Genomic DNA, 57,671 nt, shown 5'->3' on the forward strand with positions numbered 1-57,671 from the left:
AACAATCCTTCGATTTAAATTTTCTTTTCAAAAATTGCTTTAATTGCTTTTTACAAATCATGTTCATTTTACTATGCCTCTACTTTCTTCATAGACTTAGTAATTCTGTGTTTTTTATTGAATCGATGAACAAATCTGTTTACTTCTTTATCAAATAATTCTTTTTTTAACGTTCGACTAATATAAAAAACTTGTACCTCCTTATCCTCTATTATAAAAGCAATTCGAAAATTTTCTTTTCCTAAACGGATTTTCATTTCATAAATCGATGGTTTTACAGGTGTATCAACAAGTTTGATTCGATAAAAGTTGTGTGTCAAATACTCATTCACTTTATATAAGATTATTTCTTGATACCTTTTTGATTGATTCTCAGAAAATATATTCAGAATTTCTTTACTGACTTTAACTTCATATGTCATGCCTATCCCTTCTTACATATATTTTTAAAGTCTATCTATCCACACTTTCTCACTGATAAGCTTTATGAAATTAAGCACGTGTTGTCCTTCTATTGCTTTGCCTGGTTAAAGTTTCAATCATTTTCACTTTTCTATGATAGTGACATTTGCTTTTCCACAAGTTAGTTCTTGTTCTAATATTGACTTTATTTGCAATGCACATTCTTTTGAAAATGGTTCAGCCTCTTCCCATGATCCTAACAATGGATAATTATGGCGTACCGTTTTAACATACTGTTTATTTTTTACTCCTCGCGTTTGGACTTCTACATAATACATAACTATACCTTCTTTGTTAAATTATTTATGTAAAGGCTACTCTTTCAAGCAACTTAGAAAAAAGTGGCAGAAAACACAGAAGATCTGGCGAGATTAATTGAGGGGTGCAACGACAAGCCTTTTGTCCAACAAGTTGGATAGAAGATCATGTAAATGCAGAACAGATTAACATCATGTAACACAATATAATTATAATCTATAAAAAAAAGTTTTTTTATTCGTTTTATTTATATCTGCTATAAAAAATACCACCCGAAGGTGGATGGGAATGGCATTTAGTTAGGAGTTGGTTTGCGCGGTGATTTTAGTATAAAAAATTATTCAGAACATTAATTGAAAAACGGAAAATATCTCACAAGTGTCATTGAGGGAGATTTTACTTTTATCTACTCTTCATAAAACCAACTTCTATTTCTTTCAGTAATCTTTTAAACGTCATCACCCCAGTTTCCTCAGAAGAGCTTAAAACAAACATGGTGGCTTTACCATTACCTATCTTTTGTAGCATCTCCTTTTCAACTAAGTTATTTACATTTTTTCTAACAGTGTGATCTTTATAGCTTGTAGAATTTACTATATCTTTAATTTTAAAAGCAGGTTTTTCCATGGCATATTTAATTATGCTAGTTTCTACTTCGTTCAGACCACTTAAACTTTCTAACATATTTATTGTCCATATCCTGACTTCAGTAGAATCAAAATTGGTATCAACTTCTGGAGTACGCAAGCTGTTCTTTGTAGCTACCTCAAAAATTCTAGGTCCTCCTGATCCTCCTTTTTCAGCAATTCCAACTCTTCTAAATAACGTTGAGATAATCGAATTTCTTGTTACAGAAAAACTTCCATTTATAAATTCATCTTTAGAAACTTTCATTTCTCCCGGGTTGTAGAAACTTACGTAATCATCACAATTGATTATTTTAATTACTTTATCAGAGACATAATAAGCATGCATTAATGTATTTACTAATGCTTCTTTTAATGCAAGTAATAAGTCTGTTCTATAGGACCCTCTCGTCATATTTTCTTCTTGTCTATAGGAATCAGGCACACTGAGTTCTAATTTTTGAATAACTAAATTGTAGAACGAAAACAAGTTCATCTCAGGATAATTCATATCTCCACTTGATACCCTATCTCGCCAGTCAGTATCTAAAAAGCTTTGTTTTTTAAAATAATCTAATTGAAATTTTTTAAATCTATCAGTTATAGAATTATATTTGCCCAAAAATAATAATCCGCCTATTGTTAGTCTATATGGCGACTTAGAATCTTGTCTATCTTTTTTTAATACTCCAATATTCTTTAATAATTCTTCATGACTAAGCTCAAAATATTTAGAATTATTCGTATTTTTATAAAGTAGATTTCTATATTCGTTCACTGTTTCAAGATTTAAATCGTCTATGTCATAGTTTTGCAACAGCTCACTATCAATATCATTCTGCGAGTCTACGATTAGATATTTAAATTGTGCATCATCTGCAATACGATCACCATCGTCTGTTCTAATATATGTTTTACTTTTGTTGTTGTTTATATAAACTGGTCTTCTTTCATACGGTGCTTTGGGTACATTTATTTCTATAATAGATTTACCTGATACTTTGAATGTTTGAACATCTTCATTAGTAAGTAAATTAACACTAACTTTTTGTTTATCATGGATACAATTCCAAAATTCCGTAATAACTTTTTCTGGGTTGTCGACTCCAACTACTTGGTATTCTTTTTTAGATACTAGCTCTTCTATACCTAAAATTATAATTCCGCCATTAGTATTTGCAAACGCACTATAAGTTGACCATACATCATTCGATAGTTTAGTTTGAGACTTTTTAAACTCAAGTTGGAAATTTTCTTTTGGTTCTGTGAAGATTTCATCTTTCAATTCAATAAACTTAATTTTTTACACCCCCTGATCTTAATTCAAAAGCATTTCAAAAGTATTTCAAAAGTATTCTTCTTTAAAAAATGTTGCTATTTCAACCTTTCCAATATAATTATGCTCAATAGTCTAGATAAATCAAAAGTATTTCAAAAGAATTGACAATATAAAAATTCGAGATATAATTTAGGTTTAATATATTTTAATCTGAATATTATGCCCATCATTAGATAGAGAATAACTCTAATGAAAGGTTTTTTTGTATACTCTAGAACTCGAACCTACACATCTTCTATTATGAGCTAAATACTCTATCTAACTGAGCTAAAGGTACAGGTTGTTACCACTAATTTATTTTTGAGTATGTAAATGAGAAATCGCGGCAACAAACTTGTTATCATAATAAAGGTACGTGTATGGACGGTTATGAAATTGATTATTTTGTATATAATGACAAAAATATTTTGTTGAATGATTTTTAACTTCGTCAATAAGCATTAGTTCATACAAGCTGTTCACATATAGTATGATATACTTTTATTATGTTCTTCTCTATTATGCAAATAAGCATATATAAGGGTTTTATTTGGAAGAATTTATGGCAACGTCCTATACTTAAATTATCAAATAAAAAGGACGTGAAGATAAATGTCAGATTTAGAACACAAAGAAGAAAAAGCTTTAGACAAAATTGTTGCTACAGTCAATAAACTGGATAAAGAATTAAATGAACTTGATACGTTATCTGAAAATCCAGAAAAAAAACACAACCTAAAAAAATGGTTAGTTGAACGTAAGGCGATTCATGAAATCAAAAAAATTCTTCATGAAGCTGATAAATACGAAAAATATGATGAAAAAGAACTTGATAAAGAATTTAAAGAAATTAATGATCTATTACAATAATCTGTTAAAACGACTCATTTTGAGTCGTTTTTTTATACAAAAACACTACCAGAACGCTTCTGGATAATAGTTGAGTTACGAGAAGATTATACACGTACCCAAATTCCTTTTAGCTACTATCATCTATCGCCAACTATATCTAATCACGAATAAGTTTTAGCAATAGACTTGATGAACATCTTTCTTTTCTGCTACTACTCATGATCAAATGGTTTTTACGTTTTTACTTGTGTTGCCACGAGTTATACTAGAAACACAGCGCATTTCAAGAAACAAAAAAAGGCTAAAAACCTTAATCAATAAGGTTTTTAGCCAATCAAAAATCGATAAAATTATTTAACTGTTACAGAAGCGCCAACTTCTTCAAGTTTAGCTTTTAATTCTTCAGCTTCTTCTTTAGAAACGCCTTCTTTAACTGGTGCAGGAGCGCCATCAACTACAGCTTTAGCTTCTTTCAAGCCTAAGCCAGTTGCTTCACGAACTGCTTTGATAACTTTAACTTTTTGGTCTCCAGCTGCAGTTAATTCTACAGTGAATTCAGTTTGTTCTTCAGCAGCAGCACCGCCACCAGCAGCAACTGCAGCTACAGGAGCAGCAGCAGATACGCCAAATTCTTCTTCAATAGCTTTAACTAGGTCGTTAAGTTCTAGGATAGTTGCTTCTTTTAACTCAGCAACGATGTTTTCAATGTTCAATGCCATTTTTGTTTCCTCCATTTTAAATGTTCTTTTTTTATTTATTGTTTATGCTATGCGGCAATTAAGCTGCATCTCCATCTTCTTTGTCTGCGACTGCTTTGACAGCGTAAGCCACGTTGCGGACTGGCGCTTGTAGTACAGATAGCAACATAGATAGAAGTCCTTCGCGGTTTGGCAATTTTGCCAATGCTGTGATTTCTTCCAATGTAGATACTTTACCTTCGATGATACCGCCTTTGATTTCTAATGCTTTTGCATCTTTAGCAAATTCGTCCATGATTTTCGCTGGTGCTACTACATCTTCGTTACTGAATGCAACGGCTGTAGGGCCAGTGAAAACTTCGTCCATGCCGTCTAGGCCGGCTTTTTTAGCTGCACGTGAAAGGATTGAGTTTTTGATAACTTTCATTTCAACGTTAGCTTCACGAAGTTGTTTACGTAAGCGTGTTACTTCATCAACAGTTAATCCACGGTAGTCAACTACGACTACAGAAGCTGCTTCTGTAAATTTTGCACTTACTTCGTCAACGATTGCTGCTTTTTTTGCGATAATTGCTTCACTCATTTTTGAGTTTCACCTCCTGAATTTTGATGGAAGAGTTTTTTACGACTGAATCGTTTGTGCCTCATCTAATCACTGCGTTCTTAGTGATTCTACTCGCTTGCGCTCGAAAGGAAACTCCTTTCGCTCAACTCAACGAGTATTGTTCATCATCTAATCACTTCGTTCTTAGTGATTCACAACAAAAAACTCTATGCCACCGTAGACATAGAGGGACTATTGAATATATTCAATAAACGTCCTCGGTAGGAAATTAAGGCTAAGCCACCTACTGTCTTCGGTACAAGTTAATTATTAACCTCAACTAGCTTAGCACGCTAAACTAGTTGAGTCAAGAATTATTTTTCAGTTGGATCAATCAACGTCCTAATCGTTGGATTAGAAAGAAGCTTGGTCTACATGGATACCAGGTCCAAATGTTGTTGTTACAGTAATGTTTTTCATGTATTGACCTTTAGCTGCAGATGGTTTAGCTTTCACTAATACATCATGGATCGCAGCAAAGTTTTCAACTAATTTTTCGTTGTCGAAAGAAACTTTACCGATTGGTACGTGGATGTTTCCAGCTTTGTCAACGCGGTAAGTTACTTTACCAGCTTTTACTTCGTTGATTGCTTTTGTTACGTCCATTGTTACAGTACCAGTTTTAGGGTTTGGCATTAAGCCTTTAGGTCCTAATACACGTCCTAGACGACCAACAGTAGCCATCATGTCAGGTGTTGCAACAACTACGTCAAAGTCAAACCATCCGTTTTGGATTTTTTGAACCATGTCGTCGTCACCAACGAAGTCTGCACCAGCTGCTTCAGCTTCTTTTGCTTTGTCTCCTTTAGCAAATACTAAAACAGTTTGTGTTTTACCAGTTCCGTTTGGTAATACAACAGCTCCACGAATTTGTTGGTCTGCTTTTTTAGGGTCTACGTTTAGACGGTATGCAACTTCAACTGTTGCATCAAATTTTGCAATGTTTGTTTCTTTCGCTAATGCTACTGCTTCAGCGACAGAATAAACTTTATTTGAATCCACTTTTTTCAATGCTTCTTGCATTTTTTTGCTCTTTTTAGCCATTTTGGTTCCTCCTTGATTGTGGTTATAACGGTTGTACCTCCCACGTGTCCTATACCTTTCAATACAGGGCCAACTGAGAAGCTACTTTCTTAGGGTGCAGATTATTCTACAGTGATCCCCATGCTTCGTGCAGTTCCTTCAACCATGCGCATTGCTGCTTCAACGTTAGCTGCGTTTAGGTCTTCCATTTTTAATTCAGCGATTTCTTTTACTTGATCGCTAGAAACTTTAGCAACTTTATTTTTGTTTGGTTCGCCTGAACCTTTTTCGATTTTCGCTGCTTTTTTCAATAATACTGCAGCTGGTGGTGTTTTTGTAACGAATGTGAATGAACGGTCTTCGTATACAGAAATCACAACTGGAATGATCAAACCTGCTTGATCAGCTGTACGAGCATTGAATTCTTTTGTGAATCCCATGATATTGATACCCGCTTGACCTAGTGCAGGACCTACTGGGGGAGCTGGAGTTGCTTTACCTGCAGGAATTTGCAATTTAACGATTTTTTCTACTTTCTTTGCCACGAGACATACCTCCTTAAGTCCGTGATGTGGTTAATTGGAGATGCATATTTCTCCTCCCACGTATTGTCAGTTGATCTTAAAATCAATTGACATATCATGTACATAACGAATGCACACTGATACAGTATAGCAAATTATTCTTTTTTTTCAACAATTTTTTCTGATTATTTTCACCTTTATCCAAAAAAAAGCTAAATATCTGGTTAAAACGTGAAGAAATCTCTTTATAAATCGCTTATTTATGCTAAACTTACGCCTGTATGAACCTAATACATAATATATATAATAAATAAGTTCTTCTATTCTAATGAGGTGAAATAATGAAAGATCTAAAATACAGAAGTGTATTTGATATTATTGGTCCTGTCATGATTGGACCGAGCAGTTCGCATACCGCTGGAGCAGCAAGAATCGGAAAGATCGTCCGTAGTATTTTTGGTGATCAACCAGATTCTGTTGACATCTACCTATATGAGTCTTTTGCCAAAACCTATCGTGGACATGGTACTGATATTGCCTTAGTTGGAGGATTATTAGGCATGGAACCTGATGATTCTCGTTTAGCAGATTCGTTAAGGTTGGCTCATGAAGCAGGTATGGAAGTATTATTCGTACCTAAAAGTGAAAAAGCCGATCATCCTAATTCCGTCAAAATGTTGTTGAAAAAAGGCAGTCGAAAGCTTTCGGTTACAGGTATCTCAATTGGTGGGGGCAACATCCAGATTTCTGAATTGAACGGCTTCAAGATTTCATTAAGCATGGGAACACCGACCTTGATCATCGTCCACCAAGACGTTCCTGGCATGATTGCTAAAGTCACCAATATTCTTTCAGAAACCAACACCAATATCGGTACAATGACAGTTACTCGTGAGTCAAAAGGCGAAAATGCCATTATGATCATGGAAGTGGACGATCCTCAAGTAGAAGATACCGTAAAAAAACTAAAACAGTTACCAAATATTGACAGTGTCAATTATTTCGAGTAAAGGAGCAGACGAGGTATGTTTTTATCAATTGAAGAATTAGTCCAACAAGCACAAGACTACCCTAGCGTTGCCGAATTGATGATCGCAGTTGAGATGGAGATGAGCGGTCGTTCTCGTGAGCAGATCATCAAGATCATGGAAAAGAATCTACTCGTGATGGAACAATCTATCGCAGAAGGAAATGCCGGCGTAACTTCTGTCACAGGAATTACTGGCGGCGATGCCAAAAAGATGGACAACTATCTTTCTCACGCTGATTTCCTTAGTGGCGAAACAATCTTGACCGCGGTTCGTAATGCGATTGCTGTGAACGAAGTCAATGCCAAAATGGGATTGATCTGCGCAACGCCTACTGCGGGCAGCGCAGGAGTTGTCCCTGGTGTCTTGATGGCCGTACGTGATCGTTTGCAATTAACCCATGAACAACAACTCGACTTCTTATTTACAGCTGGCGCTTTTGGCTTGGTCATTGCAAACAACGCATCGATCAGCGGGGCTGAAGGTGGTTGTCAAGCAGAAATCGGATCGGCGAGTGCGATGGCTTCCGCTGCCTTGGTTTGTGCGAAAAACGGCACACCTCACCAAGCCGCCCAAGCTGTGGCAATCACGCTTAAAAATATGATGGGTTTGATCTGCGATCCTGTAGCTGGTCTCGTCGAAGTTCCTTGCGTTAAAAGAAATGCTTTAGGTTCGTCACAAGCATTCATCTCAGCTGATATGGCTTTAGCTGGCATCGAAAGCGTGATCCCACCTGATGAAGTAGTCGCTGCCATGTACCAAGTGGGTAGACAAATGCCTTCGATTTTCAAAGAAACCGCAGAAGGCGGACTTGCAGTGACACCTACCGCGAAACGATTAACGAAAGAAATCTTAGAAAAACAAACATAGTTACTTCTTATATCAAAAGCTGAATCAGACAATGCACAAAAATTCGTTATCGCCAAAGATATGCCGAATAACCATGGCAGCAAATTTGCTGCCATGGTTATTCGGTTTGTTTCTTACATCCTTCGCTTTGCTTCAAACACAAATTGCCCCATTTGTTCATAGAGATCCGCTTTGATTTGTTTTAAGTCATGATGGACTAACTGATGATCACGTACGAGCTGTCTGCCATCCACCCACACATGAGCCACATTGGAAGCATTCGCTGAATAGACTAAGGCAGAATAAGGATCAAAAATCGGAAACATATTCACAGACTGCGTCTCAACGATAATAAAATCTGCCTTGTTCCCTACAACAAGCTGACCAGTTTCTTTAAAATCTAACAATTCCGCCCCACCTCTAGTGGCTAAACGGACAATTTCCTTCGCTGGGAAAAGCGCACGATCTTTTTCAAAGGTTTTATGAAAATTGGCAAATAGCTTCATTTGTGCAAAGAGGTCTAAAGTGTTGCCACTACTTGGACCGTCTGTACCTAAACCGACAGTTAAACCCGCAGAAAGCATCGCTTTAACTGGCGCTACACCTTTCGCTGATTTTGTGTTCGCACCGATACAGTGCGCAATTCCGACTTGCTCTCCTGCTGTAGCGACTAAAGCAATATCTGCTTCTGTCATATGGATACAATGGGCCATGATCAACGGTCTGTTCATAAAACCTAAGTCTTTCAACAACTCGAATGGGGTTTGTTGATACTGCTTCGCTAATCCCTGCATTTCATAGTCCATTTCTGCCACATGCAAGGTGATCGGCACATCGAATCGTTCACTCAATTCGACTGTCCGCTTCAACCCTTCATAGGTATTGGTATTCGGCGCATGAGGAGCCAACGCAGGCGTAATCAATGGATGATCTTTCCACTTTGGCAAGAATGTCTCACAATAAGTCAAACCACCAGAAGGCTCTACATTATCACACACAGGCATATCAATGATCGTTTCACCAAGAATCGCACGAATCTTAAACTGATCACATACTTGCGCGACTTGATCTTCAAAATAATACATGTCACAAAAACCTGTCACACCACTAAGCAACATCTCACTGATTGCATAGGCTGTACTAGCTGCCACTAGCTCTGGGGTCATGAACGCTTCTAATGGAAATAAGAACCGACGTAATCGATCTGGTACATCGTCTCCTAAAGATCGAAAAGGAATCATCCCAGCATGGGTATGTGTATTCACAAAACCTGGCAATAAGATACCACCTGCACCATCGATGACTTCCTCCGCAGAAGCCATGCCTTCCTGCCATTCTCCTATCTCAATGATGCGATTTTCTTCAATCCGTACATACCCGTTTTTGTATTCAGTCAGTTGATCATCCATCGTTAGAACGTGGACATTTTTTATCAATGTACTCATAACAAAACACCATCACTTGGAAAAACCAGCGGATAAAATTCCTGTGTTTTCGTATTCATCATTCCTTTATCTGTCATTTTGATTGCAGGTGAAACTGGTAGTGACAAAGTAGAAAACGACATGATCTCATTCATGTTTTTATAGCCTAAATTTTGCATTTCTCTACGCACAGTTTTTAAATCTTGGCCTAACTCTTCAATTGGCGCTTGTGAAACGATCCCGCCAATCGGTAGCGGGCAAGTTGCTGCTAATTTGCCCTCGTTAACTACCACATAGCCACCTTGTAATTCCAACAATTTTTGCTGAGCCAGCAGAATGTCTTGGCAGTTATTCCCCATCACCATCACGTTATGATGATCATGCGCCCAAGTCGTCGCAATACTTCCTGGTTTTGAAATGGGTTCTTCCATCAAAGCATACGCCACATTGCCATTCTTTCCATAACGTTCCATCACGAGCAATAAGGCGCAATCTGAATTTTCCCAATCGAGGTATCCATCTTTCACCGGAATTTCCTTCGTGATCCGTTCTGTAAACGTACCAACCTCATGTTTACGAATAACATTACAACGAACACTTGCCAAATCCGTTTTGACTGGCAACCTTAGATCATCTAAAGAAAGCTTTTTACAATGGACCGTTTGACTGTATGAAGCAGGAAATTGTTCGATTTTTTCTGGATAAGTGATCGCCTCACCTTGCCTGTAGACTTCTTTGCCCGATTTAAAGACCGCAGAAATAGCGAATGTAGATAAATCATCTAACAAAATAAAATCAGCCATTCGTCCAGGTCCAATCAATCCACGATCATTCAAACCCATTCTACGTGCAGGCGTATAAGTCGTCATATAGATTGCTTGTTCGACTGGTAACCCCGCCTCTACTGCCTTTTTCAAATTTTCATTTAAGTGACCAGTGAGTAAATCGTCTGCCATCACATCATCAGTGATCAGACAAGCATAGTCATAATATTCATTTTCTGTGATCACCGCCATATTTTCCGGTGTGATCGACTTGTTTTGAAATTGGATAAACATGCCGTTCTCAATTTTTTCTGCTAAGGATTCTGGAAACTGATGCGTATGATCAGAAGAAATCCCGCTATACATAAATGCTGCCAATTCTTCTTCGTAAATTTTAGGACAATGTCCTTCCAACGGCATCGTCGGACGTTTTTCTTTACATAGGTCAATAATTTGGCGAATCAGCGAATTTGGTTCATGGGCAATGCCGTGAAAATTCATGGCTTCGCCTAAACAAATCACTTTTGGATTGTCTAACAATTTTTCTGTTTCAGCTAACCCAATGATGCCACCGGTAGTTTCTAGTTCAGGTGTAGTGGAAGGAACGGACGATGGGATAGCATGGAAAATATCTAATTCCGTTTCTGCAGCCATAAATTCAGTCAACCCTTCAAGCCCAAAAACATTTGCCATCTCATGCGCATCCGCAATCACTGTAGTCACACCAAATGGTAAAACGGCCTTTGAAAAAATACTTGGCGTAGTCATTGAACTCTCAATGTGCATGTGGCTGTCAATCAAGCCAGGAATCATGTATTTCCCTCGGCCATCAATTTCTTGAAGGCTCTCCAAGTGACTCAGATCCTTTGTTGTGATGTAATAAAATTTTTCACCGCTGACTGTGACATGTTTCTTCTCAAAACATTGTTTGGCTGTGTTATACACTTGGGCATCTCTAATCAATAAGTCAATCTTCACATTTTTCCCTCACTTTTATTGTCCTTAGACACGAATAGGGGGCTGTGCGTTTCCGACACAACCACCCCAATGTTTATTTTTTCAATGATTTCCGTTGATAGGAAAATGTTTATTGGTTGATCAAACGATTCCAACGATCGATCCAGTCAGTCATTTGACTATTCACGAAATCAAAGTCAATATTTTTTGCGCGATCAGCAACTGCCCCATACGTCATATTACCAGCTTCTTCTTCACTCAACTCCACTTTATCATTCGTCGGTGCTTCATTTAATGAAAGTGCCTTTGTTTTTTGTGATTCTTCGCTAATTCTATAGTTGATGAATGAGTAAGCCAATTCTTTATTCGCTGCTTCTTTTGGAATATTGATCGTATTGTAGTTCGCATATGTGCCACTCTCAGGGACCACGTATTCGATCGTGTCAGAATCCCCTTTGACGATATCATAAGCAAAATCCATCACGATCGCTGCTTCGATTTCTCCTGCTTGGAACATGTTTGCTAAGTCAGAAGATCTAGCATAGGTCTTAACGATATTTGGTTTCAATTCTTCTAAGGCTTCAAATGCTGCCTCGCCATTGTCATCTTCAATCGCTACACCCGCATGATCACTTGCAATATACATCATCAAAGGACCGGCAGTCGTAGTAATTTCTGGGATCGAGATTTTTCCTTCTAATGCTGAATCCCAAAGATCTGACCAGCTAGTAATATCTTTTCCAACTTTTTCTCTGTCGTAAACGATACCTACACTGTTTACAGCAATCGGAACACCTGCACCACTATCAAAGACTTCCTTCGCTCCTTCAGTTAAGTCCGCTAAATTAGGGATTTTTGATTCATCTAGTTTTTCAAATAATTCTTGAGAAGCGCCATCCGCTGAATTCGCTTGCGCTAACTCAATCACGTCGATTCCTCTAGGATTACTGATTAATTTGTTGAAGCGATCGCCACTGTTCCCTAGATCCATTGTGATCTTCGCATCGAATTCTTTTTCAAAAGGATCCATCACATCGCTTTTCACGATATCTTCGCTTAAACCAAATGTTGATACAACTAGATCTTTTGACTCTTTCGCTTCGGAAGAATTAGTTTCAGATCCTCCACCGCAAGCTGTCAATACAAACATACTTGCTAAAACTACTGAACTTACTAGAAAGCCTTTTTTCACTGATTTTTCCCCTTTTCTCTACTTATTTATCTTCCAAAAGAACGATTTTATCTTTTGGGAAATGCAGGTTGATTTGATCCCCTGCTTGGTAAATTTGTTTATCCGTACCGTTTACTAAGAACTTACCTAAAGCCGTTGTCACTTCATACTGGTAACTTTTCCCTAAAAATGTTCTGACTTTCACTTCACCTTTTACAAGATTATGTGTCGCATCAGAGGCAATCTCAATATCTTCGGGACGGATCGTCGCTACTAATCGCTCTGCTATCGGTTGCTCATAAGGTGTCTCAATGACATTCCCTGCAGCTTGATAGCGGATGCCTTCGATTTGTTCAACTGGAAAGAAATTTTCAAAACCGATAAAATGTGCAACAAAACGAGTTTTTGGATGTCGATAGATTGTTTCCGGTGTATCATATTGCTCGATAACGCCATTATTCATGACCGCGACTTTATCCGAGATCGAAAAGCATTCTTCTTGATCGTGGGTCACAAAAACTGTTGTAATACCAAGTTGTTGTTGGATACGTTTGATCTCGATCCGCATTTGGACACGTAGTTTCGCATCTAAATTACTTAATGGTTCGTCTAGCAATAGTAACTTAGGTTCAATAACCAATGCTCGAGCCAAAGCCACTCGTTGACGTTGCCCACCTGACAGTTGTTTCGGGTAACGATCACCCAACTGTTCCAAGCCACAGATTGCTAACATATCAGCTACTTTCTTGGCGATATCCGCTTTATTTTCTTTACGCAATTTCAAACCGAAAGCGACATTCTCAGCAATCGTTAGATGAGGAAACAACGCATAGCTCTGGAATACCATACCAAAATTACGTTTATGCACAGGAACTTTCACTAATTCTTGATCTTCCAGAACAAAAGAGCCCTCATTCGGCGAAATCAATCCAGCAATCACACGTAGCGTCGTTGTTTTACCGCAACCACTAGGGCCTAATAAAGAAACTAGCTCTCCTTTTTCCATTGAAATAGACAAATCTTCTAATATATTTTGTTTTCCGTCATAACTCACACGGATATTGTTCAAATTTACAAAACTCACGGTTCTCCCCCTCATAGTTTCCAGTCATTCTCAAGTACGTTCGATTTCTTCACTCAACAGTTAAGCGATTGAAGCCAATCCTAACGTTTTCTCAATAATAAACATCAAGAAAACGGTTAATACCATGATCATTACTGAAATCGCCGACACAGTCGGATCATACGTATATTCAATGTAGCTCAACAATGAAGTGGGCAACATCGTTACTCCTGGTCCAGATAAAAACATAGAAACTGGTACATTATTGAATGAGTTGACAAAAGCCAGCATAAACGCCGCAAATATTCCAGAAGAAACATTTGGTAAGACGACTTGCATAAAAGCGCGGGTTTTGGTACAACCCAACGTCCAGGCAACTTCTTCAATCGAAAAATCTAATTGCTCCATGCTTGAACCTACGACGCGAATGATATACGGTAGGCTGATCAAAAAATGACCAATCAATAAAGCTTGGATCACCGGCAAGTTAAACTTGATCACAATGTATTGGAACAAGGAATAGCCGACAACGATACCCGGAATCATCGTTGGTGACAAAAAGAAATTTTTAAAAAGCTGTTTACTCTTCATGTGGTAACGAGAAAGTGCGTAAGAAGTCGGCACGCCTACTAATAAAGCTAACAGAGTAGCCCCTACGCCAATACTTAAACTCAATTTAAAGCTATTCATAAATGTTTCAGAACTTAGTGCTTTCTTGTACCATTCTAATGAGAATCCATCAATCGGAAATTGTATCGTCGATGATTGTCCAAAAGACGTTACAACAATAATCACTAATGGTAAAAACAAAAACGCAAAAACTAATACTGCGATGATCGTCATCCCTTTTTGCTTACGCATGATTCATTTCCCTCCGATCTAAACGTGCAGCAATCATATTCAATCCTTTATTCACGATCAGAGTCGTGACGATCATGATCAATGCAATGACACTTGCTGAAGTCCAATCACCTAAAGTCGATGCTTTTTGGTATAAGAAAGTCGCCATCATCATATTTTGGTTCCCACCTAAAAGTTGTGGTGTCGTATAAGCCGTCAACGTGCCTGTAAATACTAAAATACTGCCAACGATCACTCCAGGTATACAAAGCGGCATGACAATTTTATAGAACGTTTTAAACGGACTCGCACCTAACGTTTCGGCAGCTTCCAGTGTTTCTTTCTCAATATTTTCCATCACGCCAACAAGTGTCATGACCATGGTAGGTAAGAATAAATAGACAGACCCGATAATAATTGCAAACTCCGTATATAGTAAGGCGATGGGTTGTTCGATCAGTCCTATGCGAATCAAGAAATTATTGATCACTCCTGTCCTTCCTAAAATGTTGATCCAGGCAAAACTACGGATGACTGAATTGGTCAATAATGGAAACATCGTCATTGCCATCAATAAACTTTTCCACTTTTTACCCACACCTGCAATAAAATAAGCAGTTGGAATACCTAAAACGGCAGAAATCAATGTCACAATGACAGAAACGCGAATTGTTCGAAGAAAAATCTTCAAATTGAAATCATCTTTCAAAAAACTGGTGTAAGCACTTAGACTAGCACCTGTTTCAGTAAAAATAGTTGGCCATATAATATTGACCAATGGCAAAATCATAAAAAATAGTAATAAGATCGTTCCCGGCGCAATGATCAAATACGGAACATTCTTCCTCATTGTTCTCCCCCTCATTCGTGTTCTGTCTCATTATAAGAAAAAATACGAACATTTTCAAGAAAACTTTGTAATATATTCAGAAAAAAACATGAGTTATATGAAAAACATTGTAAAAAACCTGCGTTTATCCGTTTTATACAAAAAAATTGTATTTATTTTAGTTATCTATGTTTATTTTCCAAATGATTATTCGTAATTAATGCGAGTTAATTATCAAAAGTGTTGAGTAATACATCTCAGTTGAAAGAGAAAATCAGTTTTCTGGAAAACAAAAAAGAGCAATTACCGAACATTCATCCAAAAACGTTCGTTAATTACTCTTTTTATTAGACTCAACTCTTCCATAAAAACTGACTAACTTCTCGATCCACTTCTGTCCCGACCTCGCGAGGCATCTACATGTCGTTAATCATTTGAGGTATTCATTATTCCAGAACGTTAAATCCATTTATAAAACAACAATTAGATTTACCAATAGCGTTTCTCTAAAACTAATATATCAATAACAAATACATGTTAAAAAGATTAAAAAAAACAAAAAAACACAATGGAAAGGTTTGCATTTTTATATTGATATGATATATTTTTTTTGGATATATCCTAAAATTAACTGGAGGTCAAGCACATAATTCTATCAAAGAAAAACTAACTATTACTAGTCACAATGACAAGTATTTTAGGAATTTTGCTTTTAAATTTTACAAAACGAGTTGAAGCTGAATCTTTTGGAGGAACAACTGCATATACGTATACAGCAGTATCTGCAAATGTAACCAAAACTTCATCAAGTGCTACTACATACGTTAATTGGAATAGTTCCAACCAAAAAAGTCACAAACAATGGTTTGCTCTTTATCAGAATGGGTCAAGAAAAGGACAAGGATTATTTAATTATCTTACAAATTCTGCATTTCCTGGGAATGGTTCAGCAGGTTCAACTGTCCATTTAGCTTCACAAAGAGAAAACATCATTGACCCTACAACTTACATTTCAGGAACATGGACCCCTTAAAGATGATGGTCAAGAATCCGTGCCAAAATAACTTCGCTATTTTTTCTCTTAAGATCAAATAAATAGCGAGAAAGGAGATGCCTTCTTTAAATAAGGCGTAATCTCAAACATTCAAAGAGAAATTTTTGGAGATTACGTCCTATTTATAGAGGCTGAACACTTTTACACCGTCTTCTTGTCACATACCGATTGAAAAAAGGAGATGTATGTTTGAATAATTTTTGGAGATTAAATAAATACCACATTTCACTTAGTTTAGTCATATTTTTCATAATGGTATTCTCTATTTTAAATGAATATATTTCAAATGCCTTTCTTTATGTAACAAACTTAGGATTTAGACAAGAAATGAATCAAGGTCAAACCTTTAATAATGTTTTTGATTTCTTTTGGAGAAGTTTAACAGAGTCTGTTTGGTCTTTTGATTATAGCTTGATTTTTGGAACGAATTTATTTCAAATGTTCATCCCTTTAGTAGCTTCTATTGGAACAGCAATATTTGCTCAAAAATGGCAAACTATTTATAAATTTGAAATTTATCATGTTTTAAATTTTAGAAATTTTGTTTATAAGAAAATATTATCAACGGCTACAAAAATAGCATTGGCAACATTTTTTGGTTTCTTTATCTATTACTTATTTTGCTTTATTGCATTACATGATTCTATCAACGATACTGTGACACGTCCAATGTTTGAAGATATTTTCGGATCCAATTTTTATGTCAATCATAGGTTTTTGCAGTCTTTTCTAGAAGGAGTTGTTCGTTTTTTCTGGATTCCATTTATATATACTATCTTCGGTACTTCTATCTCATTGATCGTTTCAGAAGCAAAAATATATTTATTAGCAGCACCTTTATATTACTATAGCATGTCGGCTATCGGTACAGGGATGACAGCTTTTTCTGAAGATATTTCGTTGTATTTTAATCCTACAGTGATTATGGCGTCTGGTGATTATTATACATTTAACACATATCTTCTGTTGCTTGCAAACTCTATCCCATTATTTATTGGTATAGTATTGATTTACGGAAGGAGTCAGAATGTTGAATTATAAGTTTTTGATTTATCCGACTATTTCTTCTTTAATAATAATTTTATTTGTCAGTTTTATGCCTAAAACCATCATCACTACAGGATGGATTTTTTCTAATTTCCTATCAATGTCAGTAATACTTACGATATCCTTTTTTTACTTATTTGAAAAACATAGTTTTATTCAAATGGAAGTGGTGAAATGCGAGAGTATTTTTCGTTTTTTTCGGTATAAGTTGGCTGTATTATTTAATCGTAATGTCATTTACACGGCGATACTCTCTATCACATTTACAACATTAAGTTACATTAAAGTTGGCAATGCGGACTTCAAAATAATTTCAATCTATTCTCTTGCGTTGATCTTATTATTATCCTTATCAGGGTATCTCATGTTAGTAACATCCTTTTCCTTCAAAAATATATGGGCACCGTACATTACTATTATTATGATATATAGTTTTTATTTTTATGCGTTTGTAAATATAAATTTATCCCCCTACTTTAACCCTTTTATTTCGTACATAACAAGTTTCAGCGAATTTCAAGGATATGGAACTGAACCTACCTATTTTAGTCATTTTGGAATAATTGGTTTTCTATTCTCAAATTTACTTTTTTGGGGACTTGGATATCTTATTTTTCATATCAAAGTTCGGAAGATCGATCTATGACAAAAAAAATAGTATGTTACACAATTGTTTATTCATTAGAAGTGATCTATATTATCTATATTTTTTCTAGCAATATCGCTTTACAGGAAGTATTCAGCATGATTACTTTTAATTCATCTGTCTATAAGAAGTTCTTGATCGAATTAATAAATCCTAAACTCATTGTTTTTTATCTTTTAGTGAATATATTTACCTTACTATTCACTATAGATAATTTGACATCTTCAGCTTCGATGTATTCCATGATTCTATATAGAAATAAAAAATCAGGATTTTTTTTACTAAGGATAAAACATATTTTTTCTGTACTTTTATTAAATAGCGCAATTCAATTTATAAGCTTTTTTAGTACTTTATTTTTTTGGGGATATATATATGGCCTATCTTCAGGCATCAATATTGTAACTTTTACTATCCTATTTTTTAAATATTTCACTATACTATTTATATTCCTAATTTACTATGATTACTTTAAGCTAAAATCAAATAATATATTTATTCTTCCAGTGTCAACCTTTTTATTATTATCAGTTTTGATAGTAGATTTACTTTTAAATTTTGGATTGATTCGTATCTCAGATAGTATAATAGAAAATTTATTGTACTTGCTTTGTGATTTAACGATACTAGGTATTTCTATGACGATTTTGAATCTTAGATTTAAGAAAAGAGATGAATTTTATTGATTGAATTAATTAATCTGGGAAAACAGTATAAGCAAAAAATTTTATTTCAAGATGTGAATGTTATCTTCAATGAAGGAAAAAAATCTTTTATTAAAGGAATAAATGGTTCAGGAAAAAGTGTACTTATGAAGCTCATTGTAGGATACTCTACCCCAACAAACGGGATGGTCAAAGTTGCTGGAAAAATAATAGGCGTAGATCAAGATTTTATACCTGATGCTGGAGTTTTCATTAACGCACCTGATTTTATTAAAAGTTGGACTGGTGCAGAAAATTTGTTGTATTTAGCAAATATCCGCAAAATAGCTAATGAAAAAAAAATTCGTTTTTTAGCAAGTCAATTGAATCTAGAAAAAGATCTGAATAAAAAGTATAAACATTATTCACTTGGTATGAAACAAAAATTAAGAATCATTCAAGCGCTTATGGATGAACCTACCTATTTAATTCTAGACGAACCTTTTGATGCTCTTGATAAAAACAGTCGAGAAAATGTTTTGAATTTGTTAGACAATTACCTTAGTGAAAATGCTCAAAGAATTCTAATTTTTTCTAGTCATAACGATAGGATGGAAGACTTTGCAGATCATATCTACGAACTTGAAAATCAAACGCTACTTCAAATAAAATGAAGAAATAAATTTATATAGCATGCACCCGACTGGATTTAAAAAAATCTGATATTATTAGTGGATCATCTGAATGCAGCTTTTTCTTCTTCAATCAATATCCCAAAGAAATCGACTAACTTCTCGATCCACTTCTTCATTTTCATGAAGCATACTATGTGAAGCACCTTCCCCTTCTTCGACCTTTTCCATTACAGGGTTACCATGCTGTTTCAATAAGGCATAAACTGCTAATGCACTATTCAGTGGAACAGTTCCATCACTTAGCTCTACTTCACTCAACTGCCCTGCAACTAATAAAAATTGTGTGTCGGTAGGGAGATTCCCTATCATTGTTTGATAATCTTGATACCTTGAAGACACTACTGCCGGACCATTTTCGAGTAAATCAGCTAAATTCTGACCGCTATCATCCACAAAATCATTGAAAGGTGCGCCTAGCGCTACAAACTTTTCAACTTGCGGTAAAGTTGTTTCTTGGCCATACGTGACTAGATAACGGAGGCCGCTGACTCCACCCATTGAATGTCCGACAATGTTCACTTTGTTGATTTGGTCAGTTGTCTGCAAATAAACCAGACATGCACGAATCCATTCTGCTTGATTCCACTCATTATTTTCATTGTCTTCGAAAAGCACTTGGATCATTGGATTGGTTGCTTCTTTTGATAACTCCCCTTGCGCTTGAACGTTCCCATTAGTATCTACAGTCAACGTCAATTCTTGTTGCCCTTTGCTTTCTCCTTCTAAACGATCGATCATTCCTTTGAATGAATTCACTGTTCCTTTATATCCGTGAACAAATAAGGTAGGCACACTCCCCTTTTTTACGGATTCTACTTGGCTTGTCCTCGTTGTTTCTGTGGAGGCAGTTTCTTTTTGGCTCTTGTTTTCTTGCGTTTGACAACCAGAGAGGATTAGCAGTACCAGCAACACCATGCGACTTAGCACCCGATTAAAAGTTACTTTATTTTGTTTTATCACCTTTCTCACTCCTTTCATTCAAGACAAAAAAGAGCTGAGATGACTAAGCATCCCAACTCCTCCATTATTCTGATCACTGTTTAGTCGATCTTGTCTACTTGATCAAAATCAAGCTCTGTACTTGTTTCACGACCGAACATGTCAATGTTTACTTTTAGTTTTTCTTTTTCTTCATCGACTTCTGTCACTTGACCTTCTAATCCAGCAAAAGCTCCTTCGATGATCTTAACAACTTCGCCAACTTCTACTTTCAGTTCGTTTTGACGTAAACTCATACCGATTGAACGTAAGATATGATTTACTTCTTCTGGTAATAAAGGTGCAGGCTTACTTCCTGCTCCGTGAGAACCAACAAAACCAGTAACGCCCGGTGTATTACGGACAACATACCATGAAGCATCTGACATGATCATTTCTACTAAGACATATCCAGGGAATGTTTTATGAACGATTTCTTTTTCTTTCCCATTTTTCACTTCAGTTTCTGTTTCTTCAGGAACAACGACACGGAAAATAAAATCAGCCATTTTCATACTTTGCGCACGTGACTCGATATTTGCTTTTACTTTGTTTTCGTATCCAGAGTATGTATGTAATACATACCAATTTTTTTCAAAAGATTCCATTGAAGGCTCCTCATTTCATTTGTAAAATAAAAAAACCTCAGTTCCCCGAAGCTTTTCCTCTCTTTGATTATAGCACCGTTTGATGGTTTTTACTAGTGACTTATTTTTTGTTCCCTAGTAATTTAAAAAGCGTTATTTATTCTTATTTTGGTGCAGAAATTGTATTATCTACTGTTTTTTTTTTTGAAAATAATTTCTTAAAAAGCTTATTTTATAAAGATGAATCAAAAATTTTTGTTATTAGACAAAAAGGCATAGGAAAATACATACCCAAGTCAATATTATTTATTCCTACAACGTACAATTATAGTCGTAAGGAATCTTATTGAGCTTTATAGAAATTTACGAGAGGAGGTATCCCGATGGAAACAATAAGACAACTCATTGCATCGATTTTTGGTTGGTTAGATTCTTTCGCATTGATTCTTTGCTGTATCACTGTTTTCTTTTTAAGTTTAAAAGTCTCGTCTTTGGAAAAAGAAGTAAAAATACTAAAGAATACTTTTAAAAACCATTCAAAATAAGAGTCATGTTGTATGATTCAAATCAGTACATATCTACATTTCCAGATAGTCCGATCCGTTCAAACACTTTCTAGATAAACCAAAAAAAACCGAAAAGATAGCAAACTTTTCGGTTTATGTTTACTTCTAAAAATTTTTATCTAATATATTAAAAATATGTTCGATCTCGTATTGTGTTTCAAATCTATGTAAATCAGCTAAAAGTTCATTCTTCAACTTGCTCGCTCCAATCAATTCTAATCCCATAATATAATCCTTTATTTTTTTACTGACAGCCTCTCCTTCGATGTGCGCAAGTAAAAGTTGATAAAACCGATGATATATTTCAGTTTCTCGCTGAAAAATAATTCTACGTCGAGTCTCAAATAGTTTTTCCAAATAATACTTAGCTAATTTTAGCTCTTCTCTTTCAATCATCAGTAAAAACACATTATTATAAATACCTGATAATATGGAATGGAAGATCTCAAATTCTCCATTTTTCATCACATTTTTTTCTACTTCTTTTAATCGCTGTTTGATGTAACTTGTTTCAAATAAATAGAGGAGAGTAGCAAAGGTCGTCATTTCAAATCTTCCCCACTCATCGATTTTCTCTAAATAATCAGATAATCTTTTCAGATAGTTAGTATCTTTTTTATTTAATTTTTTTACACCATCGATTTCCTCATACCACTTATAAGTTTTGACAGCAAGATAATTTCTTATGACGACTAAATCATCTGAGTATTCTACTTCTTGGGCTAGTTTTTTTAATTGATAATTGATTGCACCACTATTTTTTTCTAGATTCCGGAACATTTTCTTCAAACTCAAATTTTTTTGAGATACTTTATCTCCATCAAGATAAAACATGAATTCATCGATCGTCATATTCAATCGTTCTAATAATTCTAAAAAGACTAATAATGGTAAATGATTTTTCCCATTCTCATATTTAGCTAACGTTTCCCGCGAAACAATTCCATGGGCTAATTTTTTTTGAGAGAGGCCTCTATCCACACGCATTTTTTTTAATAATTCATGAACTTCCATCGTTCCCTCCTTACTTATCAATTAATGGATTAGTTGTTTGTTAAATTATTCACAATAAATTCTTTCTATTGCCACACCTTTTATTTTAATAACTAAGTGACATATAAAAAAATAGAGCTTCCAATTGATTGATAATCATGGATAGCTCGCCTTTTATTTAGATAAACTTATTGAATTATTTCAAGATCCATGCAAACAGACTTTGAATCGCTGTATCCATCACGAAAAACATTAGTCCGAAGATGATCGATGTTTCGATAACGACTAGTGTATCTTTACGTAATTGTTTTTTACTTGACCAAGTCACTTGTTTCATTTCATCTTTTACACTTTTAAGAAATTTCATCGTACGCCTCCTCCTTGTTATTTTGTCTCTTTATGTAATGTGTATTGATTACAATATTTACAAAATTTGTTGATTTCCAAACGCTCGCCGCTTTTTCCTTCACTAATCGACTTAGTATAGTTTCGAGAACCACAAACGGAACATGCTAATGCCGCTTTTTTCTTTGCCATCCGTTTCCCCTCCTCACTGAAAACCAAATTTATACCATACTACATTATCATGTAAATTATTTTATGTCAATTAGTGATCGTACGCTCTACTGTTTTTATTTTAGTTATGATATGATTACTTAAAGGATTTTAAAAATGAATAATCTGGAGGTATGACTATGCTATTAAAAACTCTTGTTTACAAGAAAAAAGATTTGACTACCGTCTCTGAGACAAGCAACTTGGAAGAAGCACTAGAAATTTTAGAAACATCCGGTTACCGTTGTGTACCGATTCTTGATACTTCCGGGAATATTTTCCGTGGGAATATTTATAAAATGCACATCTATCGTCACAAAGCAAATGGCGGCGATATGACTTTACCAGTCACTCATCTATTGAAAAACGCAACAAAATTCATTTATTTAGATACTTCTTTCTTTAAAGTATTCTTTACGATCAAAGAGCTTCCATACATTGCTGTACTTGATAGCCAAAACCATTTCTATGGGATTTTGACACACAGTACCTTACTTGGTATGTTGTCTCAGTCTTGGAGCGTAGAACAAGGAAGCTACGTCTTGACGATTGCTTCGACAGGTAAACAAGGTGACTTAGCGGCGATTTCAAAGATCATCGCAAAATATAGTAGCATTGCTAGTTGTATCACTTTGGACATCGAAAAAGATGAATACATCCGTCGTACCTTGATCACTCTACCAGCCCATACAGAAAAAAGTGTCTGTGATTCGATCGTTAATCACTTAGAAAAGAAAAATTACAAAGTGATCGAAATTGAAAATTTACAAGATGCTAATAAATAAAAACCTGTTTAGTGGTTGATATTTACTAATCATTTAGAAAAAATCATATTAAAAAAAGCCAGAAATCCCAAAATCATTTAAGACTTTTGGAATTCCTGGCTTTTTTACTCTATTAAAAACAATCATACACGATCGTTGAATTTCACTGCTTGGTCTAGATAATACATCAATGGCGCAGAAACAGCCATCACGATAAATTCACTTAACGCAAGTGTACCATAGGTTGTCCAAAACGCTTGTCCGCCAGTTGGTACTAACATATAAGCAATCATAAACATACTAATTGTAAAGAACGCTGTATTTAATGCTAAGCGCACTTTGACATTTTTCACTTTATTTTGGATAAGTGCAGTTAGTCCTAATGCAAGTAGTGTTTGACCACCACCAAAGATCACATCCATGACACCAAAACCATAAATGGCATTATAAACGATCACGCCACCTAAGACACCCCATAATAATTTTCGATTGAATACAACTAAATGATTCAAACTTTCTGAAATACGAAATTGGATTGGTCCTGAAGATACAGGTGCTACCAAAATCGTTAACGCTAGATACAAGGCCATGATCAGCCCATTGACAACAACTACCATCAGTCGTTGCCTACTCTTTGTTCTCTCCATATTCTATTCCTCATTTCTCCTAGTTTTGTTAATGCGGGATGGTCGACGAACCGCAAGGCGTATTATAACATAACAATTATAGATTACAACCTTCCCTCCACCCCAGCATTTCAGCATTTTTACCTTCACCTGAAAAGATTGTTATAAAAAATAAAAGAAGTAAAAATAAGTAAGACACCTCGATTAGTTATCGCAAGACCTTATTGAACAGCATCGTTGAGAGATTGAGGCTTGATAGATAAAGGAATCGCACTCTTCTTATCAAAAAAATGAGTGTCAATGTTGACTAATACTTCCCTGACAATTCTTTGTTTCTATCTTTTACCTACGTTTTTTCGTTTGTTCTTTATTGTATTTTCTAACTTAACTTCTTTTTCATTTCCCCCAACCTCTGCTATAATAACCAAGATTGTAATTCTTTTGACAATAATGACGAGATGCTTTGTTGACCCTTCACTGGTTGATTCTATTAAACAATCACGGCTTACTTATGGTGAGACGATTTAGTGAAGCATCGTTAATCTATTTACATGACTAAAACCACAAGTATTCACAGCTGTTGATTAAATCTGACACTGCTTGCTCTCCTTTTGACTATGTCGCCTTGCTATCGTATGCCAATGAGAACTCATGAAGGAGCCCGACAAGACTTGTTTTCTCAACTCAAGTATTCGATACTTTGGTGCATTCCAGGAGGAAAAAATGAATTTTCATTATCACCTATTAATCAACCAAGCTGCTGGTAGCGGAAACGGAAAGAAAACAGCGGATAAGATTTTACCAATTTTGGATAAAAAGAAACTTTCCTATACGGTTCACTATAGTGAATACAAAGGGCACGATGCCCTTATAGCGGAACATTTAGCCGAAGATACCCTCATTGAATGGGAAGAGGATATCGATGCTGATACTATCGGATGGTACCCACTTCTCATCGTCATTGGAGGAGATGGTACACTTCATCAGGTTCTGAATACGTTTCATCATTTATGTGTATCTTTTCCTGTCGGCTTCATACCAGCCGGTACAGGCAATGACTTTGCTCGTGGGATTGGGTTAAGTAGAGATCCAGAAAAAGCTTTAGAAACGATTTTAGCAACCAAAGAACCACAAAAAATAAATGTGTTGCATTATGAAGAAAAAGTAAACGATCGCGAAGGTCTGGCACTCAATAATTTTGGGATTGGTTTAGATGCAGCAATCGTTCATGCTACGAATCATTCCAATGCAAAAAAACGATTGAATAAGTATAATTTAGGCTCGCTTTCTTACATTTTTTCTTTACTGTATGTTCTTTTCTCACAAAAAGGCTTTCCGATTCTTGTAGATATTGGTGGGAAACGTGTGAATTTTAAAAAGGCCTTTCTGTGTACGGCGACTAATCATCCCTATTTCGGTGGAGGCGTGTCGATTGTTCCTACTGCAGATGTAACCAAACCAACGATCGACTTCGTGGTTGTCGAACGAGTAAATTTATTTAAAATTGCTTGGTTGCTTCTTTTATTATTACAGAAGAAGCAAATGCACTCGAAGTATTTCCATCACTATACAGCAAGCAAACTTAGAATTGTTTCTACTATCCCCCAATATGGTCAAGAAGATGGGGAAGATTTAGAAAAACAATCGTTTGATTTACAACTAACAAATAAAACACAGTTATTGTGGTGTGAAAAAATAGTAATGAGGGATGAAGAGTCAACCTCTTGATCTGTGGAGGTTTTTCAGATGGAGCGTCTACCTTTCCAATGAAAAGACACCCGAAACGTTAGCGTTTCGGGTGTCTTTTCTGGGCTGATACTTCACACTTCCAACTGATGTTGCCTGTTTATGGTCGGATGTTCTCCATACCAATCATTGGATCAATCCATTGCTGTTCCACAGCTTCGGTTGTGAGAATGTAATTATCAGGTGATTTTGGCGTTTCAGCTTCTTTCACTTCATTTTTTTCTTCTTCGATGGCAAAAAGCGAAACTTCCTGCGCTTGGCCGGTTTCCTCTTTCCGGTGCTCTATTTGTTTTGTTGGCGCAGATACTTGTTCAATGGCTGCCGAATACGTTCCTTCTTCAAATGGATCATCACCTGTCAAGGAATCTTCATAGGCGGCTAATTTCGTACGCAGATTAAGAGTCATTTCATTGTCTTCGATCCGCTTCTTCAGTGTCGTCAATCGAACTGCGGATTCGTTTTTTGCACATGTCAAATATGCTTGTTCTTCCCCTAACAAAATCAATAATTCCTTACTACGAGTAACCGCTGTATACAACAGATTCCGTTGGAGCATTCGTTGGTATTGATGGACCATAGGCAAAATCACCATCTTAAACTCGCTACCTTGGGATTTATGGATCGAGCAACAATAAGACAGGGTGATCTTATTCCATTCATTTCGTTTGTAACTCACTTCATTGGCATCAAATTGGATGACGAGTTCGTCCACTTTATCTTCTGAATCTTTTGCTAAAACAATTCCCGTGATTACCCCCATGTCACCATTGAACACATTTAATTCTGGCGTATTGACCAAATGGAGTACTTTATCCCCAATTCGATAAACTGTATCATTCCAGTGAACTTCTTTCCGATTCCCACCGCCTGGATTGAAAATATTTTGCATCATTTTATTCAAGGCATCGATACCAGCTGCACCGCGATACATCGGTGCCAACACCTGAATATCTTGTGCAGTAAATCCTTTGTTTTTCGCCTTTTCCACGATTTTAGAAATCAATGGTTCGATTTGATACGCATCACTTGCAAAGAAAGAGCGATCCTTTTGATTTTTCGTAAAATCTGCTGGCAATCTTCCTTCTTTGATCTCATGAGCCAAAGGAATGATACTTGAGCCATCGCCTTGACGATAGATCTGATTCAATTCGATTTTAGGGATTTGATCGATTTCTAATAGATCATGCAAGACTTGCCCAGGACCTACTGATGGTAGCTGATCCTTGTCCCCTACTAAGATCACTTGCATATTCGTAGGGATCGCCTTAAACAGTGTATTGGCTAACCATGTATCAACCATCGACATTTCATCGACGATCAATAAGCCACCGTCTAATTCCTTCGTACTGATTGACGGGGTTTTCTCACGACCATTCAAACCTAAAAGCCGGTGGATCGTACTAGCTGGCAAGCCAGTCGTTTCATTCATCCGTTTAGCAGCCCGTCCTGTGGGTGCAGCTAAGAGGATCGGAAAAATCTCTTGTGTATATTTCGTCGGATCAAGATCTAAGCCGTTTAACTCTGCAAACAGATGAACGATGCCATTGATCACTGTAGTTTTGCCAGTTCCTGGACCACCAGTCAAGATAAATAGTGGTGAGCGAATCGCTTCAGAAATCGCTTCTTCTTGTGAATCCCCATACTGGATACCAAACATTTTCTCAATTCGTCGAATATTCTTTTTAATTTCTTTTGGTTCGTACTTGATTTCCTTTTTTCGACTCAACAAGCGTTGGATCGAATTGCCAATCCCCCATTCAGAAAAATACAAACTATTTTCATATAGATTCGTTTCTTCTTGTTGGATCTTTCCCTCTTCCACTAACTGAATAATGACAGTCGCTACTTGATCCGGTTCGATTTCGATTGGACGACTTGATTCCAAGATTTTGATCGTCTGCTGCAATAAAGATTCAGCAGGCACATAGGTATCACCGGTTTGGATCGCCTGTTGGAAAATCTGGTGCAAGATCGCTGCTCTGATGCGTCGTGGCGAGTCAGCAGCAATGCCGATTTGTTCAGCTAAGTTATCTGCACGTTTAAAGCCGATTCCTTCAATCTCTTCGACTAATTGGTAAGGATTTTCTTGAATGATATCCAACGCTTCATTTTTGTAAGCTTGATAGATACTAAAGGCTAATTGACTCCCAAATCCGTAACGGTTCAACCCCATGATCACTTGATCCATTCCATGATTCAAACGGATCGTTTCAGCAATCATTTCTCTTTTTGGCTTCGTTAAACCTGAAATCTGTTGCAATTGCGCAGGATCTTCGATGATTTTTTCAATCGCATCTTCACCAAGCAGTTCCACGATTTTCTCTGCGGTTTTTTTTCCGATACCGGGAAACTTGTCACTTGATAGGTAGTTGACGATCCCGTTGGCTGTCGTCGGCTTTTCCTGTTCGTAACGCTCTACTTTCAACTGTCTGCCATATTTGGGATGATCAACTAGCTCACCATAAAAACGATACACTTCGTTCTCTTGGATATCGCCAAAACTACCAGTTGCGACAATTTCTTTTTCCCGATAATCAACACTTGTTTCACTGACTTGAATGAGCAATACTTTATAAAAATTACTAGGATTTTGAAAAAAGATAGCGGCAACTGTGCCGACAAAATAAGGCATTTCTTCTGGCTCCATCGAGGCCGCCTCCTTTATTTATAGTAAAGGCTCTGGCTGTCCATTACCTAAAAAATCCACCTGATTCCATACTTTAAGGTCATATGGTAACAGATTGTTTGGTTCTCCTGTTTCTAAAATCGTCAAGCTACTATTGAATAAACCGCCCATTTCTCGTAACTGACTTAATTCTTTACCAGTCATCCACTGGATCGCAGCAGTTAAAGAGGCACCATGCCCTACAAATAGAATAGGCCCTTGATGTTGACAGACTGCATCCGCAACAACGGCTTCGATCCGCGTGATTGCTTCGGTGATCGGCTCTCCTTCAAAAGGTGTTGGATCATATTTATCTAAATGATTTCGTAAATTAGGTAAGTTCTCTGGAAATTTTTTGTACATCTCTTCGATCGACTGTCCTTCCAGTTTTCCTAAACCTAATTCTCTTAATTTATCTGTATAAATGATTTCTGTCGGATGGTCCAATTCTTGATTGATCCCTTTTGCTGTATCTCTTGCACGTTTTGCCGTACTGCAATAAATAGCTTCAAAAGGAACAGACTTGACCATTTGGCCGAATGCTTTGATTTCCTCATAACTTTGAGGTAACAACGGCGAGTCTCCCTGGCTTCCTTGAAAGCGTCTTTCAAGATTCCATTCCGTTTTACCATGTCTTGTAAAGTATAGTTCCATAGATGTTAGACTCCTCACTCCGTACTTGTATATATACTATCATATAGGATTTTCCCGTTGGACCGTGTAGAAAAGCTTGTTTCTAAAAAATAGAGGCTTTCGCCAATTGAATATCGCTAAAAATCGACTGTAAAAAACTGTGCGATCCTTTATGTAGTCTTGTTTTCGATCAGCAATATCCACGTATTTCATCCACACCCTTGATCAAGAGTGTGAAAAAGGAAGCTCCTACTCTATCAAAACGAAGGTTGAGCAACAAGAAAAACTATTTTCTCAACTTCGCTTTCTTATAGGAGCATAACTTCTCTTCACAACCTTTAGTCTAGCTTATCATTTTCGTAATGATGTGTTAACTCTAAATTTGGGAAACCTTGTTGACGCAATGCCTCATACACGATCATTGCCGCTGTATTCGATAGATTCAATGAACGGACGTGTGTATCATTCATAGGGATACGTAAGCATTTTTCTTCATGCTCACGCATAAAGGATTCCGGTAATCCAGTTGTTTCTTTCCCAAACAAAAAGAAATGCTCTTCGCCATCCGCAAAGTCTTCATCACTGTATACTTTATTCGCAAATTTGGAGATCAAATGTAACTTTCTATCGCCTAAATAAGCCATAAATGCTGGTAGATCTGCATGATACGTGATATCCACATCATGCCAATAATCAAGCCCCGCTCGTTTCAGCTGTTTATCATCTGTTGAAAATCCTAGTGGTTCGATCAAGTGTAACGGTGTGTTGGTCGCTGCACATGTTCGTGCAATGTTTCCTGTGTTTGCTGGAATCAAAGGTTCAAATAAAACGATGTGGTTCATACTATTCATCCTCTCATGTATATGTGAAATCCATTTTAGACTAAATCTTGATTTTTGCATAAAAAAAAACGTATCAACTCGGTGTCAGTCACTGCGAGTCGTTACGTTAGTGAAGCTCTTTTCACTATCTTTTATCAGAACAGGAACCTGATAAAAACCAATGAAAAAACAACTTGTTGCTACTATATCACCATTAAACGCTTTTTGCAACCTTAACTCTATAATATTCTTATTGGAATCGTTTTCTCTTATTTCCTTTTAACAATTCTACGTCAATTGTAATTTTTCTAAGGGGTTCTTCCATCAGAGTCTCTTTTATTTCTTTTGCTACTTGCCATTCCAGTGGCGACATTGCCAAGAGATCACGGCGATTTTCTTCAGGAATCGTAAATTCATACGTCACACGTTGACGTTCCACTGACGCCATTGATTCCATGAATTTGTCAACAACACGTTCGTTAGAATAATGATGTTTTTCTGGCTGACCTGGATAAAAAGCTTGGCGTAATTCTTTTAAATAGCCTGATTGTGGAACGACTTTTAATACCATGCCGTCATCTGCAAGTACTCGCTGAAACTCTTGATAGTGAGAAGGCGAGAAAATATTCAATATCGTCGAAAATTGTTGATCCGCAAAAGGCAAATTCGTTAAATCCGCGACACACCAAAATGCTTGCATTGGCTGTTCCGTGGCTGCATAGACGCCTTCTTTCGCGATATCAAAGCCAATTGCTTTTTTTAGTGGTTGTAATTGATCGATGGCCGCCAAAAAGCTCCCTTCTCCACAACCGACATCTAGAACAGTCGCATCATCTGGTAGATGCTTAGCTAACTGTTCGATCAATGGTTGATACATACCTGATTGGATCATTCGTCTTCTTGGAGCAAACATGCCTTGATCATATTCGGTTTTGATTGCGTGAGATAAAAAATACAACGTTCCCTTTTTAGATAAATCAAAACGATGATTCTTTTGGCAAATAAGCCCATTCGTGGTCGATAAAAAGGGTTCTTGACATAACGGGCAACGGAACATTTGGGCATTCTCTGATAAAAATAGTCGACTCTGGTCTATTTTCTTTAACATAGTGATTATTCATTCCTTTAAAATACGTAGTGAGATAGTCATATAAAGATAAAAAACTTTCTTTAAAAACATTCGTTATCCGATGTTGCCTATCATGCTATCCCCTTCATCTTACCGTTTGAAGAGCGCTTTAGCAACTGTAAAAACTATGGTATAATTTCAACAAAAGTAGACATAATAAAGGAGCAAGAATATGATCAAAGAATTTTGTGCGGAGAATTATACATCGATTCCGTTAGCCATCGCAAATGGAGCCAATCGGATCGAATTATGTGACAACCTAGCAGTAGGTGGCACGACACCAAGTACTGGTGTCATTGAAGAAGTATTAAGCTACGCTAATGAAAAAAGTGTACCTGTCATGACGATCATCCGACCACGTGGTGGCGATTTTGTTTATAATGATATCGAATTGAAAATCATGCACACTGACTTGATTGAAGCCAAAAAACTAGGCACTGACGGTGTAGTGATCGGTTGCTTGACTCCTTCTGGATGGTTAGATGAAGAAGCACTGGAAGTCTTGATCGACTCCGCAGAAGGCTTACAGATCACTTTCCACATGGCGTTTGATGCGATTCCTCAAGAACGTCAATACGAAGCCATCGATTGGTTGGTTGAACATGGCGTTCATCGTATCTTGACACATGGTGGTGTTGCCGGTACAAACATCGAAGATAATTTTGCACACTTAAAACAGTTGATCGCTCATGCAGACGGACGAGTCATCATTTTACCTGGTGGTGGTATCACTTCAGAAAATGCACAAGTAGTTGCTGATGCTTTAGGAGTCCACGAAGTCCACGGCACCAAAATCGTTCCTTTATCTGAATAAACAAAAAATAAGAGGTCGGGACAGAAGTGTTCAGCCTCGAGAAATAAGGCGCCATCCACGAAAATTGTTCTTCAAATTTTTGTGGATGGCGCCTTATTTTTCGAAGAGGTTACTTCTGTTCCCGCCGTTTATTCGGTTTTAGGTGATACAAGAGGACTAATGTCCCAGACACTATTTTAGCTCTATTTTCTTACATAAAATACCCCATAAACAACGAAGCGATATTGAAATAGATCAATACACTGGTCAAGTCACTCAAGGTGGTAATAAATGGCCCACTGGCAACGGCAGGGTCAAAGCCTAAACGATCCATCAGCATTGGGATCAAACTTCCCGCAAGATTTGCCACTGTGATCGCAAATAGCATCGCAATACCGATAACAAAGCCTAGAATAAAGTTCTGCTTCCAAAATCCTACGATCAAGAAGATCGTTAGGCCAGTCACAGCGCCGGTCACTAAACCCGTCAATACTTCCGCCACGATCAACCGAACAAAGCCCTGATCTTTTTCATCTGAAATCGCTAGGCGACGTACAGCGACCGCTAACGATTGTGTACCGGCGTTTCCAGCCGTTCCTGTGATCAAAGAAATAAAGACAGCTAAAATACTTGCTTCACTGACTAATTCTTCATAATGACTGATCAAAGAGGCAGTTGACATACCTAAAAATAATAAAGTGATCAACCAAGGTAAGCGGCGAGAAGCTGATTTTACAGGATTCTCATTGATTTCTTCGACGTTGACCCCCGCCAATCCAGAATAGTCACTCGCTGCTTCATCATCGATAACGTCGATGATATCATCGACAGTCACGATCCCTAATAAATGATCATCATAATCCGTGACAGGCAACGCAAGAAAGTCATAGTCACGGAAAGTTTGTGCCACATCTTCTTGGTCATCTCCTACGTGAACAGATAATACCCGTTCACTCATCAAATCAGAGATCATCGCATCATCATCATTGACGATCAAATCACGCAACGAGATAACCCCAACAAGTTGATTGTCTTGATTGACTACATAAATGTAATAGATGGTTTCTGCCACATCTGCTTCATTTTTCAAGACATACATCGCCGAACGAACGGTTTGGTTCGCAACGATCGAGATAAATTCGGTCGTCATGATCGCCCCAGCCGTTTCATCTTCATAATGCAGGAGGTCTTTGATCTCACTCGCATCTTCTGCTGTCATCAAGCTAAGATATTTCGCCACTTGTTTCTTATCTAATGTATTCAACAAATCGACCGCGTTATCGGTATACATCTCTGAGAGCATTTCCGCGGCATAACTAGGACGCATTTCTGCTAAATATTCCTTCATATATTCGTTGTCTTCTTCAATGACATCGAACATGTCCGCCAATTCCTTTGGCGAAAGATAGGTATAAATCTGTTGACGATCTGCTTCCTTAAGGGATTGATAGAATTGCCCCTGTTCATAGATATGCATCTCCAAGAAGTTATTTCTAAAATCCTGAATATTGTTTTCTCTTAGATCTTGAGCTAACTGGGCAAATCTTTCCTCTAATTCTTGATTTTCGTCCAAACCAATCTCACCTCACCTTAATCTTCAAATCGTTTCACTATTGTTGCCATATCTTTTGCTAAAGGCTGTTTGAATTCTAATAATTTTTCTGTAAACGGATGATAGAACCGTAAGTCATAACAATGCAAAGCCTGTCTAACTATGTCTTGATCCATCCTTCCCCCATACATGTCATCGCCTAAAAGAGGACACCCGATCGCAGAAAAATGCACTCTGATCTGATGCGTGCGCCCCGTATGCAATTGGATATCAACGAGTGCAATCTCTGCTGATCTGTTTTCTAACCAGTATTCCGTTTGCGCACTTTTCCCCGTAGAAGAAACTTTACGTTTTAATAATGATGTCATATCACGAGCAATTGGTAAATCGATCTGCCCATGCGCTTTTAACGTAGCCACATCGCCACTGACCAAGGCTTGATACTTTTTGACGAACTTCTTTTCGCGAAGCTGTACGTCTAATTTTGCATGAGCAAAACCATGCTTTGCAAAAAGCATCAATCCTGAAGTATCTCGATCTAGTCTAGTCACTACGTGGATCACCTGATTTTCATAGCCTTGTTGTTTATAATAAGCTTTCACTCGATTCGCCATCGTACCGTTAGGATGGTATTGTGCCGGTATCGAGGATACTCCAGCTGGTTTATTGACGACTAAGAGATGTTCATCTTCATAAACGATCTCGATCGGTGTTTCGTCTAAAAGAACCGTTTCATGCTCGCCTTCTGCTGGAATCACAATGGTTACCTTATCATTTTGAGCCAAAGAAAACAAGACGTTCTCAACCTGATCATTGACCATGATCGTGCCGCCTTGAAACTTGATTTTCGCTAGTAGCCCTTTGGAGATCCCTTTTTCTTTTAAAAAATATTTTACTTGTTGCGCTTGCTCTTTTTCATAGATCCATGTAAACTCCATTGCTAAACCTCACCAATAAAGGCATCTTTCACACGGTGCCAAAAATGCATATGTCGATAAGAAGCAAAGTGGATTCTTTCTTCTGCAATCCGATAATAAATGGCTCGTATATTATTTTTTGAAACGTCCAATTGATCGATCGTCACCAAATAATCTGCGGTATTCTCTAAACGAATTTCTACCCATTCATCTTGAGCAATGACCATTGGCGCACCTAGCGTACGAAAAACGCGGTTATTCAATGAAGCAATCTCTGCTAATTGAAACGCATTGATACTTGGATGGATCACAGCCCCACCAACACTCTTATTATACGCAGTCGATCCTGTAGGCGTAGACAATGCCAAACCATCACCACGGAAGCTTTCAAATAGTTCGTTCTTGATATACACATCTGCTACCATCGTTCGGTTAGATCGCTTGATTGTCGATTCGTTCAAAGCAAAAAAATGTTGATCAGGCTTATCATCTAAATAGCTGATTCGAACGTCCAGCAACGGGTAGCTGACACTTTGTTCACGATTAGTCTTCAGGCTATCGACTAGTTCTTCTAATTCATAGTCCCGCCAGTCCGTATAAAAGCCTAGATGACCAGTATGGACGCCTAAAAAACGCACATCGTTCAAAGCATGGCTAAATTGATGGAACGCTGCTAATAGCGTCCCATCCCCACCAACTGAAATCACTAACTCTGGTTGTTGATCGTCGATTTTGATATTTGCTTGAGCCAAAAGATTTTTCAATCGTTCGGTGACTGCTAATGTTTTTGGTTCCTTGTTATGAACGATCGCTACCTTCATCTTTTGCCTCCTCATGTTTATTCTCTTGATTGATCAATGAGCGATAATAGGCATCTTCAGATTTGCCTCTGCCATGTGAGAATAACCGTTGTGCTTCTTGGATTTCTTCACGGATATTCGACATTTCTTCATCGAGTTGATACGCGGCTTCAGCTGCACGTTGTAATCGTTCACTCATTTCTTCCGGAAATACACCTTGATATTTATAATTCAACGAATGTTCGATCGTTGCCCAAAAGTTCATCGCTAACGTTCGAATTTGAATTTCTGCTAAGATTTTCTTTTCACCACTGATCAATTGGACTGGATATTCGATCACTAAATGATACGAGCGATACCCACTCGCTTTTTTATTGGTGATATAATCTCGCTCTTGTAAAACTTTCATGTCTTTTCGGTTACGGATGATCTCAACCACCTGATGGATATCTTCTACAAATTGACACATGATTCTTAGCCCAGCAATGTCTGACATTTCTTCCTCTAAACGCGCCATTGGGATATGACGCAATTGAGACTTGGTAACGATGCTTTCTACCGGTTTGACCCGCCCCGTCACAAACTCGATTGGGACATGGCGATTTTGTTCTCTAAATTGTTTACGTATTCCTCTTAGTTTTACTTTTAATTCTGATACTGTTTGTTCGTAAGGTGCTAAAAACTCTTCCCAGTCTCGTTCCATAATCTATACCTCTACTTTGTTAACATTCATAGATATTCTAACATATAAACATAGTTTTTTTGCACCTTCTGTCTTTGAAGTTGACCAAAAACAAAAAATTAGGCAAAATAAAAGAAAAGGGGCGAAGCCAATGACTGAAATGTTAGAGATCGAATTTAAAACATTGCTAGCTAAGGAAGATTACACGCGTTTGCTTTCGCACTATCAACTTACAACGGAATCCTTCCATATCCAAACCAATATTTATTATGACACGCCTGATTTCCAATTAAGACAGCGTGGTTGTGGGTTACGTATCCGCTTATTAGATACCTATGCGGAGTACACATTAAAAACACCAGCTACAGAAGGAAAATTGGAAACAACAGACACCTATACGCTCCAAGAAGCCACTAAAATGATCGAGGAACAGACACTGCCACGAACGGGCGCTGTTTTAAAAAAACTTCATGAGCTATCGATCGATTCCAATCAATTGTTCAAAATCGGAGAACTGACGACTAAGCGTGTTGAATTTCCTATTGATGAAGGCTTGTTAGCCATTGACGAAAGTTGGGGGGAACAACTTCACGACTATGAATTAGAATTAGAAGTCACTGATGCTGCCAGTGGAAAAGTAGCATTTGAGCACTTCCTTCAACGTCAAGGGATTCCTTATCATCCTTCAAAAAATAAAATCCAACGAATGTTTGAGGCCAAAAATTAGAACTCTATCATTTTCATAAGGCTCATGAGTTCATTTTTTCGGGATTTTCTGGTAAGTTATACGTTGTGAATATTATTCATGATTTGCATAGAATCTAATTTGGGGGAGATTCGTATGATCGAAATCTATTTTTTTGTTAATCCATTGGGGAAAAACTGCTTTCATTTAGAGCAACAGCTCGTTCAATTTATTGATGAGGAATATGGAAAGAAGCCGAAAGACAAAGTACAATTTCGTTTTCTACCACTAGTTAACTTGCAGACAATCGGGGATGTCATGCAGACTAACGGGATTTCTCAAACTAATCTTGAAGAGCGCAACAAACTATTTTCCATTACTTATTCAGCCGCATTAGATTGCAAAGCTGCGCATTTTCAAGGAAAGAAAAAAGGAAGACAATTTCTTAGCCGATTACAAGAAGCAGTCAGTTGTAAAAAAATTCCATATTCTCAACAGCTTTCTGAATCGATTTTTTCAGAAATTGGAGATCTAAACATGTTCAAAGAAGATCGCCAATCTGAATTTGTCAAAGAAGCATTTTTCTCAGACCAAAAAATGGCCCGTGAAATGGGAATAAAGAAACATCCATCTGCTGTTGTTTATAATTATAATCGTGAACAAAATTTTGGAGTATTAGTTGAAGGCATGAACAGTGTTCGCCAAATCATGGCGATCTGTCAAGGAAAAGAAGACAGCTATCAGCTGTTTGAAAGCCATCCATTGCAAGCAACGAATCCACAACTTCATTCCGGAAATAGCCATTTATCTTTGCTTTCAAATTAAATCATAGATGTGTGTATCACACAAAATAAAAAGACACAAAACAAGGTAAACTGTTTTATGTCTTTTTTACTATTTTTTCAAATCAAATATATTGTATATGGTTAAACATTTCCTACAATATGAATACGGAACCTTTGACTTGACGTACCACGACCCTCTCCTTCGGTAGCAACTAATTTCTGACCTTGTGAAGGAGTGCCATTTTCAATATCCAGTACTTTACCTGTTTCAGTATTTTGTAATACAAAAAGTCCATCACCTAAAAGATCATCTACACCTACTTTATACAATCGCCAATTTGAATTTAGACCTGTCGTTGCAATTCTTGGATTTCCTTTGCTATCAAAAGATTTTTCAGATACAGATAAGGATGCTGATTTGATAAATCCGTTGAACTGATGAGCATCAGTTGAGAGAGTGTACGTCTCAGTAGCAAAATTATAAAACATATTCCATTTTTGATTCCATGAGGTAGCATTACTGTACATAATCACTTGGTCTAAATTACTTTGATCCCAATCCAATACCCTCCCTCTATTCATTTCACTTTGAATCGTTACAACTTTGTTGTTAAAGTAGTTAGCAACATTAGATCCTGGTATATTTTCTTCTATGCCTGCCGAGACAGTCTGACTTCCTCCGATTACTCCTAATGTCGTTACTACAAATGCTCCTACCATTAATTTTGTGAACACTTTCATTTTTTATTCCCCTTTTTGTTTTTTGTCTTTTTTTTGTTTTTCTTCAATTTAAATGAAATAAAGCTAGCTAAGGATCAAAGGTTGCCCACTACTCTAAGAACAAATCGTTGACTAGCAGTTCCAGTACCTTGTCCTTCACGTGCGACTAGGCCTTTCGTGTCGTACGGGCTGCCATTTTCCAGATCTAATACTTTACCCGATTCAACATTTTTTAAAACATAAACACCCGCACCCACAGCATCACCTACTCTGTAGAGTTTCCAATTTACTTTTAATCCAGTCGTAGCAATCTTTGGATTTCCTTGACTATCAAAAACTTTGTCAGATACAGCCAATTCTGCTGATCTGATATGGCCATTGATCTGGTGAGGATCAGTTGAGATAGTATATGTATCTGCACTAGCATCATAAAACATATTCCATTTTTGATTCCATGAGCCAGTATTATTGTACATGATCACTTGGTCAAGATTGGATTGATCCCAATCTAACGTCCTTCCCAAATCCATTGCACTTTCAATTCTCACCACTTTATTTTTAAAGGCGTCCGCAACATTAGAACCTGGTATGTTTTGATCCAAATCTGCCGAGACTGTTTGACTTCCTCCGACTACTCCTAACGTTGTTGCTACAAATGCTCCTACCAATAATTTTGTGAACACTTTCATTTTTTGTTCCCCTTTTTGTTTTTTTATTTGATACAAATCGATTTGTTGAACACAGTATGCCATGTTTTTATTTAGTAAATTTATTTTGAGTGGTAATACAACACTATTTATTTTTTATTTAATAAGTGCGTTAATTATAATAAAAAGCGCTTGTTTTATAGGCTTTATTGCTCTTTCATGCACAATAAAAAGTAAATTTACTATGAATTTTTTCATGTTTTTTTATTTTTATTATTAAACATAAAAATATATTGTTTGCCAACTGTATAAAAAAGAGAATCGTCGGCTACTTGAAACACCTACAATTCTCTAATTACTTCTATTAAGTTATAAATGATACACACTGCTGGACTAACTTCCTTAAACAGCAGAATGATCCTTCTTTCTTTTTTTATTGACAACAACTAGTAAAAGCAAGCAGATAAGAAGACTAATGATTCTCAGTGCAGGAGTAAATAATAGGAAGATCATCAAATTGGCAAAGCTTTGAATAATGGTAGAATCGGATTGATACATTTGATCCAAAGGCTCTGCAAACATGTTCACATGGCGATAAACATACGCAGTAAATAAATACATAACCACACCTACTCCTACTATAAGGATATTTTTTATTGATTTCGACAATTTCTGTTCCTCCATCTAATATTTATTGATCGAGTTTCTCTTTTTGTTTCCATAATCGGTCAATAAAATTTTTTATGCTCCAGCCAGAAATTCATTTTACCTCTAAATAACAAATCCTAAAGAATATATGTACATGTTTCGTTCTAATTAGAAAAGCTGTAGCTGTTCATAGATCATCTCCTTATTCGTTAATCAACACGCTTCATCTACTCACATTTATAACATAAGACAACATATTTATCCTATCCAAATCCATTGTACTACTAATAGATCATCAACTCAAAAAAGGAGTAAAAAAGGGTTACCCTTCATTACTCCTTTTCGCTATCAAATAATTGTATTCAACACGCTGACTTATTCCATTATTTGCTTTTTAATACTCTCAATATCCAATCCAAATTCTTGTTGCAAGAAATCTGGTGTGCCAACTTGACCAAAACGTTCATTGACACCGATTCGTTTCAGCGGAACGCCAATCCCTTCTTCTGCAAGAACTTCAGCGACTGAACTACCTAATCCGCCAGTGATCGAGTGATTCTCAATGGTGATGATTTTTTTCTTACCAATTACTTCACTGAGGATCAACTCTCGATCAATCGGTTTGATGGTAAACATATCGATCACTTCACAGCTGATTCCTTCTTCCATCAATTGTTCAGCGACTTGTAATGTTTCAGAAACGAGTTGCCCTGCTGCAATCAGCAGATAATCCGTTCCTTTACGCAAAACATTTCCTTTGCCTAATACAAATGTTGAACCTTTCTCATAAACAGGCGTGACGCCTTTACGATTTCCTCGTACATAATGGATTCCTGACATTTGATGAAATTCTTTGATGATCCATGCCATTTGTACGTCATCTGCCGCATCACATACTACGGAATGAGGGATGGCTTTCATTAAGGCTACATCCTCCCAAGTCGTATGAGTTCCCCCGTTATGCCCTGCGGCAAATCCTGGGTCCGAACCATAAATATTGATGGTATTCCCGCCGTAGCCTCCTGAAATAAACAGTTGATCAAATACCCGGCGTGTCGCAAATGGACCAAAAGTATGGATAAATGGCGTGTACCCCGTCAAACTTAATCCTGCTGCGACGCCCACCATATTTGCTTCGGCAATCCCCATATTGATAAAGCGGTCAGGGCGTTCCTTTCCAATCGCTGTCCAACCACTTGCAGAACCTAGATCAGCATCTAACGCAATGACTTTCTCGTCTTTTTCCATCAATTCATTGATGGTTTCCACGACACAAGTTCGTAATTCTTTTTCGATCGCTGTCGATTTAGTTAAATGGAACATCCCTTATCACATCCTCTCGATTTTTTCTTCTAATGTTCGGATTGCTTGATCTGCTGCTTGGTTGACTTGTTCCGTATTGAATTTCACGGAATGATTGGCAGCTAAAGTTTCAAAATACGGAACCCCTTGCCCCTTCACGCTATCAAGTACAAGACAAACTGCTTGATCCGTCACTTCTTTACATTTGTTGATTGCAGCATCAATCAATTGTATATCGGAACCTTTTACTTTTAAGGTATAGAAACCGAATGCTTCCATTTTTTTCTGTAAATCGAACGGGTCAAGGATATCCTTTGTTTCTCCATCTAATTGCTTTTTATTATCATCGATGATCACGATACAATGATTTAATTTAAAATGAGCGATATATTGGAATGCTTCCCAACACTGGCCCTCATTCAACTCTCCATCTCCCACGATCAAGTACACATAGTTGTCTTTGTTAGCCTGCTTAAAACCTGTAGCGATCCCCGCAGCTATTGAAGTCCCTTGACCTAAAGAACCTGTAGTTGCATCAACACCAGGTGTTTTTTGGCGATCCGGATGAGAAGGCAGTCTTGTTCCACCTTCATTGATCGTCAGTAACCATTCTTTGTCAAAATAACCAACATTTGCTAAAGCACTGTATAACCCAGCTCCAGCGTGTCCTTTAGATAAGACCAACCGATCGCGTTCTTCCCATTGTGGATTTTTAGGATCGATCTTCATCTGCTTACCGTATAAGACGGCTAACAACTCAACGATCGAAAATGAACCACCTAAATGCCCTTGCCCCATATGTTTGATACTAATCAATGTATCTAATCGTATTTTAGTTGCTAATAATTCCAGTTCTTTTAGCTGCTCTTCCTTGATGGCCAAAATGATACCCCCTTACTCTGCGACTGTATCTGATTTTTTACTTTTCTTTAAAAGTGTCAAACCGATCAAAACAGCAAGTACAGCGACCACACCAGAAATAACTGCAATTTGTCCGCCCATATTTGCTAAGTTTCCTAAAAAGATTCCTGAAACACCATAATCTGTATCTGAGAAAGTCGAACCTTGGAACCCAAGATCGCCCATTACTGGCATCAACAAGATCGGCATGAAGCTAATGATGATCCCGTGGACAAAGGAACCGATGACCGCGCCACGTACGCCCCCAGTGGCATTTCCATAAACACCGGCTGTCGCGCCACAGAAGAAATGAGGAACTACGCCAGGAATGATCACTGTTGTCCCGGTAAAGACCATGATCACTAAACTAACTAATCCACCAACAAAACTTGTTAAAAAGCCAATCAATACGGCATTTGGTGCATAAGGGAACACGATTGGACAATCCAACGCTGGAATCGAATTCGGTACTAATTTTTCAGAGATTCCTTTAAATGCAGGAACGATTTCAGCTAAAATCAAACGTACACCGGCTAAGATCACAAAAACACCTGCGGCAAATGAACCCGCTTGTTGTAAAGCATAAATAATATAATTCGTGCCATCGCTCAATGTGGTAGTAATATAGTCACTTCCGGCAAACAACGCAACGATCACATAGACGATTGCCATCGTAATCGTGATACTCACTGTTGAGTCACGTAAAAAAGCTAACCCTTTAGGAAAATTGATGTCTTCTGTTGATTTTTCTTTATTTCCAACATACTTACCGATCAAACCACTCAATGCGTAGCCAAAGTTCCCTGTATGACCTAAAGCTACAGAGTCATTTTTTGTGATTTGACGTGTAAACGGTTGTGCGATTGCTGGAAAAATCGTATTACAGATGCCTAGCGCTAACCCACCGAATAAAACCAGACTAAACGTACTCATGCCTGTTACACTTAAAATGACTGCAATCATACATGCCATGTATAACGTTGCATGCCCTGTCAAATAAATGTATTTGTACCGAGTGATTCTCGCAATCAAAATATTGAATGCCATTCCCGCTAACATAATAAGTGCTGTATATGTTCCATAGGTAGTTAGAGCTAACGCTACGATAGCTTCGTTATTAGGAACAACTCCTTGCATATTGAATGCGACTTGGAACATTTCTCCAAATGGCGCCAACGAACTTTCTATGACTCCTGCACCAGCTGTCACAACCAGAAATCCTACAAAAGTCTTGATTCCGCCTTTAACAGTCGTTGCCACATCTTTTTTCTGCAACATATTCCCCAATACAGCAATCAATGCCACTAAGATTGCTGGTGTACTCGCAATATCGATCAATAGATCTAAAATACTATTCATTTATTTTTCCTCCCCCAAAAAATTTTTTATAGTAATCCTTTTTGTCTACATGTCTCCGCTACTTTTTCTTTCAATTCATCTAGATCGATGATACTCTCCAATACGACGATCTCACCTAAATGTTGTGCGCTATCTGCTAAATCTCTACCAATAAAAAAGACATCTGCTAATTCTGGTGCTGCACTTCCTAGATCGTAATGAGCAACTTCCACTCCACTTACCCCTAGATCACTTAATACTGAATTGATATTCATCTCCACCATAAAACTTGATCCTAATCCTGAACCACATACTGCTGCAAATTTCATTTTTCATCTTCTCCTTCTTTGATCACATGGATGATTTCTTCTACATCTTTCGCTTCGAGTAATGACGCTAAACGTTCTTTATTCGACAAAATTTTCGTCAAGCTAGCTAAAGCTTTCAAGTGCATCTCGTTGTCCACCGCGGCTAGGCAGATAAATAACTGGATAGGATGCTTTTCATCATCGCTCAACAAGACTGGATCAGTTACCTTCAGTAAAGACATCCCAATTTCTTTTACGCCATCTTCTGGTCGTGCATGAGGTAAAGCAATTCCTTTTCCAATATGGATAAAGGGCCCATGTTCAATGACCTTTTCGATCATCGCCCCCACATACTTTTCTTCGATTTTATTGGTCGTTAACAAAGGCTGAGCTGCCTCGGTGATGGCTTCTTGCCATGTCAGTTGTTTGTCCGTAAATTGTATGGTTTCTTTTGTTAATAATTCTGATAACATCGGCCGTTGATCTTCCCTTCTGTTCAATTCTTTGTTTATTTTTCTCTCGACAATCTGTCGCAGTTTCCTCTTCGTCATGCCTTCTTTCAAATCAATATATGGAAAAATCACTTCCAAAATTTCTTCGATCGAATGCACACCTCTTCCTGAAACATAAAATGCTTGTTGGACCTTTTTGACTAATTCATTTTTTTCTAAAGGAGTCATGATGGGTTTCACAACATAACTGGTCACCGGTGTTTTTAGTGGGACACTGGAAAACACCATATCAATGTCTTCCGAAAAACGAAGCATCTGATATTCTTCTGTTGATCGTGCCGGCAAAAATTCGATTTGTGGAAATAGCTCTTGTAATTCCGATTCCATGATCAAGCCAGAGCTGATGCCACTAGGACAGACGATCATCGCCTTTAATCTTTGGTAATCATGTCGCTCCTTTTGTTTTCTGATCTCTCCACCAAATAAAATCGTAAAATAACCAATTTCTGTATCAGGAATCTCGCCAACTAATTGTTTGAGCGGATAAAGCGCTAAACGAGTCAATTCAAATAATTCTCGATATTGGGTTTTGATTTCATCGATCAACACATTATTCAATGTGAATCGATAGCGGATACGAAAATAAGCGGGAACAAGATGATAAAAGAAATTCATCAATAATTTCCGATAGTCCACAAAACGGACAGCGGATAAACGTTCCATCTCATGGATGACCTCTCTTGCACATTCCAATAAAAATTCTACAGAATGATCCTCGATATCGCCTTGTAAGACAGTCTTTAACAGCACAGTCAAATAACATTCTTCTTCTACTTGATTTTTGATTTGACCAAAATCTATTAAAAATTTTTTGCTTGCTTGATAGACATTCAAAGAGGTCAGCATCTCTTTGTCTTTTTCAGTTAGAAAAACTGCTTTTTTTGTGATCCGTGACAATAAAAAACTAATAAAATACAACATTTCCTCAAAACGACTAGGAACGATGATTAAATCAAATTCCTCTAAAATACGAAGCAGGCGGTCTCTCACCACAACATAATTCGTTCTAGAAATGCCATAGATCCCCTCAAAAAGTAACCAGTGGCCGTTCTTGGTGTCTGTTAGTACTCCCACAGTTGAATAAGCTACGCGGCGAACATCAAGTTCAGCGCCATCTATGTAGAAGCCTTTTTTTCTCGAATAAATCAGGCGAATGTCTTCCTCTTGGAGTTTCATTCTTAAATTTCTGACATCTTTTAAAACTGTATTCTTACTTACATTGAATAATTCTTGAAAATAATAAACAGATAAGTCATCAACCATCGAAAAAGCAAGAAGATAAATCATGGCTTGTCTTTCCTCTTCCGAAAAATACAGTTCCTGTTTTGACACTTCAAAGAGGACTTCAGACCATCGTCGTCGAATCACCTCCGGAACCCGTACCTCCTCTCCAGAAATGTTTATTTTTTGCCCTAACTTTTTTTCACAAAAATGATTGATTTTTGTTAATTCTATTTTTAGAGTCTCTTCCTCCAAGTTCGTCAGTTTTATCAATTTTTGTCTGTTCGTTTCCTCAAACAGATAACTCAAGCGGTAATTGATCATTCCTGTCCCCCCATTTCAACTATAATGACTTTTCCTTGGAAACGCTATCACACTTCAGCCCAATTTGACTCGTGCTTTTTCCCTTTTGATGGACCGAACAGATTCAACGATGCACGCATGTATTAAAATGAAAATAAAAAAGGGATGTCACCAGAAACAAATCTTGCAAAAATAAGCAGTGAAATCCCAAAATAGGAAAAACGATTTCCGGATTTCACTGCTTATTTCAGTTGCCTATTTTTTGCACTCCCTTTGACTCACACTTAGCAACAATAACAAGCTCGTTTTACGCTGATTCAATCTCGTCGAATCAGTTTTTGATCCTTTATTTCATAGACTTGATCTGCCACTTGTTGAACAAAATAGGGATCATGCGAGGTAAACAAAACAGTCCCATGATATTGTTTCAAAAAATACTCTAGCGCATTCATTGTCTGCAGATCAATGAAATTAGTCGGTTCATCTAGAATCAATACGTTGGAAGGCTTAGCAAACAAGGTTGCTAGTGACAGCCGTGTAGCTTCTCCACCACTTAACGAACAAACTGATTGTTGGATTGCCTCCGGTGAAAAGCTTAAATGGTGAAGCATACTTCGGATCAAACTTTCTGGATATTCGGTCTGACGCATCAGGTACTGTAGGACAGTCATATCTTCAACATAGTGATAATCCATTTGCTCATAGACAGCAAAAGTAATTTTTGGACTAAGCTTTATTCCATTGTTTTGCTGCAAGATATGACTGAGTAAACTAGACTTCCCACTCCCATTAGGACCAATAATCGCAATGTTTTTTCCTAGAGCAAAGGCAAAGTTAACTTCATCAAGCAGGATTTTTTCACCGTAATGGATCGTCACTGATTCACCTGCGATTGGGAACTTATTGTGTAAAACAGTTGTTTTTGTCTGCGGGAAATCAATCGGATACTTTTTCTGTACTCTTGCGACTGCCGTTAATTTTTCTAAACGTTTCTCCATTGACTTCGCCGCTTTCATTATGCCTTTTTGACCACTTTCTTTTTGTTTTGTTCCTGCCAAACGGTCAGGTTTCCGACTATTTTTATTGCTTCTGCTTTTTTGATTGGAAGATTGTGCCATTTTTTTTGCTTGCTGCTCTTTTTTGATCATGCTGTTTTCTAATTTTTTACGTTCTCTCAAATAGTCATCATGCGCTCTTTCTTGAGCAATTACTTCTTGCTCTTTTTGCTTTAGATAGTCATCATAGTTCCCTTGATACTCATTTATCGTATGTTCCGATACTTCCCATATTTTGTCAGCTAATTCATTGAGAAATAAGCGATCATGGCTAACAAAAATTAAGGTTCCATAATAATACCGAAGTTCTTTAATCAACAATTGCACGCTTCGTTGATCTAAATGAGTCGTTGGTTCATCTAACAACAAACCTGGTGTGTACGTAGATAATACTTGCGCCAAACGATATTTCGCTTCTTCACCACCACTAAAGTGAGCCAGTTGATTGGGTACTCGGAAACGGCTGAGTAACTCAAAATCGATTTCTTCGACTGGATGCTGATCAAGGGTATCGATCTGTGCAAAATATTTAAAATCAACCCTTCGATCTATTCTTCCTTTTTCTGGTAGGATTTCTCCAGCTAATAATTTAAGTAACGTCGATTTCCCGCTACCATTATCTCCGACGATACCGATCCGCGCATTCTCATAAATCGCTTGCTCATTGATTGTTAAGACTTCTTTTCCGTTGTACGTAATCTCAATCTCTTTTAATTCCATTGCTAATGCTTCCATTGTTTGCACTCCTTTTGTGCAAATGAACATCCTTCTAACGGAAACACAAAAAAGAAGCAGCCTGTGAAAGACTGCTTCTTCAAGAATTTTGTCCATGCTAAAAAAGCATAGAAAAACAGCAAAGTTCCCGTGAATTGTCATTTACAAGTTGTTTTTAAACGATTCAATTAATTGTTTAAAAATACTTGATCCAAATAAAACAACCACATGTCACATCGCTCCTTTTCTCTAATTACATTTATTTTATCATGATTGAAACCGTTTGACAAACGATTTTAAAAGCGTGACAGACATCAAATTTCTGAAAAACCATCCTTCAATTCTTGAAGGATGGAGAAAAGAATGATTTCCTCTCACTTGACGAACGGAGGAACCATCACATAACTAATAATGATTTGATTGCTTTTCGTTCATCCATTGCCTCATAAGCAGCTTGAACTTGATCTAACTCGAATTGTTGCGTAAATACTTTACCTGGTTCGATTTTATTTGATAAGACTGCTTCTAATAGTGAAGCTCGGTCGTGAGTCGTCACAGCCGCAATCCCTCCACGTAAGCCGATATTACGATAAAACAAAGCGTTCGTATCCAACTCATCTACGTGAGGAACCCCTACACGCCCAACAACTGCACCTGGTCGACCAACTTTTACTGCCGTTTCAACCGCTTGTTGCGTTCCTACACACTCTAACACTGCATCTGCGCCAGCACCTGTTAATTTCATGACCTCAGCGATTGCTTCTTCTCCACGAGCCGCAATGATATCCGTTGCTCCAAATGTCAAAGCTAGCTGTTGACGGTCTTCATGTCGACTCATCGCAATGATTTTTGATGCGCCTAACAATTTTGCTCCAATGACTCCGCATAACCCTACAGCACCATCTCCGATCACAACGACTGTATCTCCTTCTTTCACCTCAGCACTCACTGCTGCATGATAGCCAGTCGCCATCACATCCGCCAACGTAACAAAGGAATTTAACATATCATCGGAATAATCTTCTGGTTTACCAGGGATTTTTACTAATCCCCAATTTGCGTTGCGATAACGAATATACTCTGCCTGATAGCCTGTTGAACCTGAAGTATCTGATAAACAATCGCCATCAAACCCAGCTAAACAAGCCTCACATTCCCCGCAACCATGGGTAAAAGGCACAATCACAAAATCACCCGGTTGAACATTTTTAACACCTTCTGCTACCTCTTCTACGATACCAATCGCTTCATGTCCCGCAGCAGACCCTGGTTCTTTTTTAGAGATGCCACGATACCACCATAAATCAGAACCACATACACTTGCGCGTACCACACGAATGATTGCTTCATTCTCTTGGTTCAATTCTGGCTTAGGCATTTCTTTGATAGCCATCTTTCCTGGTTCTAAAAATACTGTTGCTTTCATCGCTTCCACTCCTTAGATTGATTGCTTCTAGTATATCCCCTTGAGCCAACTCCAAGTCAAATAAAAACAATTATAACCAATCTTTTACCAATAAGACGGAAGAAAATGAACTCGCTTTTATGTACTCACTATGGTATCATGACTTTGAAAAGAGAGCGTTGCATCAACAACTCTCTCTCCAGATAGCACCGTTTGACTGGTGGCTAGCTTGGTTAGTTACAGAAAATAACCGTTAAACTCGCCAAAGTTTAAGGAGCGGTTATTTTTTGTTGTCCTTGTCGCTGACGATCAAGACCAATGTTGCAAATGACAATGCAAACATCAATGCCTCAAACACAGACATGCTTATTCCTTTCTAGGAGAAAGCCACAGATCAACATAGGCATCACCTCTTTTCTTAAGGCTAGCCACCGCATCAACTTTACTATCTCTGTCAGTATACTATAAACCCAAAATACAAACCTTAATTTTTAGATTTTTTTGTTATTTATTGTATTGCTATTTTAACCTCTTTTGTTTCTCTATCAGAACAAAAGAAATTGAACTCGCTTTTATGTACTCGCTATGGTATCATAGTTTTGAAAAGAGGAGCTGTATCACAGCTCCCCTTCAGATAGTATCGTTCAAAACAATGGCTAGCTTAATATTGATTCAAAAAATAACCGTTAAACCATCCAAAGTTTAAGTGGCGGTTATTTTTTGTTGTCTTTGTCGCTGACGATCAAGACCAATGTTGCAAATGACAATGCAAACATCAATGCCTCAAACACAGACATGCTTATTCCTTTCTAGGAGAAAGCCACAGATCAACATAGGCATCACCTCTTTTCTTAAGGCTAGCCACCGCATCAACTTTACTATCTCTGTCAGTATACTATAAACCGAAAATCCAAACCTTAATTTTTAGATTTTTTTGTTATTTTTTGTATTGCTATTTCCACCTTTTTTGTTTTTCTATCAGAACAAAAGAAATTGAACTCGCTTTTATATACTCGCTATGGTATCATAACTTTGAAAAGAGAGCGTTGCATCAACAACTCTCTCTCCAGATAGCACCGTTTGACTGGTGGCTAGTTTATTTCAGTTACAAAAAATAACCGCCACTTAAACCTTCCAAAGTTTAAGTGGCGGTTATTTTTTTTTGTCTTTGTCGCTGACGATCAAGACCAATGTTGCAAATGACAATGCAAACATCAATGTCTCAAACACAGACATGCTTATTCCTTTCTAGGAGAAAGCCACAGATCAACATGGGCATTACCTCTTTTCTTAAGTCTAGCCACCGCATCAACTTTACTATCCTTGTCAGTATACTATAAACCCAAAATACAAACCTTAATTTTTAGATTTTTTTGTTATTTATTGTATTGCTATTTTCACCTTTTTTGTTTTTCTATCAGAACAAAAGAAATTGAACTCGCTTTTATATACTCGCTATGGTATCATAGTTTTGAAAAGAGGAGCTGTATCACAGCTCCCCTTCAGATAGTATCGTTCAAAACAATGGCTAGCTTAATATCGATTCAAAAAATAACCGTTAAACTGGTCAGAGTTTAAGGAGCGGTTATTTTTTGTTGTCTTTGTCGCTGACGATCAAGACCAATGTTGCAAATGACAATGCAAACATCAATGCCTCAAACACAGACATGCTTATTCCTTTCTAGGAGAAAGCCACAGATCAACATAGGCATCACCTCTTTTCTTAAGGCTAGCCACCGCACAAACTATACTATCCCTGTCAGTATACTATAAACCGAAAATCTAAACCTTAATTTTTGAATTTTCATGTTATTTTTAACAGTAAAAACCGGAAAAGCGTTGAGTGAGAAACTCACACACTTTTCCGGTTTTTGGTAGTATCAGAACGAATCTAAAAAGATTCGATCAATAGATCACTCAACACACGATTTCTATAATTCTTCCACTAATGCTTCTAATTCATTTAATCGTTGTTCAAACACGGCCATTGCATCTTCAATATAAGCTGCTTGAGTCATGTCCACACCAGCTTTCTTCATTACTTCTACTGGATAATCGCTGTTTCCTGCTTTTAGATACGTTAGGTAAGCATCTAATGCGCCTGGTTCTTTCTCCCAGATTTTCTTCGCTAAAGCCGATGCAGCAGAAAATCCTGTTGAGTATTGATAGACATAATAATTATAGTAGAAATGTGGGATACGTGCCCATTCATCTTTGATTTCTGGATCTTTTTCAACAGCCGGACCATAATACTTAGCATTTAATTCGCCATAACTTTCACTTAGGTACTCACTCGTCAAAGGTGTTCCTTTTGCATCTTCTTGGTGCATGAAGTGTTCAAACTCTGCAAATTGTGTTTGACGGAAGATTGTTCCTTTAAAACCATCTAAATAATGATTCAAGACATAGGCACGAACCCGAGGATCTTCTTCGGTCGCTAATAAATGTTCGGTCAAAATATTTTCATTTGTTGTTGACGCAATCTCGGCTAAGAAGATTGAGTAATCGCCGTAGACGAAAGGTTGATTCGAACGTGTGAAATAGCTGTGGACACTATGTCCCATTTCATGGACCAAAGTGAATAGTTGATCCAACGTATCATGCCAGTTCATCAGAATGTAAGGGTTGGTATCATAACTACCAGAAGAATAAGCGCCACTACGTTTTCCTTTATTCTCGACTACATCAATCCAACGGTTTGAAAATGCTTCTTTTACGACAGCAAGATATTCTTCTCCCATTGGCGCAAGTGATTCGATCGCTTTTTCTACTGCTTCTTCATACGTAAATTTGATTGGTGCTTCACCTAATACCGGCGTATACAGATCATACATGTGTAATGTATCTACGTTTAATAGTCGTTTACGTAGTTCCATATATCGATGCAATAACGGCAAATGTTTGTTCACGACAGTAACTAAAGTATCATACACACTTTCAGGAATATGGTTATTGCTCAATGCGGCTTCTCTGGCAGAAGCATATTGACGTGCTTTTGCTTTGAAGTTGTGCCCTTTGATATGTGTTCCAAGTGTGGAAGCAAAGGTGTTTCTAAATTGTGCATATACGCTGTATAGCCCTTTGAAGGCCGCTTCACGTACTTCGCGATTGGTGCTTTCTAATAATTGACCATATACACCATGCGATAATTGGATCTTTTCACCATTCTCACCAGTGATTGTTGGGAACTCTAAATCAGCATTATTCAACACTGCAAAAGTACCACTTGAAGCACCAAAGATTTCTCCGGCTCCAGCAAGTAATGCCTCTTGATCTGCTGATAAAATGTGCGAGCGGTTATCAACCATTTGTTTGACATAATGACGATAAACTTCTAATTTTGGTTCTTCTTCAAAATATTGCCAAATTTGCTCATCAGAAAGTTGCAATACTTCTGGCTCATACCAAGCAATTGCTTCACTCACTTTTGAAAGTAAACTTCCAGCGCGAGCATACAATGCTTGATACGTCGTATTTGTCGTATCTTGGTCATTTTTTAAATGGGAATAGACATAAATAAGCTCAACTTTACGATACATTGTTAAGACAAATTCAAGCGCCTCCAAAAATGCTGTTGCTCCATTACCTAATGTTCCTTTATAATGCTCAGAATTTTTTAATTCTTCAGTCAATTCTTCGTACTTTTTATCAAATTCTTGATCGCTTGAAAAGATTGGTGTTAGGTCCCATGTCAATTTCTCAGGCAAATCTTCTCTATTTGGTAACTTCGTTGTTTCGCTCATCTGTTCCACTCCTTTTGTTCATCTTTGCAACTATGCTTTTCTGAATAAAAAATAATAGTTACTTTTTTACTTACTCTTTTGAGTTTATCATAACTCTTTCATGTTTTGTATATGGAATTCTTCACTGATTATTATTTTTGTACTAAACGTTTACACTCTTCATAAAATAAGCGATATATTTTTTCCTCATCAATCAAAGGAAATAACCACTCATTTTTATATTCCTTGATTTCCTGATACCACTTATCGAAAGAACTTGTTTTCTTATCACTCTCTTGGCATTTCATCTGTGAAAACAGCAAGCGATAAAAGAATACTTGTTCAGAAAAAAAGCAAAAGAAATCACTGTTTTCATAGATCCATGACTCAAGATAAAGCACATGCTTCTTTCTTAGGTAGCACTGTTCTTGTACTCCTAATACCTTTTTATTTTTTCGAATGATTTGTTTTGCTAACCAGTCTTTTGTTTTCACGGAAGGAGAGCTTGGCATTTTTCGTAATGTGCCACTTTCGACTTCTAATATCGTCAATAGTTCCTTTTCAAAAAAAGACCAAGAAAATCGTTCAAAGCTGATTTTCCCCGATAAATCTGTGAGGATCTGACTATATAAGTAAACCTTTTGCGTGGACCAGTCGATTTGCCAAAAGTGGAGCTGTCGTAAATCGTCGTAGTAGCAAAACTTTTTTTCTAAACTTAACCGATCGTTCTTTTTGAAAAATTTCATTCCTAATAGCCACCAAACAATGTACTCATTTGCTTTGTAATTGATCGTTCTTTCAATCATTCGCTCATAAGACAATGGAGAGCATTGGATCTCAAACGCATGATGACCAACCAAAATATCCGGACGTTGCATCAGTTGCGATAAATAACCTTCCATTTCTACTCTTGGATAACTCTTCTTCAGCCATTGAAAACATTGTGTTTTTAAATAAAGATGTTCTTTAGATTCCGCCTCACTAAACACTTGGCAGTCTGGAGTATCGCGATGAGAAAAATGGGCGACCCTCTTCATTCCTCTTTTTAAAAATACTTGATTCCCACATTTTGGACAATAGTAATCGCACTCTTTTGTTGCATCAGTTGCTAAAAAAACAGACCCTTCTTTGTCTTTGGCGAGCAGCATCGACTCACTCCCTTTCACTGGGTAAATACGCCAACAAAAAAAGTCTCAACGAATGTTGAGACCCTCGACAAAACATACCTAGCGATTTCGACTATCGCTAGGTATTTTTATCCTACGCTTTATTCAAAATAAAATTTTACTCGTTCCAGAGCATTACGTTCCATCAATTGCTGTCCGTATTCGTTCAATGCTTCAGGGGTTCGTGCACTTTTTTCAGCAAATTCTAAAATACGTGCATATTGATTTTCAACATCTGTTTGATTTAGATTTTCCATCCAAAAGTGAACAACTAAATAATAACGTTCTTCTAATTGGTATAGATCTGTCCAAGCAGATTCTAATTGAACATCATTCGCAAGCTGGATCACTTGCTCAAAATCACTGAATACAAAGATTGCTCGTTGTTCACTTGCAGTAGTTGATTCTGTTAAGTCGCTTTCCTCTTCATTCGCAAGCATTTGGCCTTGAAGAAACTCACTAACATCTGCGCTATTCAACGTCGATTCATTGTTTTGACCTATCTCTTCGTCTGGCATATTCTTACTGATAAACAGTTCTAGGCCATCCCCTTTTGGCAAAACTTGGAAAGTGACAGCTTCGCTACTTTGGAACTCCTCTTCAATATCCACTTCTTCTAAAATACTATAAAAAAAGTTTTCTATTTCTCTGTGGTTACCTAATAAATCTAAAAATGAGACCCCACGTTCTTCTAGATCCTCATGACCGATCATTACACGAATCGTATTCTCATTGATATGTTCCATTTCCATTTGCTACACCTCACTTTATCCCAACTATCCATATAGGTTAATTGTAGCGAAATAAGAATAAATGTAAAGAAAAAATCATTAAGTCCTCAAAAAACACAATCTATTTTAATAAAAAAAACTCAGGAAGACATCACATCCTCCTAAGTTTCATTCTGCGTTTTCTATAAACCAGCCATTAGCTGGGCTTGACGTAATTCTAATTGACGAACATCTCGTGGTAAGAAACGACGGATTTCATCTTCATTAAAGCCGACTTGTAGACGTTTGTTATCGATCATAATTGGTCTACGTAACAAACCAGGATTGTTTTGTACAAGCTCTAAAAGTTCTTGTAATGGTAACTCATCAAGATCCATATTTAATTTTTGGAAAACTTTTGAACGGGTAGAAATAATTTCTTCTGTTCCGTCTTCCGTCATTTGTAAAATTGCTTTTAATTCAGAACTATTAAGAGGTTCTGAAAAAATATTTCGCTCTACAAATGGAATCTGATGCTCTTGCAACCACGCACGAGCCTTTCTGCAGGAAGTACAACTTGGGGAAGTATATAGTGTTAACAACGTGCATCACTCCTTTTTGTGATTATAGCCACATTTTTGTAACAGAAGATCCTGAATATCTTCCATCTGTTTCTATTATACCTAATCAACATTTAAATAGCTAGCTTTTTTTTAAATTATTTTTTAAAAAAATGAAAGTTATCTAAGATAGATATACAGTTAAACCAAGGTTTCTACTTTATTATCAGTTAAAAAATTAGAGTTTTCAAATACTTTTACAATATTACAAACACATAACACAGCATCTAAAACTGTACTAATCTTTTCCGAAAGTAAAAAAATGAGAACGCTTTTTTCGCATTTAATGTTTTTTATTTATTTTAATAACAGACAATTTAAAAAACTCAGAAAATATGTAAAACTAATAAAATGTTGATTTTAGAGCCACAATAAAATTGATCTTACCCACAACCTCTTTGAAGAAGTGAAAAATCACTCGTTATCTTACACACTGACGTTATTTTATATTTTACTAATTTTATTTTTTCTGTATTAAAAAAACAAATTATCTTTTGTTCTATTTATTTTTACTATTATAATTCATTTGACAAACTCGAAATAGATTTGTAGATTTCTTTATAATAAAATTAATTATTTTTAGTTAAAAAAACTAAAATACACAAACCTTATTCTGTCAAGTAATTAGAAATATAGTAATAAAAACCTTTAAATTCCAACGTTTTTCTTGGCTTTTTTTTGATACAATAAGCGAGGATTTGTGAAAAGATAGAATTTTGAAAGGCGTGTAATAATTTGATTAAATCAGTTGTATTTGATGTTGACGATACAATGTATGATCAGCAACAACCATTTAAGAATTCAGTTAAAAGTGTGGTACCTCAAGTAACAGAAGAAGATATGCATGGATTATATATCCGTTTCCGCCATCACAGCGATGAGAATTTTCCAAAAGTTATGGCTGGAGAATGGACACTTGAGTATATGCGTGCACACCGCATTAGTCAGTCCTTGATCGATCTAGGTTATTCACCTATCTCTGATGAAAAATGCTTAGTTTTCCAAGAAGTCTACGAAGAGGAACTAGCAAATATCTCTCTTCATCCTGAAGTAAAAAAAACACTTGATTTTCTTAAAGAAAAAAATATTCCATTAGGGATCATCACCAATGGACCAACTGATCATCAAACAAAAAAATTAAATCAACTTCAATTAACAAATTGGATTCCTGCTGATTGTATGCTAGTTTCTCAAGCAACTGGCTTTCAAAAACCAGAAAAGGAAATCTTCCAATTAGCCGAGAAAACTTTCAATATGTCACCTAATGAAACACTATACGTTGGCGATAATTACGAAAACGATGTGTTAGGTGCTAAGAGTGCCAATTGGCAGACGTTATGGTTCAATCACCGCAAGCGTTCCATCAACGAGCGTCCGGTGTGTGATGTAGAGATCAACGAATTCGATCAACTACTATCCGCTATAAAAACTGCTGTAGGAGAGGCTCAGCTTGTCTGATCAAATAAGCATCTGCGAATAAATAAACAAGAAAAAACAAGGAAGATAACTGCGCAGATTTGCGAGGCTATCTTCCTTGGCTTATTTACTGTTTCCTGTATAGGAGAGTAATTACTCAATAAATGATCTTTACACTTTATTCGTCATTTTCACCAATACTTAGAATCAAACGAATATCGTCTTCTGTTAATTTCGTCAATTGTTCTTCGTTTCCTTGAATCACTTTTTGGAATAATTCCCGTTTTTCTTGCTGTAAAGAATCCATTCGTTCTTCGATTGTTCCTTCAGCAATCATTCGCCATACTTCAACAACATTTTTTTGTCCAATACGATGGGCTCTTCCAGCAGCTTGTTCTTCGATCGCTGGATTCCACCATAAATCATAAAGGATGACTGTATCTGCGCCAGTTAGATTTAATCCAGTCCCTCCTGCTTTAAGTGAAATAAGAAAGACATCTTTTTCACCCGCGTTGAAAGCATCGACCATGGTTAAACGATCTTGTGCCTTTGTACTTCCTCGTAAATAAAAGGTACTTAGCCCTAATTCAGCTAATTCCTCTTGAAGGATCGTCAACATACCCGTAAATTGGGAGAACAACAGGACACGACGGTTATTTTCTTTTGCAGCTAGTAATAAATCTTTTACTTGTTCTAACTTACCTGATCCACCTTGGTAGTCTTCTACAAACAAACGAGGATCACAACAAATTTGACGCAAACGTGTCAGTCCTGCCAAGATGCCGATCCGATTCTTTTTGAATGACTCTGAATCCATAGCTGATACTTCTTCACGCATTTGTCTCAAATAAGCAAGGTACACTGTTTTTTGTTCTTCCGTCAACGCAGAATAAAGATTCATTTCAGTTTTTTCTGGTAAATCTTTGAGAACTGTTTGCTTATCTCGTCTTAAGACAAAAGGTCGGATCATTTGCGCGATTTCATCTGTCGTCAATTCTCTAAAACGTGTCCGATTCGGAAAGAACCCTGGCATGATCGTAGCAAATAGTGACCATAGTTCTTCAAGGCTATTTTCGATTGGTGTCCCACTCAAAGCAAACCGCTGTGGAATATGCAACTCTCGTAAAGCTTGAGCAGTCTTTGTGCTGCTATTTTTCACCATTTGCGCTTCATCTAAGACTAAATAATTAATCGTCGATGATTGATATTCTGAAAGATCCTGACGTAAGCTCGCATAAGAAGTAACACGAATATCTACTTTTTCAGCTAACAAAGTTTCTCGCTCTTTCTTATTACCATTGATCACTTGGA

General features: G+C 37.1%; 55 protein-coding genes and 1 other annotated feature (1 of these 56 running past the window's edge). Of the genes, 13 read left to right on the plus strand and 42 right to left on the minus strand.

Features of this window, described 5'->3' with window-relative positions:
* Window positions 1-71 precede the first annotated feature (71 nt).
* The 3 genes from IGJ19_RS12525 to IGJ19_RS12535 all read right to left on the minus strand — a co-directional run bounded on the left by IGJ19_RS12525 (window position 72) and on the right by IGJ19_RS12535 (window position 2,631).
* Window positions 72-422 carry a hypothetical protein gene (locus IGJ19_RS12525; RefSeq protein ID WP_071866449.1) on the minus strand — a complete coding sequence of 117 codons (351 nt, stop codon included), beginning with the start codon at window positions 420-422 and terminating at the stop codon, window positions 72-74.
* A 123-nt stretch (window positions 423-545) separates the two neighbouring features.
* On the minus strand, window positions 546-740 hold the full coding sequence (locus IGJ19_RS12530; RefSeq protein WP_019722298.1) for a hypothetical protein: 195 nt from the start codon (window positions 738-740) through the stop codon (window positions 546-548).
* A 382-nt stretch (window positions 741-1,122) separates the two neighbouring features.
* Complete coding sequence (locus IGJ19_RS12535; protein ID WP_430604171.1) at window positions 1,123-2,631, minus strand: RNA-binding domain-containing protein; 1,509 nt, start codon at window positions 2,629-2,631, stop codon at window positions 1,123-1,125.
* A gap of 645 nt (window positions 2,632-3,276) precedes the next feature.
* Between IGJ19_RS12535 and IGJ19_RS12540 the strand changes: the two genes are divergently transcribed.
* Window positions 3,277-3,534, plus strand: a complete 258-nt coding sequence (locus IGJ19_RS12540) for a hypothetical protein (protein ID WP_010734286.1) — start codon at window positions 3,277-3,279, stop codon at window positions 3,532-3,534.
* Window positions 3,535-3,866: 332 nt separating this feature from the next.
* Here the strand turns inward: IGJ19_RS12540 and rplL are convergent, their stop codons facing one another.
* The 4 genes from rplL to rplK form a co-directional block, all read right to left on the minus strand.
* Complete coding sequence (gene rplL, locus IGJ19_RS12545; protein WP_010734285.1) at window positions 3,867-4,235, minus strand: 50S ribosomal protein L7/L12; 369 nt, start codon at window positions 4,233-4,235, stop codon at window positions 3,867-3,869.
* 58 nt (window positions 4,236-4,293) lie between these two features.
* On the minus strand, window positions 4,294-4,797 hold the full coding sequence (gene rplJ, locus IGJ19_RS12550; RefSeq protein WP_071866450.1) for a 50S ribosomal protein L10: 504 nt from the start codon (window positions 4,795-4,797) through the stop codon (window positions 4,294-4,296).
* Window positions 4,798-4,967: 170 nt separating this feature from the next.
* Window positions 4,968-5,093: a sequence feature (ribosomal protein L10 leader region), on the minus strand.
* A 79-nt stretch (window positions 5,094-5,172) separates the two neighbouring features.
* Window positions 5,173-5,862 carry a 50S ribosomal protein L1 gene (gene rplA / locus IGJ19_RS12555; protein WP_071866451.1) on the minus strand — a complete coding sequence of 230 codons (690 nt, stop codon included), beginning with the start codon at window positions 5,860-5,862 and terminating at the stop codon, window positions 5,173-5,175.
* Between the two features lie 101 nt (window positions 5,863-5,963).
* Entirely contained in the window at window positions 5,964-6,386 is a 423-nt protein-coding gene (rplK, locus tag IGJ19_RS12560; protein WP_010734282.1) for a 50S ribosomal protein L11, read from the minus strand.
* A gap of 320 nt (window positions 6,387-6,706) precedes the next feature.
* On the opposite strand from rplK, the gene sdaAB reads away from it, so the two are divergent.
* Window positions 6,707-7,375, plus strand: a complete 669-nt coding sequence (gene sdaAB, locus IGJ19_RS12565; RefSeq protein WP_010734281.1) for an L-serine ammonia-lyase, iron-sulfur-dependent subunit beta — start codon at window positions 6,707-6,709, stop codon at window positions 7,373-7,375.
* Window positions 7,376-7,390: 15 nt separating this feature from the next.
* Window positions 7,391-8,263, plus strand: coding sequence for an L-serine ammonia-lyase, iron-sulfur-dependent, subunit alpha (sdaAA, locus tag IGJ19_RS12570; protein ID WP_074799359.1), 873 nt, complete (start codon window positions 7,391-7,393; stop codon window positions 8,261-8,263).
* A 113-nt stretch (window positions 8,264-8,376) separates the two neighbouring features.
* Here the strand turns inward: sdaAA and IGJ19_RS12575 are convergent, their stop codons facing one another.
* The 6 genes from IGJ19_RS12575 to IGJ19_RS12600 form a co-directional block, all read right to left on the minus strand.
* Window positions 8,377-9,687, minus strand: coding sequence for an amidohydrolase (locus IGJ19_RS12575; protein ID WP_272018404.1), 1,311 nt, complete (start codon window positions 9,685-9,687; stop codon window positions 8,377-8,379).
* On the minus strand, window positions 9,684-11,408 hold the full coding sequence (locus IGJ19_RS12580; protein ID WP_430604172.1) for an adenine deaminase C-terminal domain-containing protein: 1,725 nt from the start codon (window positions 11,406-11,408) through the stop codon (window positions 9,684-9,686). Before IGJ19_RS12580 ends, IGJ19_RS12575 begins: the two co-directional genes overlap by 4 nt.
* 109 nt (window positions 11,409-11,517) lie before the next feature.
* A complete protein-coding gene (locus IGJ19_RS12585; protein ID WP_430604173.1) occupies window positions 11,518-12,579 on the minus strand; it encodes an ABC transporter substrate-binding protein in 1,062 nt (353 codons plus the stop codon).
* A gap of 22 nt (window positions 12,580-12,601) precedes the next feature.
* On the minus strand, window positions 12,602-13,642 hold the full coding sequence (locus tag IGJ19_RS12590) for an ABC transporter ATP-binding protein (protein ID WP_065096676.1): 1,041 nt from the start codon (window positions 13,640-13,642) through the stop codon (window positions 12,602-12,604).
* A 60-nt stretch (window positions 13,643-13,702) separates the two neighbouring features.
* Window positions 13,703-14,482, minus strand: coding sequence for an ABC transporter permease (locus IGJ19_RS12595; protein ID WP_010734275.1), 780 nt, complete (start codon window positions 14,480-14,482; stop codon window positions 13,703-13,705).
* A complete protein-coding gene (locus tag IGJ19_RS12600) occupies window positions 14,475-15,311 on the minus strand; it encodes an ABC transporter permease (RefSeq protein ID WP_430604174.1) in 837 nt (278 codons plus the stop codon). The genes IGJ19_RS12595 and IGJ19_RS12600 overlap by 8 nt, the downstream gene beginning before the upstream one ends.
* Before the next feature lie 685 nt (window positions 15,312-15,996).
* Between IGJ19_RS12600 and IGJ19_RS12605 the strand changes: the two genes are divergently transcribed.
* The 3 genes from IGJ19_RS12605 (at window position 15,997) to IGJ19_RS12615 (ending at window position 19,355) form a co-directional block, all read left to right on the plus strand.
* Window positions 15,997-16,323, plus strand: a complete 327-nt coding sequence (locus IGJ19_RS12605) for a hypothetical protein (RefSeq protein ID WP_130029207.1) — start codon at window positions 15,997-15,999, stop codon at window positions 16,321-16,323.
* A gap of 210 nt (window positions 16,324-16,533) precedes the next feature.
* Entirely contained in the window at window positions 16,534-17,385 is an 852-nt protein-coding gene (locus tag IGJ19_RS12610) for a hypothetical protein (RefSeq protein WP_430604175.1), read from the plus strand.
* 1,334 nt (window positions 17,386-18,719) lie between these two features.
* Entirely contained in the window at window positions 18,720-19,355 is a 636-nt protein-coding gene (locus IGJ19_RS12615; RefSeq protein ID WP_430604176.1) for an ATP-binding cassette domain-containing protein, read from the plus strand.
* An 87-nt stretch (window positions 19,356-19,442) separates the two neighbouring features.
* Here IGJ19_RS12615 and IGJ19_RS12620 read toward each other — a convergent pair whose 3' ends face one another.
* Both IGJ19_RS12620 and nusG read right to left on the minus strand, forming a co-directional pair.
* The gene (locus tag IGJ19_RS12620; protein ID WP_430604572.1) at window positions 19,443-20,291 is read right to left on the minus strand and encodes an alpha/beta fold hydrolase; all 849 of its coding nucleotides are present in this window, start codon (window positions 20,289-20,291) and stop codon (window positions 19,443-19,445) included.
* 125 nt (window positions 20,292-20,416) lie between these two features.
* A complete protein-coding gene (gene nusG / locus IGJ19_RS12625) occupies window positions 20,417-20,962 on the minus strand; it encodes a transcription termination/antitermination protein NusG (RefSeq protein WP_010734272.1) in 546 nt (181 codons plus the stop codon).
* A 362-nt stretch (window positions 20,963-21,324) separates the two neighbouring features.
* On the opposite strand from nusG, the gene IGJ19_RS12630 reads away from it, so the two are divergent.
* On the plus strand, window positions 21,325-21,486 hold the full coding sequence (locus tag IGJ19_RS12630; RefSeq protein ID WP_177187654.1) for a hypothetical protein: 162 nt from the start codon (window positions 21,325-21,327) through the stop codon (window positions 21,484-21,486).
* Between the two features lie 126 nt (window positions 21,487-21,612).
* Here the strand turns inward: IGJ19_RS12630 and IGJ19_RS12635 are convergent, their stop codons facing one another.
* From IGJ19_RS12635 to rpmG, 3 genes are all read right to left on the minus strand, one after another.
* A complete protein-coding gene (locus IGJ19_RS12635; protein WP_071866460.1) occupies window positions 21,613-22,521 on the minus strand; it encodes a helix-turn-helix domain-containing protein in 909 nt (302 codons plus the stop codon).
* A 175-nt stretch (window positions 22,522-22,696) separates the two neighbouring features.
* Window positions 22,697-22,867, minus strand: a complete 171-nt coding sequence (secE, locus tag IGJ19_RS12640) for a preprotein translocase subunit SecE (RefSeq protein WP_065096667.1) — start codon at window positions 22,865-22,867, stop codon at window positions 22,697-22,699.
* A 17-nt stretch (window positions 22,868-22,884) separates the two neighbouring features.
* A complete protein-coding gene (gene rpmG / locus IGJ19_RS12645; protein ID WP_005878997.1) occupies window positions 22,885-23,037 on the minus strand; it encodes a 50S ribosomal protein L33 in 153 nt (50 codons plus the stop codon).
* A gap of 158 nt (window positions 23,038-23,195) precedes the next feature.
* Here rpmG and cbpA point away from each other — a divergent pair, with 158 nt between their 5' ends.
* A complete protein-coding gene (cbpA, locus tag IGJ19_RS12650) occupies window positions 23,196-23,840 on the plus strand; it encodes a cyclic di-AMP binding protein CbpA (protein ID WP_065096666.1) in 645 nt (214 codons plus the stop codon).
* A gap of 122 nt (window positions 23,841-23,962) precedes the next feature.
* Here the strand turns inward: cbpA and IGJ19_RS12655 are convergent, their stop codons facing one another.
* Window positions 23,963-24,466, minus strand: coding sequence for a QueT transporter family protein (locus IGJ19_RS12655; protein WP_065096665.1), 504 nt, complete (start codon window positions 24,464-24,466; stop codon window positions 23,963-23,965).
* Window positions 24,467-25,168: 702 nt separating this feature from the next.
* On the opposite strand from IGJ19_RS12655, the gene IGJ19_RS12660 reads away from it, so the two are divergent.
* On the plus strand, window positions 25,169-26,173 hold the full coding sequence (locus IGJ19_RS12660) for a diacylglycerol/lipid kinase family protein (RefSeq protein WP_430604178.1): 1,005 nt from the start codon (window positions 25,169-25,171) through the stop codon (window positions 26,171-26,173).
* 118 nt (window positions 26,174-26,291) lie between these two features.
* On the opposite strand, the gene recD2 is transcribed toward IGJ19_RS12660, so the two are convergent.
* From recD2 to IGJ19_RS12680, 4 genes are all read right to left on the minus strand, one after another.
* A complete protein-coding gene (gene recD2, locus IGJ19_RS12665) occupies window positions 26,292-28,838 on the minus strand; it encodes an SF1B family DNA helicase RecD2 (protein WP_071866463.1) in 2,547 nt (848 codons plus the stop codon).
* An 18-nt stretch (window positions 28,839-28,856) separates the two neighbouring features.
* Window positions 28,857-29,510 carry a histidine phosphatase family protein gene (locus tag IGJ19_RS12670; RefSeq protein WP_034687119.1) on the minus strand — a complete coding sequence of 218 codons (654 nt, stop codon included), beginning with the start codon at window positions 29,508-29,510 and terminating at the stop codon, window positions 28,857-28,859.
* Between the two features lie 317 nt (window positions 29,511-29,827).
* Window positions 29,828-30,331, minus strand: a complete 504-nt coding sequence (gene trmL / locus IGJ19_RS12675; protein ID WP_034687121.1) for a tRNA (uridine(34)/cytosine(34)/5-carboxymethylaminomethyluridine(34)-2'-O)-methyltransferase TrmL — start codon at window positions 30,329-30,331, stop codon at window positions 29,828-29,830.
* 229 nt (window positions 30,332-30,560) lie between these two features.
* Window positions 30,561-31,418 (minus strand): methyltransferase domain-containing protein, encoded by an 858-nt coding sequence (locus IGJ19_RS12680; RefSeq protein ID WP_272018314.1) that lies wholly within the window; start codon window positions 31,416-31,418, stop codon window positions 30,561-30,563.
* A 193-nt stretch (window positions 31,419-31,611) separates the two neighbouring features.
* Here IGJ19_RS12680 and IGJ19_RS12685 point away from each other — a divergent pair, with 193 nt between their 5' ends.
* Window positions 31,612-32,253 carry a copper homeostasis protein CutC gene (locus IGJ19_RS12685; RefSeq protein ID WP_074799348.1) on the plus strand — a complete coding sequence of 214 codons (642 nt, stop codon included), beginning with the start codon at window positions 31,612-31,614 and terminating at the stop codon, window positions 32,251-32,253.
* A gap of 190 nt (window positions 32,254-32,443) precedes the next feature.
* Here IGJ19_RS12685 and mgtE read toward each other — a convergent pair whose 3' ends face one another.
* The 4 genes from mgtE to IGJ19_RS12705 are packed head-to-tail and all read right to left on the minus strand — an operon-like array spanning window position 32,444 to window position 36,204.
* The gene (gene mgtE, locus IGJ19_RS12690) at window positions 32,444-33,805 is read right to left on the minus strand and encodes a magnesium transporter (RefSeq protein ID WP_071866467.1); all 1,362 of its coding nucleotides are present in this window, start codon (window positions 33,803-33,805) and stop codon (window positions 32,444-32,446) included.
* Between the two features lie 17 nt (window positions 33,806-33,822).
* On the minus strand, window positions 33,823-34,722 hold the full coding sequence (locus IGJ19_RS12695; RefSeq protein WP_074799347.1) for an RluA family pseudouridine synthase: 900 nt from the start codon (window positions 34,720-34,722) through the stop codon (window positions 33,823-33,825).
* A gap of 2 nt (window positions 34,723-34,724) precedes the next feature.
* A complete protein-coding gene (locus IGJ19_RS12700) occupies window positions 34,725-35,522 on the minus strand; it encodes an NAD kinase (protein ID WP_010734258.1) in 798 nt (265 codons plus the stop codon).
* Window positions 35,500-36,204 (minus strand): GTP pyrophosphokinase, encoded by a 705-nt coding sequence (locus IGJ19_RS12705; RefSeq protein WP_019722324.1) that lies wholly within the window; start codon window positions 36,202-36,204, stop codon window positions 35,500-35,502. The genes IGJ19_RS12700 and IGJ19_RS12705 overlap by 23 nt, the downstream gene beginning before the upstream one ends.
* Before the next feature lie 130 nt (window positions 36,205-36,334).
* Here IGJ19_RS12705 and IGJ19_RS12710 point away from each other — a divergent pair, with 130 nt between their 5' ends.
* Both IGJ19_RS12710 and IGJ19_RS12715 read left to right on the plus strand, forming a co-directional pair.
* A complete protein-coding gene (locus IGJ19_RS12710; protein WP_086335180.1) occupies window positions 36,335-36,910 on the plus strand; it encodes a CYTH domain-containing protein in 576 nt (191 codons plus the stop codon).
* Window positions 36,911-37,024: 114 nt separating this feature from the next.
* Window positions 37,025-37,693 (plus strand): DsbA family protein, encoded by a 669-nt coding sequence (locus IGJ19_RS12715; protein WP_023520411.1) that lies wholly within the window; start codon window positions 37,025-37,027, stop codon window positions 37,691-37,693.
* Window positions 37,694-37,794: 101 nt separating this feature from the next.
* Here IGJ19_RS12715 and IGJ19_RS12720 read toward each other — a convergent pair whose 3' ends face one another.
* From IGJ19_RS12720 to spxA, 14 genes are all read right to left on the minus strand, one after another.
* Window positions 37,795-38,394, minus strand: coding sequence for an RICIN domain-containing protein (locus IGJ19_RS12720; RefSeq protein WP_071866470.1), 600 nt, complete (start codon window positions 38,392-38,394; stop codon window positions 37,795-37,797).
* A gap of 74 nt (window positions 38,395-38,468) precedes the next feature.
* Entirely contained in the window at window positions 38,469-39,062 is a 594-nt protein-coding gene (locus IGJ19_RS12725) for an RICIN domain-containing protein (RefSeq protein WP_071866471.1), read from the minus strand.
* Between the two features lie 360 nt (window positions 39,063-39,422).
* Entirely contained in the window at window positions 39,423-39,689 is a 267-nt protein-coding gene (locus IGJ19_RS12730; protein WP_115358285.1) for a hypothetical protein, read from the minus strand.
* A gap of 354 nt (window positions 39,690-40,043) precedes the next feature.
* A complete protein-coding gene (locus IGJ19_RS12735; protein WP_142433518.1) occupies window positions 40,044-40,991 on the minus strand; it encodes a transketolase family protein in 948 nt (315 codons plus the stop codon).
* A 6-nt stretch (window positions 40,992-40,997) separates the two neighbouring features.
* Window positions 40,998-41,852, minus strand: a complete 855-nt coding sequence (locus tag IGJ19_RS12740) for a transketolase (RefSeq protein ID WP_430604179.1) — start codon at window positions 41,850-41,852, stop codon at window positions 40,998-41,000.
* A gap of 12 nt (window positions 41,853-41,864) precedes the next feature.
* Complete coding sequence (locus tag IGJ19_RS12745; RefSeq protein ID WP_071866474.1) at window positions 41,865-43,229, minus strand: PTS ascorbate transporter subunit IIC; 1,365 nt, start codon at window positions 43,227-43,229, stop codon at window positions 41,865-41,867.
* Between the two features lie 26 nt (window positions 43,230-43,255).
* Window positions 43,256-43,537 (minus strand): PTS sugar transporter subunit IIB, encoded by a 282-nt coding sequence (locus tag IGJ19_RS12750; RefSeq protein ID WP_071866475.1) that lies wholly within the window; start codon window positions 43,535-43,537, stop codon window positions 43,256-43,258.
* Entirely contained in the window at window positions 43,534-45,573 is a 2,040-nt protein-coding gene (locus IGJ19_RS12755) for a BglG family transcription antiterminator (RefSeq protein WP_142433520.1), read from the minus strand. The genes IGJ19_RS12750 and IGJ19_RS12755 overlap by 4 nt, the downstream gene beginning before the upstream one ends.
* A 296-nt stretch (window positions 45,574-45,869) precedes the next feature.
* Window positions 45,870-47,342, minus strand: coding sequence for a ribosomal protection-like ABC-F family protein (abc-f, locus tag IGJ19_RS12760; protein ID WP_142433521.1), 1,473 nt, complete (start codon window positions 47,340-47,342; stop codon window positions 45,870-45,872).
* A 376-nt stretch (window positions 47,343-47,718) separates the two neighbouring features.
* Window positions 47,719-48,747, minus strand: a complete 1,029-nt coding sequence (locus tag IGJ19_RS12765; protein ID WP_142433522.1) for a zinc-dependent alcohol dehydrogenase family protein — start codon at window positions 48,745-48,747, stop codon at window positions 47,719-47,721.
* A 1,910-nt stretch (window positions 48,748-50,657) separates the two neighbouring features.
* The gene (gene pepF / locus IGJ19_RS12770) at window positions 50,658-52,469 is read right to left on the minus strand and encodes an oligoendopeptidase F (RefSeq protein WP_071866479.1); all 1,812 of its coding nucleotides are present in this window, start codon (window positions 52,467-52,469) and stop codon (window positions 50,658-50,660) included.
* Between the two features lie 131 nt (window positions 52,470-52,600).
* Window positions 52,601-53,596 carry a competence protein CoiA gene (locus IGJ19_RS12775; protein ID WP_071866480.1) on the minus strand — a complete coding sequence of 332 codons (996 nt, stop codon included), beginning with the start codon at window positions 53,594-53,596 and terminating at the stop codon, window positions 52,601-52,603.
* 119 nt (window positions 53,597-53,715) lie between these two features.
* Complete coding sequence (locus tag IGJ19_RS12780) at window positions 53,716-54,366, minus strand: adaptor protein MecA (protein ID WP_071866481.1); 651 nt, start codon at window positions 54,364-54,366, stop codon at window positions 53,716-53,718.
* A gap of 161 nt (window positions 54,367-54,527) precedes the next feature.
* Window positions 54,528-54,926, minus strand: a complete 399-nt coding sequence (spxA, locus tag IGJ19_RS12785) for a transcriptional regulator SpxA (RefSeq protein WP_019723016.1) — start codon at window positions 54,924-54,926, stop codon at window positions 54,528-54,530.
* 753 nt (window positions 54,927-55,679) lie between these two features.
* Here spxA and IGJ19_RS12790 point away from each other — a divergent pair.
* Window positions 55,680-56,402: an HAD family hydrolase gene (locus tag IGJ19_RS12790; protein WP_086335182.1), complete on the plus strand. Its 723-nt coding sequence runs from the start codon at window positions 55,680-55,682 to the stop codon at window positions 56,400-56,402.
* A 136-nt stretch (window positions 56,403-56,538) separates the two neighbouring features.
* Here the strand turns inward: IGJ19_RS12790 and IGJ19_RS12795 are convergent, their stop codons facing one another.
* On the minus strand, window positions 56,539-57,671 hold the 3' end of the coding sequence (locus IGJ19_RS12795; protein ID WP_430604180.1) for an SNF2 helicase associated domain-containing protein. Its footprint extends 2,062 nt past the window's final position; only the last 1,133 of its 3,195 coding nucleotides appear in the window; the start codon falls outside the window, past its right edge; it ends in the stop codon at window positions 56,539-56,541.

Origin of the sequence: Enterococcus sp. DIV1368b (assembly GCF_050529595.1) — a bacterium.
GTDB classification, from domain to species: Bacteria; Bacillota; Bacilli; order Lactobacillales; family Enterococcaceae; genus Enterococcus_B; species Enterococcus_B mundtii.

Bases quoted from the DNA above. Each gene is read 5' to 3' on its own strand.
- IGJ19_RS12525 (WP_071866449.1), bottom strand. From the start codon at position 422: ATGACATATGAAGTTAAAGTCAGTAAAGAAATTCTGAATATATTTTCT.
- IGJ19_RS12530 (WP_019722298.1), bottom strand. From the start codon at position 740: ATGTATTATGTAGAAGTCCAAACGCGAGGAGTAAAAAATAAACAGTAT.
- IGJ19_RS12540 (WP_010734286.1), top strand. From the start codon at position 3,277: ATGTCAGATTTAGAACACAAAGAAGAAAAAGCTTTAGACAAAATTGTT.
- rplL (WP_010734285.1), bottom strand. From the start codon at position 4,235: ATGGCATTGAACATTGAAAACATCGTTGCTGAGTTAAAAGAAGCAACT.
- rplJ (WP_071866450.1), bottom strand. From the start codon at position 4,797: ATGAGTGAAGCAATTATCGCAAAAAAAGCAGCAATCGTTGACGAAGTA.
- rplA (WP_071866451.1), bottom strand. From the start codon at position 5,862: ATGGCTAAAAAGAGCAAAAAAATGCAAGAAGCATTGAAAAAAGTGGAT.
- sdaAB (WP_010734281.1), top strand. From the start codon at position 6,707: ATGAAAGATCTAAAATACAGAAGTGTATTTGATATTATTGGTCCTGTC.
- sdaAA (WP_074799359.1), top strand. From the start codon at position 7,391: ATGTTTTTATCAATTGAAGAATTAGTCCAACAAGCACAAGACTACCCT.
- IGJ19_RS12575 (WP_272018404.1), bottom strand. From the start codon at position 9,687: ATGAGTACATTGATAAAAAATGTCCACGTTCTAACGATGGATGATCAA.
- IGJ19_RS12595 (WP_010734275.1), bottom strand. From the start codon at position 14,482: ATGCGTAAGCAAAAAGGGATGACGATCATCGCAGTATTAGTTTTTGCG.
- IGJ19_RS12600 (WP_430604174.1), bottom strand. From the start codon at position 15,311: ATGAGGAAGAATGTTCCGTATTTGATCATTGCGCCGGGAACGATCTTA.
- IGJ19_RS12620 (WP_430604572.1), bottom strand. From the start codon at position 20,291: ATGGTGTTGCTGGTACTGCTAATCCTCTCTGGTTGTCAAACGCAAGAA.
- nusG (WP_010734272.1), bottom strand. From the start codon at position 20,962: ATGGAATCTTTTGAAAAAAATTGGTATGTATTACATACATACTCTGGA.
- IGJ19_RS12630 (WP_177187654.1), top strand. From the start codon at position 21,325: ATGGAAACAATAAGACAACTCATTGCATCGATTTTTGGTTGGTTAGAT.
- IGJ19_RS12635 (WP_071866460.1), bottom strand. From the start codon at position 22,521: ATGGAAGTTCATGAATTATTAAAAAAAATGCGTGTGGATAGAGGCCTC.
- secE (WP_065096667.1), bottom strand. From the start codon at position 22,867: ATGAAATTTCTTAAAAGTGTAAAAGATGAAATGAAACAAGTGACTTGG.
- rpmG (WP_005878997.1), bottom strand. From the start codon at position 23,037: ATGGCAAAGAAAAAAGCGGCATTAGCATGTTCCGTTTGTGGTTCTCGA.
- cbpA (WP_065096666.1), top strand. From the start codon at position 23,196: ATGCTATTAAAAACTCTTGTTTACAAGAAAAAAGATTTGACTACCGTC.
- IGJ19_RS12655 (WP_065096665.1), bottom strand. From the start codon at position 24,466: ATGGAGAGAACAAAGAGTAGGCAACGACTGATGGTAGTTGTTGTCAAT.
- IGJ19_RS12660 (WP_430604178.1), top strand. From the start codon at position 25,169: ATGAATTTTCATTATCACCTATTAATCAACCAAGCTGCTGGTAGCGGA.
- recD2 (WP_071866463.1), bottom strand. From the start codon at position 28,838: ATGGAGCCAGAAGAAATGCCTTATTTTGTCGGCACAGTTGCCGCTATC.
- IGJ19_RS12670 (WP_034687119.1), bottom strand. From the start codon at position 29,510: ATGGAACTATACTTTACAAGACATGGTAAAACGGAATGGAATCTTGAA.
- trmL (WP_034687121.1), bottom strand. From the start codon at position 30,331: ATGAACCACATCGTTTTATTTGAACCTTTGATTCCAGCAAACACAGGA.
- IGJ19_RS12680 (WP_272018314.1), bottom strand. From the start codon at position 31,418: ATGTTAAAGAAAATAGACCAGAGTCGACTATTTTTATCAGAGAATGCC.
- IGJ19_RS12685 (WP_074799348.1), top strand. From the start codon at position 31,612: ATGATCAAAGAATTTTGTGCGGAGAATTATACATCGATTCCGTTAGCC.
- IGJ19_RS12695 (WP_074799347.1), bottom strand. From the start codon at position 34,722: ATGGAGTTTACATGGATCTATGAAAAAGAGCAAGCGCAACAAGTAAAA.
- IGJ19_RS12700 (WP_010734258.1), bottom strand. From the start codon at position 35,522: ATGAAGGTAGCGATCGTTCATAACAAGGAACCAAAAACATTAGCAGTC.
- IGJ19_RS12705 (WP_019722324.1), bottom strand. From the start codon at position 36,204: ATGGAACGAGACTGGGAAGAGTTTTTAGCACCTTACGAACAAACAGTA.
- IGJ19_RS12710 (WP_086335180.1), top strand. From the start codon at position 36,335: ATGACTGAAATGTTAGAGATCGAATTTAAAACATTGCTAGCTAAGGAA.
- IGJ19_RS12715 (WP_023520411.1), top strand. From the start codon at position 37,025: ATGATCGAAATCTATTTTTTTGTTAATCCATTGGGGAAAAACTGCTTT.
- IGJ19_RS12720 (WP_071866470.1), bottom strand. From the start codon at position 38,394: ATGAAAGTGTTCACAAAATTAATGGTAGGAGCATTTGTAGTAACGACA.
- IGJ19_RS12725 (WP_071866471.1), bottom strand. From the start codon at position 39,062: ATGAAAGTGTTCACAAAATTATTGGTAGGAGCATTTGTAGCAACAACG.
- IGJ19_RS12735 (WP_142433518.1), bottom strand. From the start codon at position 40,991: ATGTTCCATTTAACTAAATCGACAGCGATCGAAAAAGAATTACGAACT.
- IGJ19_RS12745 (WP_071866474.1), bottom strand. From the start codon at position 43,229: ATGAATAGTATTTTAGATCTATTGATCGATATTGCGAGTACACCAGCA.
- IGJ19_RS12750 (WP_071866475.1), bottom strand. From the start codon at position 43,537: ATGAAATTTGCAGCAGTATGTGGTTCAGGATTAGGATCAAGTTTTATG.
- IGJ19_RS12755 (WP_142433520.1), bottom strand. From the start codon at position 45,573: ATGATCAATTACCGCTTGAGTTATCTGTTTGAGGAAACGAACAGACAA.
- abc-f (WP_142433521.1), bottom strand. From the start codon at position 47,342: ATGGAAGCATTAGCAATGGAATTAAAAGAGATTGAGATTACGTACAAC.
- IGJ19_RS12765 (WP_142433522.1), bottom strand. From the start codon at position 48,747: ATGAAAGCAACAGTATTTTTAGAACCAGGAAAGATGGCTATCAAAGAA.
- pepF (WP_071866479.1), bottom strand. From the start codon at position 52,469: ATGAGCGAAACAACGAAGTTACCAAATAGAGAAGATTTGCCTGAGAAA.
- IGJ19_RS12775 (WP_071866480.1), bottom strand. From the start codon at position 53,596: ATGCTGCTCGCCAAAGACAAAGAAGGGTCTGTTTTTTTAGCAACTGAT.
- IGJ19_RS12780 (WP_071866481.1), bottom strand. From the start codon at position 54,366: ATGGAAATGGAACATATCAATGAGAATACGATTCGTGTAATGATCGGT.